Origin of the sequence: Actinophytocola xinjiangensis (assembly GCF_001921215.1) — a bacterium.
In the GTDB taxonomy this organism is placed as follows: domain Bacteria; phylum Actinomycetota; class Actinomycetes; order Mycobacteriales; family Pseudonocardiaceae; genus Actinophytocola; species Actinophytocola xinjiangensis.
In genome coordinates, this window is the sequence record NZ_MSIF01000009.1 from 171,657 (window position 1) to 226,879 (window position 55,223).

At 71.0% G+C, this 55,223-nt stretch carries 58 protein-coding genes and 1 tRNA gene (1 of these 59 only partly in view); 33 read left to right on the plus strand and 26 right to left on the minus strand.

Annotation, left to right across the window (positions count from 1 at the left end):
* Positions 1-115 precede the first annotated feature (115 nt).
* Together BLA60_RS19725 and BLA60_RS19730 are read left to right on the plus strand one after the other, a co-directional pair.
* Entirely contained in the window at positions 116-586 is a 471-nt protein-coding gene (locus BLA60_RS19725; RefSeq protein WP_075134394.1) for a winged helix-turn-helix transcriptional regulator, read from the plus strand.
* Positions 583-1,545, plus strand: a complete 963-nt coding sequence (locus tag BLA60_RS19730) for an N-acetylglucosamine kinase (RefSeq protein ID WP_075134395.1) — start codon at positions 583-585, stop codon at positions 1,543-1,545. Before BLA60_RS19725 ends, BLA60_RS19730 begins: the two co-directional genes overlap by 4 nt.
* 4 nt (positions 1,546-1,549) lie before the next feature.
* Here the strand turns inward: BLA60_RS19730 and BLA60_RS19735 are convergent, their stop codons facing one another.
* From BLA60_RS19735 to BLA60_RS19755, 5 genes are all read right to left on the minus strand, one after another.
* Positions 1,550-2,110 (minus strand): DinB family protein, encoded by a 561-nt coding sequence (locus BLA60_RS19735; protein ID WP_075134396.1) that lies wholly within the window; start codon positions 2,108-2,110, stop codon positions 1,550-1,552.
* On the minus strand, positions 2,107-2,781 hold the full coding sequence (locus BLA60_RS19740) for a DUF3159 domain-containing protein (RefSeq protein ID WP_075134397.1): 675 nt from the start codon (positions 2,779-2,781) through the stop codon (positions 2,107-2,109). Before BLA60_RS19740 ends, BLA60_RS19735 begins: the two co-directional genes overlap by 4 nt.
* A complete protein-coding gene (locus tag BLA60_RS19745; RefSeq protein ID WP_075134398.1) occupies positions 2,726-3,529 on the minus strand; it encodes an ESX secretion-associated protein EspG in 804 nt (267 codons plus the stop codon). Before BLA60_RS19745 ends, BLA60_RS19740 begins: the two co-directional genes overlap by 56 nt.
* Complete coding sequence (locus BLA60_RS19750) at positions 3,526-4,098, minus strand: PPE domain-containing protein (RefSeq protein WP_075134399.1); 573 nt, start codon at positions 4,096-4,098, stop codon at positions 3,526-3,528. The genes BLA60_RS19745 and BLA60_RS19750 overlap by 4 nt, the downstream gene beginning before the upstream one ends.
* Positions 4,099-4,254: 156 nt before the next feature.
* Positions 4,255-4,680 (minus strand): hypothetical protein, encoded by a 426-nt coding sequence (locus BLA60_RS19755; protein ID WP_075134400.1) that lies wholly within the window; start codon positions 4,678-4,680, stop codon positions 4,255-4,257.
* A gap of 146 nt (positions 4,681-4,826) precedes the next feature.
* On the opposite strand from BLA60_RS19755, the gene BLA60_RS19760 reads away from it, so the two are divergent.
* Positions 4,827-5,621 carry an SGNH/GDSL hydrolase family protein gene (locus BLA60_RS19760; RefSeq protein ID WP_075134546.1) on the plus strand — a complete coding sequence of 265 codons (795 nt, stop codon included), beginning with the start codon at positions 4,827-4,829 and terminating at the stop codon, positions 5,619-5,621.
* Between the two features lie 179 nt (positions 5,622-5,800).
* Here the strand turns inward: BLA60_RS19760 and BLA60_RS19765 are convergent, their stop codons facing one another.
* The 5 genes from BLA60_RS19765 to ectA all read right to left on the minus strand — a co-directional run bounded on the left by BLA60_RS19765 (position 5,801) and on the right by ectA (position 11,371).
* The gene (locus BLA60_RS19765; protein WP_075134401.1) at positions 5,801-7,978 is read right to left on the minus strand and encodes an AfsR/SARP family transcriptional regulator; all 2,178 of its coding nucleotides are present in this window, start codon (positions 7,976-7,978) and stop codon (positions 5,801-5,803) included.
* Positions 7,979-8,150: 172 nt separating this feature from the next.
* Complete coding sequence (locus BLA60_RS19770; RefSeq protein WP_075134402.1) at positions 8,151-9,053, minus strand: phytanoyl-CoA dioxygenase family protein; 903 nt, start codon at positions 9,051-9,053, stop codon at positions 8,151-8,153.
* Complete coding sequence (locus BLA60_RS19775; protein WP_075134403.1) at positions 9,050-9,469, minus strand: ectoine synthase; 420 nt, start codon at positions 9,467-9,469, stop codon at positions 9,050-9,052. Before BLA60_RS19775 ends, BLA60_RS19770 begins: the two co-directional genes overlap by 4 nt.
* A 22-nt stretch (positions 9,470-9,491) precedes the next feature.
* A complete protein-coding gene (ectB, locus tag BLA60_RS19780; protein WP_075134404.1) occupies positions 9,492-10,742 on the minus strand; it encodes a diaminobutyrate--2-oxoglutarate transaminase in 1,251 nt (416 codons plus the stop codon).
* 74 nt (positions 10,743-10,816) lie between these two features.
* Complete coding sequence (gene ectA, locus BLA60_RS19785) at positions 10,817-11,371, minus strand: diaminobutyrate acetyltransferase (protein WP_075134405.1); 555 nt, start codon at positions 11,369-11,371, stop codon at positions 10,817-10,819.
* A gap of 128 nt (positions 11,372-11,499) precedes the next feature.
* Between ectA and BLA60_RS19790 the strand changes: the two genes are divergently transcribed.
* A complete protein-coding gene (locus tag BLA60_RS19790; RefSeq protein WP_075134406.1) occupies positions 11,500-12,174 on the plus strand; it encodes a response regulator transcription factor in 675 nt (224 codons plus the stop codon).
* Between the two features lie 20 nt (positions 12,175-12,194).
* On the opposite strand, the gene BLA60_RS19795 is transcribed toward BLA60_RS19790, so the two are convergent.
* Positions 12,195-13,892 carry a sensor histidine kinase gene (locus BLA60_RS19795; protein ID WP_075134407.1) on the minus strand — a complete coding sequence of 566 codons (1,698 nt, stop codon included), beginning with the start codon at positions 13,890-13,892 and terminating at the stop codon, positions 12,195-12,197.
* Positions 13,893-14,072: 180 nt separating this feature from the next.
* Here BLA60_RS19795 and BLA60_RS19800 point away from each other — a divergent pair, with 180 nt between their 5' ends.
* Positions 14,073-14,876 carry a hypothetical protein gene (locus BLA60_RS19800; RefSeq protein ID WP_075134408.1) on the plus strand — a complete coding sequence of 268 codons (804 nt, stop codon included), beginning with the start codon at positions 14,073-14,075 and terminating at the stop codon, positions 14,874-14,876.
* Between the two features lie 122 nt (positions 14,877-14,998).
* Positions 14,999-15,403, plus strand: a complete 405-nt coding sequence (locus BLA60_RS19805) for a pyridoxamine 5'-phosphate oxidase family protein (RefSeq protein ID WP_075134409.1) — start codon at positions 14,999-15,001, stop codon at positions 15,401-15,403.
* Between the two features lie 15 nt (positions 15,404-15,418).
* Here BLA60_RS19805 and BLA60_RS19810 read toward each other — a convergent pair whose 3' ends face one another.
* The gene (locus tag BLA60_RS19810; RefSeq protein WP_075134410.1) at positions 15,419-16,549 is read right to left on the minus strand and encodes a serine hydrolase domain-containing protein; all 1,131 of its coding nucleotides are present in this window, start codon (positions 16,547-16,549) and stop codon (positions 15,419-15,421) included.
* 168 nt (positions 16,550-16,717) lie between these two features.
* On the opposite strand from BLA60_RS19810, the gene BLA60_RS43415 reads away from it, so the two are divergent.
* Positions 16,718-16,894, plus strand: coding sequence for a nuclear transport factor 2 family protein (locus BLA60_RS43415; protein WP_154814461.1), 177 nt, complete (start codon positions 16,718-16,720; stop codon positions 16,892-16,894).
* Here BLA60_RS43415 and BLA60_RS19820 read toward each other — a convergent pair.
* The gene (locus BLA60_RS19820; RefSeq protein ID WP_075134411.1) at positions 16,884-17,507 is read right to left on the minus strand and encodes a TetR/AcrR family transcriptional regulator; all 624 of its coding nucleotides are present in this window, start codon (positions 17,505-17,507) and stop codon (positions 16,884-16,886) included. The two genes, BLA60_RS43415 and BLA60_RS19820, sit on opposite strands and share 11 nt — an antisense overlap.
* A gap of 118 nt (positions 17,508-17,625) precedes the next feature.
* On the opposite strand from BLA60_RS19820, the gene BLA60_RS19825 reads away from it, so the two are divergent.
* From BLA60_RS19825 to BLA60_RS19835, 3 genes are read left to right on the plus strand one after another with little or no spacing between them, the layout of a single operon-like run.
* Positions 17,626-18,159 carry a TIGR03086 family metal-binding protein gene (locus BLA60_RS19825; protein ID WP_075134412.1) on the plus strand — a complete coding sequence of 178 codons (534 nt, stop codon included), beginning with the start codon at positions 17,626-17,628 and terminating at the stop codon, positions 18,157-18,159.
* 25 nt (positions 18,160-18,184) lie between these two features.
* Positions 18,185-18,772, plus strand: a complete 588-nt coding sequence (locus tag BLA60_RS19830; RefSeq protein ID WP_075134413.1) for a DJ-1/PfpI family protein — start codon at positions 18,185-18,187, stop codon at positions 18,770-18,772.
* 20 nt (positions 18,773-18,792) lie between these two features.
* Entirely contained in the window at positions 18,793-19,773 is a 981-nt protein-coding gene (locus BLA60_RS19835) for an aldo/keto reductase (RefSeq protein WP_075134414.1), read from the plus strand.
* Here the strand turns inward: BLA60_RS19835 and BLA60_RS19840 are convergent.
* Positions 19,757-20,203, minus strand: coding sequence for an RpiB/LacA/LacB family sugar-phosphate isomerase (locus BLA60_RS19840; protein ID WP_075134415.1), 447 nt, complete (start codon positions 20,201-20,203; stop codon positions 19,757-19,759). The two genes, BLA60_RS19835 and BLA60_RS19840, sit on opposite strands and share 17 nt — an antisense overlap.
* A gap of 89 nt (positions 20,204-20,292) precedes the next feature.
* Between BLA60_RS19840 and BLA60_RS19845 the strand changes: the two genes are divergently transcribed.
* Positions 20,293-20,706, plus strand: coding sequence for an SSI family serine proteinase inhibitor (locus tag BLA60_RS19845; protein ID WP_075134416.1), 414 nt, complete (start codon positions 20,293-20,295; stop codon positions 20,704-20,706).
* Between the two features lie 7 nt (positions 20,707-20,713).
* On the opposite strand, the gene BLA60_RS19850 is transcribed toward BLA60_RS19845, so the two are convergent.
* The 4 genes from BLA60_RS19850 to BLA60_RS19865 are packed head-to-tail and all read right to left on the minus strand — an operon-like array spanning position 20,714 to position 23,928.
* Entirely contained in the window at positions 20,714-21,790 is a 1,077-nt protein-coding gene (locus BLA60_RS19850) for an AMP-binding protein (RefSeq protein WP_084735110.1), read from the minus strand.
* Positions 21,791-21,798: 8 nt separating this feature from the next.
* Positions 21,799-22,860 (minus strand): PPE domain-containing protein, encoded by a 1,062-nt coding sequence (locus tag BLA60_RS19855; protein ID WP_075134418.1) that lies wholly within the window; start codon positions 22,858-22,860, stop codon positions 21,799-21,801.
* The gene (locus BLA60_RS19860; RefSeq protein ID WP_075134419.1) at positions 22,857-23,495 is read right to left on the minus strand and encodes a DUF3558 domain-containing protein; all 639 of its coding nucleotides are present in this window, start codon (positions 23,493-23,495) and stop codon (positions 22,857-22,859) included. The genes BLA60_RS19855 and BLA60_RS19860 overlap by 4 nt, the downstream gene beginning before the upstream one ends.
* A gap of 1 nt (position 23,496) precedes the next feature.
* Positions 23,497-23,928: a hypothetical protein gene (locus tag BLA60_RS19865; RefSeq protein ID WP_154814462.1), complete on the minus strand. Its 432-nt coding sequence runs from the start codon at positions 23,926-23,928 to the stop codon at positions 23,497-23,499.
* A gap of 98 nt (positions 23,929-24,026) precedes the next feature.
* On the opposite strand from BLA60_RS19865, the gene BLA60_RS19870 reads away from it, so the two are divergent.
* The 8 genes from BLA60_RS19870 (at position 24,027) to BLA60_RS19905 (ending at position 34,354) form a co-directional block, all read left to right on the plus strand.
* A complete protein-coding gene (locus tag BLA60_RS19870) occupies positions 24,027-26,690 on the plus strand; it encodes an MGH1-like glycoside hydrolase domain-containing protein (protein WP_245812065.1) in 2,664 nt (887 codons plus the stop codon).
* A gap of 96 nt (positions 26,691-26,786) precedes the next feature.
* Positions 26,787-27,578 (plus strand): basic amino acid ABC transporter substrate-binding protein, encoded by a 792-nt coding sequence (locus tag BLA60_RS19875; protein ID WP_075134421.1) that lies wholly within the window; start codon positions 26,787-26,789, stop codon positions 27,576-27,578.
* 83 nt (positions 27,579-27,661) lie between these two features.
* Entirely contained in the window at positions 27,662-28,480 is an 819-nt protein-coding gene (locus tag BLA60_RS19880) for an amino acid ABC transporter permease (RefSeq protein ID WP_075134422.1), read from the plus strand.
* Positions 28,477-29,268 carry an amino acid ABC transporter ATP-binding protein gene (locus BLA60_RS19885; RefSeq protein WP_075134423.1) on the plus strand — a complete coding sequence of 264 codons (792 nt, stop codon included), beginning with the start codon at positions 28,477-28,479 and terminating at the stop codon, positions 29,266-29,268. Before BLA60_RS19880 ends, BLA60_RS19885 begins: the two co-directional genes overlap by 4 nt.
* Positions 29,269-29,357: 89 nt before the next feature.
* On the plus strand, positions 29,358-31,574 hold the full coding sequence (locus BLA60_RS19890) for a translocation/assembly module TamB domain-containing protein (protein WP_084735138.1): 2,217 nt from the start codon (positions 29,358-29,360) through the stop codon (positions 31,572-31,574).
* Positions 31,575-31,628: 54 nt separating this feature from the next.
* Positions 31,629-32,120, plus strand: coding sequence for an SRPBCC family protein (locus BLA60_RS19895; RefSeq protein WP_075134425.1), 492 nt, complete (start codon positions 31,629-31,631; stop codon positions 32,118-32,120).
* A 68-nt stretch (positions 32,121-32,188) separates the two neighbouring features.
* A complete protein-coding gene (locus BLA60_RS19900) occupies positions 32,189-32,482 on the plus strand; it encodes a GroES family chaperonin (protein WP_075134548.1) in 294 nt (97 codons plus the stop codon).
* 60 nt (positions 32,483-32,542) lie between these two features.
* Entirely contained in the window at positions 32,543-34,354 is a 1,812-nt protein-coding gene (locus tag BLA60_RS19905; RefSeq protein ID WP_075134549.1) for a VanW family protein, read from the plus strand.
* Positions 34,355-34,410: 56 nt separating this feature from the next.
* Here the strand turns inward: BLA60_RS19905 and BLA60_RS19910 are convergent, their stop codons facing one another.
* The gene (locus BLA60_RS19910) at positions 34,411-36,243 is read right to left on the minus strand and encodes an acyl-CoA dehydrogenase (RefSeq protein WP_075134426.1); all 1,833 of its coding nucleotides are present in this window, start codon (positions 36,241-36,243) and stop codon (positions 34,411-34,413) included.
* Positions 36,244-36,362: 119 nt separating this feature from the next.
* The gene (locus BLA60_RS19915) at positions 36,363-37,076 is read right to left on the minus strand and encodes a LuxR C-terminal-related transcriptional regulator (RefSeq protein WP_075134427.1); all 714 of its coding nucleotides are present in this window, start codon (positions 37,074-37,076) and stop codon (positions 36,363-36,365) included.
* 153 nt (positions 37,077-37,229) lie between these two features.
* Here BLA60_RS19915 and BLA60_RS19920 point away from each other — a divergent pair, with 153 nt between their 5' ends.
* A complete protein-coding gene (locus BLA60_RS19920; RefSeq protein WP_075134428.1) occupies positions 37,230-37,685 on the plus strand; it encodes a DUF4304 domain-containing protein in 456 nt (151 codons plus the stop codon).
* 151 nt (positions 37,686-37,836) lie between these two features.
* On the opposite strand, the gene BLA60_RS19925 is transcribed toward BLA60_RS19920, so the two are convergent.
* Both BLA60_RS19925 and BLA60_RS19930 read right to left on the minus strand, forming a co-directional pair.
* Positions 37,837-38,844 (minus strand): SGNH/GDSL hydrolase family protein, encoded by a 1,008-nt coding sequence (locus BLA60_RS19925; protein WP_075134429.1) that lies wholly within the window; start codon positions 38,842-38,844, stop codon positions 37,837-37,839.
* Positions 38,845-39,089: 245 nt separating this feature from the next.
* Positions 39,090-39,163: transfer RNA gene (locus BLA60_RS19930), tRNA-Gly, on the minus strand.
* A 60-nt stretch (positions 39,164-39,223) separates the two neighbouring features.
* On the opposite strand from BLA60_RS19930, the gene dcd reads away from it, so the two are divergent.
* Entirely contained in the window at positions 39,224-39,805 is a 582-nt protein-coding gene (dcd, locus tag BLA60_RS19935; protein ID WP_075134430.1) for a dCTP deaminase, read from the plus strand.
* Here the strand turns inward: dcd and BLA60_RS19940 are convergent.
* Positions 39,761-40,957, minus strand: a complete 1,197-nt coding sequence (locus tag BLA60_RS19940) for an MFS transporter (protein ID WP_075134431.1) — start codon at positions 40,955-40,957, stop codon at positions 39,761-39,763. The genes dcd and BLA60_RS19940 overlap by 45 nt on opposite strands.
* A gap of 178 nt (positions 40,958-41,135) precedes the next feature.
* Between BLA60_RS19940 and BLA60_RS19945 the strand changes: the two genes are divergently transcribed.
* The 5 genes from BLA60_RS19945 to BLA60_RS19965 all read left to right on the plus strand — a co-directional run bounded on the left by BLA60_RS19945 (position 41,136) and on the right by BLA60_RS19965 (position 46,276).
* The gene (locus BLA60_RS19945) at positions 41,136-41,855 is read left to right on the plus strand and encodes a DUF4097 family beta strand repeat-containing protein (RefSeq protein WP_084735111.1); all 720 of its coding nucleotides are present in this window, start codon (positions 41,136-41,138) and stop codon (positions 41,853-41,855) included.
* 161 nt (positions 41,856-42,016) lie between these two features.
* Positions 42,017-43,870: a molecular chaperone DnaK gene (gene dnaK / locus BLA60_RS19950; RefSeq protein WP_075134432.1), complete on the plus strand. Its 1,854-nt coding sequence runs from the start codon at positions 42,017-42,019 to the stop codon at positions 43,868-43,870.
* Positions 43,867-44,628 carry a nucleotide exchange factor GrpE gene (grpE, locus tag BLA60_RS19955; RefSeq protein WP_084735112.1) on the plus strand — a complete coding sequence of 254 codons (762 nt, stop codon included), beginning with the start codon at positions 43,867-43,869 and terminating at the stop codon, positions 44,626-44,628. The genes dnaK and grpE overlap by 4 nt, the downstream gene beginning before the upstream one ends.
* A 29-nt stretch (positions 44,629-44,657) precedes the next feature.
* Positions 44,658-45,851 (plus strand): molecular chaperone DnaJ, encoded by a 1,194-nt coding sequence (gene dnaJ, locus BLA60_RS19960; RefSeq protein WP_075134433.1) that lies wholly within the window; start codon positions 44,658-44,660, stop codon positions 45,849-45,851.
* 41 nt (positions 45,852-45,892) lie between these two features.
* Positions 45,893-46,276, plus strand: coding sequence for a heat shock protein transcriptional repressor HspR (locus BLA60_RS19965; protein ID WP_075134552.1), 384 nt, complete (start codon positions 45,893-45,895; stop codon positions 46,274-46,276).
* Between the two features lie 4 nt (positions 46,277-46,280).
* Here BLA60_RS19965 and BLA60_RS19970 read toward each other — a convergent pair whose 3' ends face one another.
* Entirely contained in the window at positions 46,281-47,396 is a 1,116-nt protein-coding gene (locus BLA60_RS19970; protein ID WP_075134553.1) for a globin domain-containing protein, read from the minus strand.
* A gap of 506 nt (positions 47,397-47,902) precedes the next feature.
* On the opposite strand from BLA60_RS19970, the gene BLA60_RS19975 reads away from it, so the two are divergent.
* Together BLA60_RS19975 and clpB are read left to right on the plus strand one after the other, a co-directional pair.
* A complete protein-coding gene (locus BLA60_RS19975; RefSeq protein WP_245812066.1) occupies positions 47,903-48,682 on the plus strand; it encodes a pyridoxamine 5'-phosphate oxidase family protein in 780 nt (259 codons plus the stop codon).
* Between the two features lie 290 nt (positions 48,683-48,972).
* A complete protein-coding gene (gene clpB, locus BLA60_RS19980; RefSeq protein WP_075134434.1) occupies positions 48,973-51,564 on the plus strand; it encodes an ATP-dependent chaperone ClpB in 2,592 nt (863 codons plus the stop codon).
* 46 nt (positions 51,565-51,610) lie between these two features.
* Here clpB and BLA60_RS19985 read toward each other — a convergent pair whose 3' ends face one another.
* A complete protein-coding gene (locus BLA60_RS19985) occupies positions 51,611-52,096 on the minus strand; it encodes an SRPBCC family protein (protein WP_075134435.1) in 486 nt (161 codons plus the stop codon).
* Positions 52,093-52,446 (minus strand): ArsR/SmtB family transcription factor, encoded by a 354-nt coding sequence (locus BLA60_RS19990; protein WP_075134436.1) that lies wholly within the window; start codon positions 52,444-52,446, stop codon positions 52,093-52,095. The genes BLA60_RS19985 and BLA60_RS19990 overlap by 4 nt, the downstream gene beginning before the upstream one ends.
* Before the next feature lie 135 nt (positions 52,447-52,581).
* On the opposite strand from BLA60_RS19990, the gene BLA60_RS19995 reads away from it, so the two are divergent.
* The 5 genes in view from BLA60_RS19995 to BLA60_RS20015 are tightly spaced (at most 43 nt apart) and all read left to right on the plus strand, a layout consistent with a single transcriptional unit that may run on beyond the window.
* Positions 52,582-53,301, plus strand: a complete 720-nt coding sequence (locus BLA60_RS19995; RefSeq protein ID WP_211288790.1) for a type III secretion system chaperone family protein — start codon at positions 52,582-52,584, stop codon at positions 53,299-53,301.
* Positions 53,302-53,344: 43 nt separating this feature from the next.
* Positions 53,345-54,121: an SDR family NAD(P)-dependent oxidoreductase gene (locus BLA60_RS20000; RefSeq protein ID WP_075134438.1), complete on the plus strand. Its 777-nt coding sequence runs from the start codon at positions 53,345-53,347 to the stop codon at positions 54,119-54,121.
* A 38-nt stretch (positions 54,122-54,159) separates the two neighbouring features.
* Positions 54,160-54,723: an orotate phosphoribosyltransferase gene (gene pyrE / locus BLA60_RS20005; protein ID WP_075134439.1), complete on the plus strand. Its 564-nt coding sequence runs from the start codon at positions 54,160-54,162 to the stop codon at positions 54,721-54,723.
* Between the two features lie 20 nt (positions 54,724-54,743).
* Positions 54,744-55,109, plus strand: coding sequence for a DUF2784 domain-containing protein (locus BLA60_RS20010; protein WP_075134440.1), 366 nt, complete (start codon positions 54,744-54,746; stop codon positions 55,107-55,109).
* A protein-coding gene (locus tag BLA60_RS20015; RefSeq protein WP_075134555.1) for a TrmH family RNA methyltransferase crosses the window boundary here: on the plus strand, positions 55,106-55,223 show its 5' portion. It continues 533 nt past the right edge of the window; only the first 118 of its 651 coding nucleotides appear in the window; it begins with the start codon at positions 55,106-55,108; its stop codon lies off the right edge, out of view. Before BLA60_RS20010 ends, BLA60_RS20015 begins: the two co-directional genes overlap by 4 nt.

Here is a 55,223-nt window from a genome sequence, read left to right on the forward strand (position 1 = left end):
TCTTCCGGCACGCTGCGCAAACGCTTGCGCACCCAGCGGCCGGGGTCACCCGTACCAGGCGATGCACGCGTTCGGCGCATTACGGTCGGGGCTCGCGCGCCCTACACTTCCCGGAGTGCGAAGGACCTCGTTCGCCCGCTGGCCGTGTTCCATCGCCAGAACCATGGACCTGCTCGGCGACCAGTGGACGCTGCTGGTGATGCGTGAGGCCTTCCACGGCGTGCGCCGGTTCGACCAGTTCCAGGCCGCGCTCGGCATCGCGCGCAACACGCTGACCGAGCGCCTCGACCGGCTCACCGGCGCCGGGCTGCTGGAACGGGTGCGCTACCAGGACCGGCCGGTCCGCCACGAGTACGCGCTCACCGACATGGGCCGCGACTTCTTCCCCGCGCTGGCCGCGATCATCCGATGGGGTGACCGCTGGTTGGATGACGGCACCGGCCCGCCGGCCCTGCTGCACCACCTCGACTGCGACCGGCCGACGAGCGCCGACGTGAACTGCACGCAGTGCGGGGAGGCGCTCACCGCCGAACGCGTGCGGTTCGACCCCGGCCCCGGCCTGGTCCCCGCGGAGGCCCCCCGATGAGCGCGCCGACGAGCGGGACGGACGGGACGGTCGTCGGCGTCGACGTCGGCGGGACCTCGACCCGGGCGCTGGCCGTCGGGCCCGACGGGACGGTGCTGCGCCGGGGACGCTCCGGCGGCGGCAACCCGAACTCACACCCCACCGACCTCGCGGCCAAACGGGTGGCCGAGGCGGTGCGCGAGTCACTGGTGGGCGTCGCCGCGCCGCGGGCGTGCGTGCTGGGGATCGCCGGGGAGAGCAGGTTCACCGACCCGGTCGTCCTGGCGACGTTCGAGAACGCGCTGCGCCACGCCGGGGTCGGGTGCGCGATCACGATCGTGAGCGACGCGGAGGTGGCGTTCGCGTCGGCGACGGCCGAGCCGGACGGCACGGTGGTGATCGGCGGCACCGGCGCGGTCGCCGCCCGGATCGTCGACCACCGCAAGACGACCTGGGTCGACGGCTGGGGCTGGCTGCTGGGTGACGAGGGCTCGGCGTACTGGATCGGCCGTGAGGCCGTCCGGTTGACGCTGCGGGGGCTGCAGGCCGGCCAGACGCCGGGCCCGCTGGCGAGCGCCGTACTGGCCGCGACCGTGCCCCATCAGTCCACAGTGGACTTCAAGACGATCAGCCACCTGATCACCTCGGTGAACGCCGAGCCACCGATCAACCTGGCCCGCTTCGCCACGACCGTCAGCGACCTGGCCGACACCGACGAGCGGGCCGCCGACATCGTCACCCGGGCCGCCGAACACCTGGCCAGCCACGCCCAGACCGCCCGCGCCCCCGACGAACGCACCCCGGTCGTCCTGACCGGCAGCGTCATCGGCCCGGACAGCCCCGTGGGCGCCGCGCTGCGCGCGACACTCGCCGCCCGCACCGAGGCGCCGGTCCTGTTCGCCCCCGACGGGGCCCTGGGCGCCGCGTGGCTCGCGGCACTGACCGTGGCCGGCCCGCACGCCCCCCGCCCGCGCTACTGAGCCACTACTGGCCGACGCGACCGTCGACGCGTTCACGCAGCAGGTCGGCGTGCCCGCAGTGCCGGGCGTACTCGTCGACCATGTGCACCAGCACCTCCCGGACCACCACCCGCTTCTTGCCCACCCGCGCCCCGAGGTCGGCGAACCCGGCCAGCACGGCGTCGGTCGCGGCCTGCTCCCTGGCCAGATCGGCGCGGGCGGCGTCGACCACCGCCTGGTCGGCGACCGCGCCGTCGAAGTCGGCGTCGTGCGGGCCGTAGAGGCGGGGCAGCGGCTCGCCGTCGGTGAGCCAGTCCCGCCAGTCCCGCTCCACCTCGGCCAGGTGGCGCAGCAGGCCCAGCAACGACATCGTCGACGGCGGCACCGACCGGCGGGCCAGCTGCTCGGGATCAAGGCCCTCGCACTTGAGCACCAGCGTCAACCGGTAGTTGACGATGAAGTCGCGCAGCGTCGCCAGCTCACCCTCCGGTGCGCCCTCCTCAAGGTTGCGCGGATCGTCGTCCGGGTCGACCCACATGTCGGGGTACACGCTCGCCCTGGTCCAGCGCACTGGTTGTTCGGTCACCGGCCCATGGTCCCAGTGACCGGGTGACGCAGCCCGGGGTGATCGCGGGGCAGTGACCGGCGCAGGACCACGGCACTGACCCCGATCGTCGCGGCGATCAACGGCCAGCTCAGGGCCACCCGGACCACGGCGAGGGCCACCACCCAGCCCGACCACCACAACACCCCGAACACGACCAGCCGCAGCGTGTACTGGCCGAACACCCAGACCCAGCTGGCCCGCCCGTAGGCCCGGACCAGCGCGGGATCCCTGCGCCAGCGGGTCTTCTGCCCCAGGACCAGGCCGACCACCACGCCCAGCAGCGGCCAGCGCACGAGGATGCTCACCGCCCACGCCACCGCGCTGGCGGCGTTGCTCAGCACCTGGACGAAGAAGAAGTCCTGCGCCCGGCCGGTGTACAGGGCGATCAGCGCGGCGGCGGCCACGGCGCCGACACTGGCCAGGGCCGCGGTCACCCGCCCGCCTCTGGCCAGCCGGTAGCCGCCGACCGCGACACCGGCCGCCACCGCCGCCAGGGCGCCCCAACCGATCGACCGACCCGACAGCAGCCAGCCCAGCACGAACACGACCGGCGGGATGCTGGCGTCGACGGCGCCGCGCCGCCCGCCCAGCAGCTCACGCAGACCCAGTTGGTCCTCGGCGGTCGACGTCACGCTGCCAGCCTGCCTCATCGGCCCTCGCCAGGTCTAACGGCCGCAGGGACTCGGTCAACCGGTGGGCGAGCCGGTCGTTGTCGGCCGGCCACACGGTGACCCAGTCGGCGCCGTCCGGCCCTCGGGTCATCGTCGTGGCGTAGCGGCCGTCGTCGGTGTCGAACCAGCCCAGGCCGGGGCCCCTGTGGCGGCGGCCGGACTCGTCGACGCTGGTCACCCCCAGTTGGCCGGCGCGCACGACCCGGCCGGGCGGGCGCGGGCCGGGGGCGGTCGCGGTGCTCAGCACCCCGCCGACGTGCACCAGGCGTTCGGCGTTGGCGAAGGTCGACGCCGGGCGGGTGACCGACGTCGCGCTGCCGGCGCGGGCGTGCGGCAGCAGCCGCAGCAGCGCCGGGATCGCCAGGTCCTCCCGGGTGCCGCGCAGCGACACCGTCAGCTTCCGTTGCACGGCAACGAGTCCGTGCCGGCCACGGACGGCCGCGACGGCCCGCAGCGGTTGGCTGTCGGTCAGGTCGAGCAGGGCCACCAGGTCGACGGCGGCGGCCGGGTCGGCCAGCAGGCGCAGCTTCTCGACCAGGGCGTCGTCCGGGCGGGTGCCGTCGGCCAGGTCGCGGCGGGCCAGGTCGTCGTAGACGGCCGTGCGGATGCGCGCGCGGATGGCGGCGGTGTCGCCGTGGCTGGGGATCTCCAGGGGGAACGGCGGCCGGCCCAGGCTCAGGTCCTCCCACAGGATGTCGAGTGCGGCGACCGAGAGTTCGATCCTCATCCCCCGTCCAGCAGCGGCGGACGGTCGAACACCACGACCTCGCCGGCCGCCCCACCCATCGCGCGATCCCGTTGCGCGACAACCCGAACGGCGTCCTCGTGGGCGGCATCATGCAGCTGCTTCTGGTTGTAGAGGCGCTGCGGCAGGCCGGCCAGTGCCAGCGGGCCGTCCTCGCCGGCGTCGCGGATCAGCTGCGCCGGGTCGTACGGGACGGGGTCGGGCATCGCCCGTCTGGCGACCTCGGCCGCCTCGCCCTGCCGGGCGATCGACGCGCTGGCGGCGGTGATCTGACCGCCGGTGTTCGCGCTCCAGTCGGCGATCTCGGCCAGCCTGGCCCGCATCGCCGCAGCGGCCGGGCCGGCCCAGCCCGCCTCGGAGTCGCTCGCCGCCCGACGCAACGTCTCCGCCGCCTCGACCAGCGCCGCTCCCGTCGAGGTCCACGTGTCGGCGACCGCCTGCGCGGCGCCGGTGTCGGCCTCGTCGGTCCAGCGTTTGAGGGTCTCGTGGTCGTAGGCGGCGGGGTTGACCTCGCCCGCCGCCGGGATGTCGCGCTCACCGTGAACGGTCATCCGTACCCCTTGGTGATCGACCGATGACGTTGTGCAGCTTACTCAGCGGAATTTCCGTGGGCACCTCTTGCGCCCACATTCACCTGTACGCCCCAACCGGCGGGTCACACGTTCCGGTCGGACAACATCATCGCAACGATGCGCTCACATAATCGGTTACAGAGATTCGCCCGCGATGCCCACGTGGTGCTCGGCGTCCGAATCGCTGTCCTGGTAGGCGACCATGCTCAGCGCCACGGCCTCGCGCAATCGGCCCAACTGCTCGCTGAACCGGTCCATCACCTCGGTCGCCGAGCCGTCACCGGCGACCGTCCAGTCCCGGTTGAAGCGGTCGATCCGCTCGGCGTATCCGCCACCGAGACGTGTCTCGGACTCGCCGGATGCCAACCGGCGCAACGTGTCCACCTGCTCCTGGACGGCCGCCAGGGCCTGCATCGTCGCTGTTCCGGTGAGCTGGGCGACCCGGACCTGACCGGTGCCGGCCGCCTCGACGATGCCGTCGAGACCGGAGCCGGCCATGCCCGCGTCGGTCGTACCGGACGGGTCCGACCGGCCCTCCGTGGCGTTCTGATCGACGTACATGAGATCCCCTCCGTGATCGGACGGTAACCCCCAGCATGGTACCGACTCCGACCGTGCTTAAACGCTGGCGCGCGGCGGGAATGACACGGCATCCTGAAGGATTAGAGGAAGGGGTTGGAGTGGGTTTCGCGGGAGGGGAGGCGGCCATGTCGCGGTTGTCGAGCTGGGTGGCCATTGGGGACAGTTTCACCGAAGGGGTCGGCGACGAGGCACTCGACGGCGGGTACGTCGGCTGGGCGGACCGGTTGGCCGAGACCCTGGCCACCAGTGACCCGGACTTCACGTACGCCAACCTGGCCGTACGCGGCAAACTGCTCAGGGAGGTCGTCGAGGAGCAGGTTCCCGTGGTGGAGCAGGCCAAACCCGACCTGGTCACCCTGTGCGCCGGCGGCAACGACCTGATCGTGCCGGGCAGCGACGTCGACCACATCGCCAACGAGTTCGAGCAGGCCGTGGTGCGTCTGCGCGCCGCCGGCTGCGACGTGGTCGTGTTCACCGGCCCCGACCCGCGCAGCCAGCCCGTCGTGCGGCGGGTTCGCGGCAAGGTCGGGATCTACAACGCGCACCTGCGGGCGATCGCCGACCGGCACAACGCCCGGGTCGTCGACCTGTGGGCGATGCCGGTGCTGGCCGACCTGCGGGCCTGGAGCGACGACCGGCTGCACTTCTCCCCCGAGGGCCACCGCCGGATCGCGTTACGCACCGCCGAGGTCCTCGGCGTGTCGGTCACCGAGGACTGGCGTGACCCGCTGCCGCCGGAGCCGGCGATGCCGTGGCTCCGGTTGCGCCAGGCCGACCTCGCGTGGACCCGCACCTATCTGCTGCCCTGGGTCCGCCGCCAGCTGCGCGGCGAGTCGATGGGCGACGGCATCCGGCCCAAGCGCCCGGAGCTCGGGCCCATCGTCGACCAACACCGGCACAACGGGCGCGCGACCGCCTGAGCGAACCGGGAGGAAAGCGACGACCGGCCGGCACACGTCCCCCACGGTGCCGGCCGGTTCGCTCGGGCAGCACACCCCCACGTTGGCAGTGCCGCCCAGGCACTCGAGAATCAGGCTCCGGGACAACGAGTACCGCGGCGCAGCCTGCCAGCTGGCGACGCCGATCGGCTAACTGTTCGCTAAACGACCAGACGCACCGCGCGGCTCAGACCCACCGGACCGAGGGTCCTGGTGCCCTCGGCGAACTCGCTGGCCATCCGCGCGAGCTGCACGATCTCCTCGTCCTGGCCGCTGTCGAGCCCGGATTCCACCACTGCCAACAGGTTCGTCCACTCCTGCTCGATCCAGTCGACGGCCTCGCCCGGCGTGGTCATCGGAACACGGGGCGTGTCCGGGAACTTCTCGGCCAGCGGCGGTTCGTCGTGGCGGTCGGGGCGCAGCCGGCGGTGCGCGAGGTCCGCACCGACGAGGTAGTAGTGCAGCAACCGGCGACGCGCGTCCGCTTTGTCCACTTCGGACAGCTCACCGGCGGCGCGTTCGGCGGCGTGCAGCCGCACCAGGTCGTGCATCAGGAACACCTCCCGGCTCGCCTCGGTCACCACGAACGACGCCGCCAGCGCGCGTAATCGCCGGCGCGCCAGGTCGACGTCGGTGCCACCCAACGCCGCCGCCGGGTACGGGCCGATCCGCGTGCCGGGGAACAGACCCAGCAGACACACCAGCCCGGCCAGGTCCGGATGCAGACTGCGGTAGGTGACGTCCAGCGCGGCCCGCACACTGGTCGCCGGATCCGCCAGGTCCAGCACCGACAGCCGGCTGCGCTCGTCGGCCAGTTCGGTGACCAGGTCGGCCACCGACCAGCCGGGGCCGCCGGCCAGCCGCGCACCCGCGATCCGCAACGCCAGCGGCAGGTGCCCGCACAGCCGGGCCAGCCGACGGCGCAGCTCCCGGTCCCGACCCTGCGCCGGCGCGCCGGCGATCAGCTCCAGCACCTGCTCGGCCGCGCCGGCCGCCAGCGTGCCGAGAACCTGAAGGCGCGCACCGGTTCGCGCCACCAGCGCGTCCGGGCGGACCCGGGTGGTCACCAGCACCATCGACGCCGAGGCCGGCGGCAGCAGCGGCTCGATCTGCTCGGCGTCCCGGGCGTCGTCGAGCAGCACCAGCACCCGCCGGTCGGCCAGGATCGAACGGTAGAGCGCCACCCGCTCCTCGACCTCGGTCGGCACGTCCTGCGCGCCGACGCCCAGCGCCACCAGGAACCGGGTGAGCACGTCGGCCGAGGACACCGGCGCGTGCCGGCCGTCGAAACCGCGCAGGTGCGCGAAGAGCTGGCCGTCGGGGAACCGGTCGGCCACCCGGTGGCCCCAGAGCACCGCCAGCGCGGTCTTGCCGACCCCGGCCGCGCCGGCCAGCACGCCGATCGCCGGCGCCCCCGGCGGGCGGTGCCCGCCGGTGAGCAGCCGGTTGAGCCAGTCCAGCTCCTCCTCGCGGCCGGCGAACCCGGACGGGGTCCGTGGCAGCTGCGCCGGCACGAGCACGCCGAGCCGGGGCGAGACCACCGGCTCTGGTGAGGGTTCGAGCAGCGACGAGTCGTCACGCAGGATCCGCACGTGCAGCGCCCGCAGTCGCGGGCCGGGGTCCAGGCCCAGCTCGTCGGAGGCGCGGTGGGCGAAACGCTGGTAGGCCGCCAGGGCCGTGGCCCGCCGGCCGGCCCGGTACAGCGCGAGCATCAACTGGCCGACCAGCCGCTCCCGGAAGGGCTGCTCGTCGACCAGCTGGGTCAGCTCACCGATGATCTCGTGGTGGCGGCCCAGCACCAGCTCGGCGTCGAAGCGGGCCTCCAGCACGGCCAGCCGCAGCTCGGTCAGCTCCGGGGCGGTGACCCGGTTGCTGACGTCGGCCAGCTCCGGTCCCCGCCACAGCGCCCGCGCCGCGCGCAGCAGCTCCGCGCGCCGGGCCGGCGGCGTACCGGCGGCCTCGGCGAGCAGGTCACGGGCCAGCGTGACGTCGATCAGCGACTCGTCCACCACCAGCCGATAGCCCGGCGGCGTGGTGGTGATCCGGACCTCGCCGATGGCCGCGACGGCGGCCAGCCGCTGACGCAGCCCGGAGACGTAGCCCTGCACCATCGTCCGCGCGCTGGCCGGTGGCTCGTGCGCCCACAGCACGTCGACCATCCGGTCCAGCGGCACCACCTGGTTCGGTTCGAGCAGCAGCATCGCCAGCACCCCGCGCATGCCCGGCCCACCCATCGGCACCGGGCGCTCGTCGACGAGCACCTGGACCGGTCCGAGCAGGCAGAAGCGCGGGCCGGTGCCCGATGCGGCGGCTCGTGACGCGTTCGTTCGGTCGGCCACGGGTCACCACCCCCCAGTTACACCCGGGCATACCCTGTATCGCCCGGCCGACGCCCCACAAGGTACGGCCTCACGGGCCGGCGGCGCGATCTCCGGGACGAAGACGTCATCCGGATGGCCTAACGGGCGGTCGGTATGTGCTGGTGGTGCCTGGTTTCCCCGCTGGTTCGGTTCAGCGGCGCAGCGGGACGGCCTCCCGGCAGGCCATGTGCCTTGGCCTGGGCGCGGTGCCGCCGTACGGGCGCAGCAGCGGGTTCTCGACGCTGTTGAAGACCAGGAAGATCGTGGACCTGGGGAACGGGGTGATGTTGTTGCCCGAGCCGTGCATCAGGTTCGCGTCGAACATGACGGCGGTGCCGGCCGGCGCGGTGTACGGGTCGATGCCGTACGCCCTGGCCAGGCTGGTCACGTGCGACGGGCTCGGCACACCGATCTCGGTGCCGGTGTCGCCGCCGCCCAGCGGCGTGCGGCAGTGCTCGGGCGGGGTGGCGCCCGCGCACGGGACGAACGTGCGGTGCGAGCCCGGCATCATCATCAGGCCGCCGTTGAACGGGTGGTGGTCGGTGAGCGCGATCGACATGCTCACCGCGCGCGGCACCGGCATGCCGTCCTCGGCGTGCCAGGTCTCGAAGTCGGAGTGCCAGAAGTTGCCCCGGCCCTCGAAGGCCGGCAGGTAGGTCGCGCGGCTCTGGTGGACGTAGACGTCCGAGCCGAGGATCTGGCGGGCGCGGTCCAGCACGCGCGGGTCGGACGCCAGCTCGCCGATCAGCGGGCTGATCCGGTGCACCTCGAAGATGGTGCGGACCTCGCCGTCCTCGGTGATCATGCGCGGGTCGTCGTCCAGCGTGGACGGTAACCGGTCGAGTTCGTGTTGGAACGCGGCCACTTCCGGCGCGCTGAGCAGGTCCGGGTGGGTCGAGTAGCCACGGCTGTCGTGGGCGGCCAGGGTGGCCGGGTCGATCGGACCCGCCATTCCCGACTCCCACACGGTTGGTTCGTCACGGTCGAGCAGCTCGGGATCGCCGGACATCCTTGTGGGATAGGGATCGGCGGTCCCGGTCTCGGTGAGCGTCATGCGCTCGTCCCCTCCATCTCCTTCGGGTCCTGCTCGACGATCAGCGGGTAGACGCCGTTCTCGTCGTGGACCTCGCGCCCGGTCACGGGCGGGTTGAACACACACACGGTCCGCATCTGGGTACGCGGCCGCAGCTGGTGGTGGTCGTGCTTGTCCAACAGGTACAGGCTTCCCGGGCCGAGCTGGTAGGTCTGGCCGGTCTCCTTGTCGAGCAGCTCGCCCTCGCCCTCGACGACGAACACGGCCTCGATGTGGTTGGCGTACCAGAAGTCGTTCACCGTGCCGGGGTAGAGCGTGGTCTCGTGCACCGAGAACCCGACGCCCTCCTTGGCGAGCACGATGCGTTTGCTGCGCCAGTTCGGCGTCTTGATGTCCCGCTCGGTGTCGTCGAGGTCGTTGACCGATCGGACGATCATGTTGTCTCCCTTGGGATCCCGGTCAGGCACAAACCTGGTTGACGGCCGCGGTCAGACGGTCGAGCCCGTCGGCGAGCTCCTCGTCGGTGACGGTCAGCGGCGGCATGACCTTGGCGACCTCGCCGTCGGGGCCGGAGGTCTCCATCAGCAGGCCGCGGTCGAACGCCGCGCGGCAGACCTTCGTGGCCAGCTCGCCGGTCTCGAACGACAGGCCGCGCGCCAGGCCACGGCCCTTGGCGAACATCGGCGTGCCGGGGTGGACCTGCGCCAGCTCGGTCATCACCCGCTCGACCTGCTCACCCTTGGCCAGCGTGCTCTTCTCCAGCTTGTCGTCACGCCAGTAGGTGCGCAGCGCCTCGGTGGAGGCGACGAAGGCCGGGTTGATGCCGCGGAAGGTGCCGTTGTGCTCGCCGGGCTCCCAGATGTCGAGGTCCGGGCGGAACAGCGTGAGCGCCAGCGGCAGCCCGTAGCCGCCGATGGACTTGGACAGGCAGACGATGTCCGGGGTGATGCCGGCGGACTCGAAGCTGAAGAACGGGCCGGTACGGCCGCAGCCCATCTGCACGTCGTCGACGATCAGCAGGATGTCGTGGCGCTTGCACAGGTCGGCCAGGCCACGCAGCCACTCGTCGCGGGCGACGTTGATGCCGCCCTCGCCCTGGACGGTCTCCACGATGACCGCGGCCGGCTCGTTGAGCCCGGAGCCGCTGTCCTCGAGCAGGCGCTCGAACCAGAGGAAGTCCTCGACCTTGCCGTCGAGGTAGTTGTCGTAGGGCATCGGGGTGGCGTGCACCAGCGGGATGCCGGCGCCGCCGCGCTTCATCGAGTTGCCGGTCACCGACAGCGCACCGAGGGTCATCCCGTGGAACGCGTTGGTGAAGTTGATGATCGACTCGCGGCCGGTGACCTTGCGGGCCAGCTTCAGCGCGGCCTCGACGGCGTTCGCCCCGGCCGGACCAGGGAACATGATCTTGTAGTCCAGGTTCCGCTGACCGAGGACGACGTCGGTGAAGGTCTCCAGGAAGTCACGCTTGGCGACGGTCTGCATGTCCAGCGAGTGCGTGACGCCGTCGCGCATGATGTAGTCGACGAGCGCATGCTTGAGTACCGGGTTGTTGTGCCCGTAGTTGAGCGCTCCGGCACCGGCGAAGAAGTCGAGGTAGGCGTTGCCGTCCTCGTCGTACAGCCAGGACCCGGTGCCCCGATCGAACACCACCGGCCACCCCCGGCTGTAACTCCGCACTTCCGATTCGACCGACTCGAATACGTTCACGATGCTCCTCGAACGGATCTTTCCCCTGCTGATGACGCATAAATGCGTTGTCACGCAATGGGATCGGAAATGAGCTACGAGGCCGCGCGCACTCCGGGCGCGGCGGGAAACGGTCCGATGCGGAACCGGACCTCGGACTCGTGCTCATCTGGGAACTCGCCGGCGTCGAACGTTCCGGCGGTGTCCATGGTCGTCCCCCAGCGTCTTGCCAGGGCGGCGAACAACGCGTTGGACGCGGCGTTGTCGGGCGTGATGGTGGTCTCCAGGTGACGCACCCCCTGCTCGATCAGCCGCCCGACCAGGGCATCGAGCAGCTCACCCGCTGTGCCACGGCCGCGCTGGGAGGCGTCGACCGCGATCTGCCACACGACGACCGTGTCCGGTCTCGTGGGTCTGAGATACCCGATGACGAAGCCGACGACATCGTTGCCAACCCGGGCCACGGCGGAGGTGCCGGCGAAATCGTGGCACCACATGAGGTAAGCGTAAGAGGAGTTGAGATCAAGTTTCCCAGAATCGCGGGCGATCCTCCAGATCGCCGCACCGTCCGAAACAGACGGTTCGTCGATCACTCGATCCGCCACCCCTCGCTGGTCGCCCTTGGCACGGTTGGCGTGCTTTCCGGACATACCAATGGAACCTAACAGAGGCCTTTCCCGGAATCAGCCCGACGCGATCTTGGGCACACCATTACCTGCGGATACTCAGAATTAACCGTGACAACAACCACAAAATCGTTGCGATCAAGTGTGCGATTATGGTATATAGCCAGGTGCCTTATCGGATCTTCTTGGTTGACGACCACGAGATCGTCCGCCGTGGTATCGCCGACCTGTTCGAGGACGAGCCCGACATCGAGATCGTCGGCGAGGCGTCCTCCTACGACGAAGCGCTCGCCCGCATCCCCGCCAGCCAGGTCGACGTCGCCGTGCTCGACGTACGCCTCGGCGAACGCAACGAGGAACGCAACGGCGTCCAGCTGTGCCGCGAACTGCGCTCCCGGCAACCGGAACTGCGCTGCCTGATCCTGACGTCGTTCCCCGACGACGAGGCGTTGTTGAACGCCATCATGGCCGGCGCGTCCGGATTCGTACTCAAACAGGTTCTCGGCAACGACCTCAAGACCGCACTGCGCACGGTCGGCGCCGGAGGGTCACTGCTCGACGGGCGCACCACCGAGGCACTGATGAAACGCCTGCGTCACGGCAGCGACGGCAAGGGTCCGCTGGCCGGGCTGACCGACCAGGAACGCGCCGTGTTCGACCTCATCGGTGAGGGCCTGACCAACCGCCAGATCGCCGAACGGCTCTACCTGGCGGAGAAGACCGTCAAGAACTACGTCTCCCACCTGCTGGCCAAGCTCGGCATGCAGCGGCGCACCCAGGCCGCCGTCCTGGCCGCCGAACTGAAGTCCCGCCGCCCGCACGACTAGCCACCCGACCAGGCACTCGACTACGCACTCGCGAGCGGCACCCGCCAGGTGAGGCGCGTGCCGCCCTCCGGCCCGGGGGTCACGGTGAGTGAGCCACCACGGCGGGCGGCGCGACGTTCGATGCCGAGCAGCCCGCTGCGGGCGACCCCCGGCGGGAAGCCGACACCGTCGTCGACGACGTCGATGACCAGGTCGACGCCGGCCTCCACGGTCACCACGATCGTCCCGGCACGCGAGTGCCGCACGGCGTTGCTCAACGCCTCGCGCAGCACGGCCGTCGCGTGCGCGGCCAACTGGTCGGGCACCAGGGTGTCCACCGCGCCGGAGATCCGCACCGACGGCGTCACCTCGGCGTCGGCACTGACCTCGTCGACGATGTCGAGCATGCGGCGGCGCAGGCTCGCCGAGGAGTCGGTGCCGGTGGTGTGCAGGTCGAAGATCGACGTGCGGATCTCCCGCACGGTCTCGTCGAGTTGTTCCACCGCACGGCTCACGCGCTCGCTGACGTCCGGGTCGGTGATCCGGCGGACCGTCCCCTGCAGACTCATGCCGGTGGCGAACAGACGCTGGATCACGTGGTCGTGCAGATCCCCGGCGATCCGGTCGCGGTCGGCCAGCACGTCGAGCTGACGCTGGGCGCGGTGCTTCTCGGCCAGCTCCATCGCCACCGCCGCCTGATCGGCGAACAGTGCGAACAGCGGCAGCTGGTCGCGCCGGTACTGCTCGGATCCCTTGTCCCGCATGGCAAGCAGCACACCGCCGGCCACGTTGTCCTTGCCGAGCGGGACGGCGACGGCCGGACCGAACTCGCCGCCGGTCGCGCTCGGGCCGGCCGGCATCAGCTGGGCGAGGTCGGGGATCAGCTCCGAGGTACCACCCTGGAACAGGCCGGCCACCAGCCGTTCGTCGGCCGCAACCCGCAGTCCCAGCAGGCGTTCGCCGTGCTCGCCGGCCCCGGCGCGGACCACGACGTGTTCGGGCGGGTCGACCAGCAGGATCAGCGCACAGTCCGAACGGGACAGTTCGCGGGCACGCCGGGCGATCAGCGTCAGGGCGTCCTGACTGGACGCCCCGCCCAGCAGCGCGGCGTTGACCTCACCGGAGGCCACCAGCCAGCGCTCGCGCATCCGCGACTCCTCGAACAGGCGGGCGTTCTCCACCGCGACACCGGCCGCGGCGGCCAGCCCCTGGAGCACCACCTCGTCGTCGGCGGTGAACTCGGCGGCGCCGCGTTTCTCGGTCAGGTAGAGGTTTCCGAAGATCTCGCCACGGACACGGATCGGGGCGCCGAGAAAGCTGCGCATCGGCGGATGGTTGGGCGGGAAGCCGACCGAGGCGGGGTGTTCGGTCAGGTCCGGCACGCGGATCGGGTGCGGGTTCTCGATCAGCACGCCGAGCAGTCCCCGGCCCTCGGGCAGGTGGCCCATCGAGTCCTTGGTCTGTCCGTCGATGCCGACGGTGACGAACTCGGAGAGTCGTTCGTGGCGGTCCTGGCTGAGCACGCCGAGCGCCCCGTAGCGCGCGTCCACCAGTTCGACGGCGGTGTGCACGATCCGGTTGAGCGTGCCCTCCAGCTCCAGACCGGCCCCGACCGCGACCACGGCGTCCAGCAGGCCCTGCAACCGGTCCCGGGTCCGCACGATCTCGGTCAGCCGGCGCTGCAGGTCGCCGAGCAGGCCGTCGAGAATCAGGCCCTCCGGTTCAGGCGCGTCTGGCATGGCAACCGACCGTCCAGGGAAACGATGGGTGCGGAAGGTGACCCCTTCAGCATTTCGGCTATCGGTGATCGTCAACACAGTGTTACCACCGTTACCCGAAGTGATCAACGGTGGCGCTGTGGAGCCATGTCCCACCCGGTCGTGGGCAACCTGTCGGGGGTGTCGTCCGTCTGCTCATTTATGAGCACCTACCAGCGCCACGCACTGGTGTCGGCCGCGATCCTCGCGGTCGTGCTCGTCACCAGCTGCGACGCCCAGACCGCACCGGAGCGCGCCGAACCCGCGCCGACCTCGATCCCCTCGACCTCCACGACCTCCGCGGCGCCGTCGTCGCCGTCGTCGCCGTCCGAACCGGCGCCGCCGGCCGGGGCGCGGGCGGATCTCGCGCTGGACGGCCTGCCGCTGTGGCCGTTCAGCGGCTACGAACAGGTACGGCAGTGGCAGGCCGCGCCGGACGCCGCGCCGTGGCACCGCGACGCGCAGGCCACCGCCGTCGCGTTCACCACCGACTACCTCGGCTTCACCGGCCTGGACACCGTCGTCACCAGCGACATCGGTGAGAGCGAGGCGAAAGTCACGATCGGGTACCAGCTCGAGTCGTCCCGGCCGGCGACCTCGGCCGTGGTGCACCTGGTGCGCTGGGGCGAGGGCCCGGACGCGCCGTGGGAGGTCGTCGGCACGATCGACGACTCACTCACGCTCACCGAACCCGGCTACGGCTCGACGGTCACCTCACCGGTCACCGTCGGCGGCCGGATCACCGGTGTCGACGAGGGAATCCACGTCCGGGTCCTCGATCCGACCGCGCCGGCGCCCGTCGGCGACGTGTGTTGCCTGTCGGCCGGCGGGGAGAACACCCCGTGGTCGCAGCCCGTGTCGATCAAGGGTGCGAGCAACGCCACGCTGACGATCGTCGCGGCCACTGGCGGGCATGCCGTCGATGTGGAACGGTTCGCGGTGACCGGCGTCCGGCTGGCCGGCTGACCGAAAAGAGTCGAAGGTCCCGCCGGGGGCGCGGTCGTTGTGCCCTGGCGCGACAGGCGCGCCTCACGGAGGCTCCTCGCTCGGAGCGACCCGCTTCGGGGACGAGCAAGGGAGGTGACCGGTTGCGCGGCGAGCCACGCAGAGCGGCAGAGCTGACGCGTCCGGAGTCACTTCGGCTGCTCGACCTGGTGCCGATCGGGCGGATCGTGTACACGGTGCGCGCCCTGCCCGCCATCCTCCCGGTGAGCCACCTGATCGACGACGGCATGGTCGTCGTCCGCACCCACATCGGCGCCGAGTGCGCCGGGTCGGTGGTGGCCTACCAGGCCGACCAGATCGACGTGCACGCCAGAACCGGCTGGAGCGTCACGGTCACCGGCGTCGCCCGCCGGGTCCTCGACCTCGACGAGATCGCCGCCTACGAGTCGAGGCTGGCCCCCCTGATCGAGGCCCACGGCGTCGAGACGATCCGCATCTACCCCGAGATCGTCACCGGCTACCGCCTGGTCAACGGCGTCGAACACTAGGGCCAGCCCCGTCACTCAGTCGCAGAGCGCGGCGTCGAGCACCGCGTCGGCCAGCGCCGCCACCTCCGTGCCGGTCGCGAAGGAGTTCGTGACCAGCGAGGCGAACCGGCCGTCGTCGGTCACCCCGGTCACCGACGTGTGCCCGGTCTCCGCGGCGCCGTGCTTGAACCAGACGGTGCCGCCGCAGGACAGTGTCCGGTCGTTGAGCCCCAGGCCCATGCCGTAGCCGTTGAGGTAGGGCACGGTGTCGCGCATCTGGGCCAGCGCAGCCGGGGACACGACGTCACCGTCGGCCAGCGCGCGGAAGAACGTCGCCGAGTCGGCCAGCGTGGACTCCATCGCACCGGCCGAGGAGTAGACCGACAGCTCGACCCCGGTCGTGTTCTCGTGCCAGAACACCAGCGGCGGAATCCGCACGATGAGGTACCCGGGCAGGAACGGAGTGCGCAGCGCGCGCTGCCCCCTGGCCGGGAAGGACGTCGCGGTGAGCCCGAGCGGTTCGATGATCCGCGCGGTGATCGCGTCGCCGACGGACTGGCCGGTGAGCCGCTCGACCAGCAGGCCCAGCACCAGGTAGCCGACGTTGGAGTACTCGACCGCCGCGCCGGGCTCGGCCAGCGGCGGCTCGTCCATGGCGGAGCGGACCAGTTCGGCGAGCTCGTAGGTGCCGTCCGGCGCCGGGTTCGGGTCGCGGACGTCACGCACCATTCCGCTGGTGTGTTGGAGGAGCTGGCGGGTGGTGATGACGCCGCCGTCGTAGTTCCCGGTCAGCACGCCGGGCAGGTACGCCTCGACCGGCGTGTCCAGCTCGACCAGCCCTTCGTCGACCAGTTGGAGCACCACGGCCGCGGTGAACGTCTTGGTCTGGCTGCCGTCCCGGAAGTGGTCGGTGGCCGTGATCGGCCGCTGCTGCCCGATCTTCGCGGTGCCGGCGGTCAGCGTCCACGCGGTGGTGGCGTCGCCGGCGTACACGGCGGCGCCTGGCCCGCCGACGGCCTTGTACCGGTCCAGCGCCGCCTGGGTGGCCGCGTGGTCGTCCCGCGCCACGTCGTCCCGCGCCACGGCGGCGGCCGGGGACACGGTCAGCCCCAGCACCAGGACCACCCCGCCCGCGATCGCGCCCGGCCATCGTCGTTTCGTCGCCACGCCTCGTCCCTCCTGTCGTCGGACGATCCACGTTAGGGACGCCGGGGGCACGGGAGGAGGCATCTCGCCGGCCATCGCTGGCCGGTCGGTCCGACCTGCGGGTCAGGGCCGTAGGCCGGCGAACACGACGGCCAGGGTGCGGTCGCGGAGGTCGGCGTCCCAGTTGCCGTGCAGGGCGCCGGCGACACCCTGGTCATCGAGTACGAGCTGGCCGGCACGGTGCTCACCACCGGCCGGCGCGCCGCCGCCCGGTTCATCGCCGTGGCGCGGGTGCGCGACGGGCAGGTCACCCACTGGCGCGAGTACCAGGACACCCACGCCATGGCCCAAGCCCTCACCGCCTGAGCGCCGCCGGGTCGGTGGCCAGGCCGCGCAGCCGGTCGAGGACGCCGGTGGTCGCCAGGTCGTAGGCGGTGTCGTCGTTGTGCAGCACCGACGCGGCATTGGCCGCGGTGACCAGCGCGGACAGCTCGAACGCCAGCTGCCGCGCGTCGGCGGCGGGGACCAGCTGGCCCAGCTGGAGCGCGTCGCCGGCGGCCTGGCGCAGCAGCGCCGACCACTCGGCGAGCGCGGCGGCGACGGCGTCACGCACCCGGCCGGGCCGGGCGTCGTACTCGGCGGAGACCGAGGCGAAGAAGCAGCCGCCGGGGAAGATCCGGTCGCGGGAGTAGGTGATCCACCCCGAACACAGCCGCCACAGGCGTTCCAGGCCGGGCGGGCCGGCGAGCGCGGGGCGCACCACCGCGTCGACGAACACCTCCCTGGCCGCCGCGATCGTGGCGAGCTGGAGCTCCTCCTTGGAGCCGAACCTGGCGAACACGCCGCTCTTGCTCACCGCCAGCTCGGTGGCCAGCCGGCCGATCGACAGGCCGTCGAGGCCCTCGACCGACGCGATGCCCATCGCGTGCAGGAGCACGCTGGCCCTGGTCTGCTCGCCACGCGCGACTCGCCCATCCATCACCTCAACAAACTAGACGATCGTGCTCATTTTCTCCACACCTGTGGACACCGCTTGTGGATGAGCGCTAGCGTACGGTCAAACATTTAGCACGACCGTTCACAAAGGGGTATTCACAATGGATGTGATCGCGCTCCACCGCCGGGCGACGGCCGCGACGACCGCCGTGCTCGACCGGGTCGCCGCCGACAAGCTCGGCGTCCCGACCCCCTGCACCAGCTGGACGATCAGCGAGATCGTCGACCACATGGTCAGCAACGGCCACACCATGCTCGGCCGCCTCGGCCAGGAGTCCACATCGGACAACCTGGCCACGCTCAGCGACACCTTCCTGGCCGCCTACGACGACCAGGAGGTACTCGACCGCACGTTCGAACTCGCCGGCTTCGAGGTCGACGGCCGCACCGTCGTCGCCGTCAACTTCGCCGACGTCCTGGTGCACGGCTGGGACATCGCCCGCGCCGCCGGCTTCGACGTCACCTTCGACGACGACCTCGCCGAGGCCGCCCTGCGCGTCACCTCGATCGTCCCGGACAGCATGCGCGGCCCGGACAAGGCCTTCGACCACGCGCGCGACGTCGCCCAGGACGCCTCCCCGCACGACCGGCTGATCGCCTTCGTCGGCCGCGACCTCGCGTGGTCCGCCAGCTGATCACGAGGTCGGGCAGGATGACCCCATGCGACACATCGGCATCCTGCTGTTCGACAACGTCGAGGAACTCGACGCGGTAGGCCCCTGGGAGGTCCTGGCCTACTGGTGCAAGCGCTTTCCCGAGGACGGCTGGGCGGTGCACACCCTCTCCCGCAACGGCGGTGTCGTCCACTGTTCCAAGGGGATGGACGTGCTCGCCCAGCACTCCTTCGCCGACGCGCCAGCCAGCGAGATCCTCATCCACCCCGGCGGCGCCGGCACCCGCCCGCTGCTCACCGACCCCGACCACCTCGACTGGGTCCGCGCCCAACGGGCGACCGTGCCGCTCATGGCCAGCGTGTGCACCGGCTCCATGGTCTACGCCGCCGCCGGGCTGCTGCGCGGCCGGCCGGCCACCAGCCACTGGTCGGTCATCGGCGAGTTCGCCGGCCTCGACCCCACCGTCGAGATCCGACCCGACGACCGGTTCGTCGACGACGGCGACGTGCTGACCTCCGCCGGGGTGTCGGCCGGGATCGACATGGCGCTGCACATCGTCGCCCGCTTCGGCGGGGCCGATCACGCGCGGACCGTTCGGCGCGGGATCCAGTACGACCCGCTGCCCCCGGTCTGAACGACGGGTAGAACGGACTCGTGCGATACGTGCGACTGGGTTCGTCGGGGCTGAAGGTGTCGTCGGTCTGCCTCGGCATGATGAGTTACGGCGACCCGGCGCGACGCGCCTGGTACCTGGACGAGGCCGCCGCCGAGCCGATCGTGGCCCGCGCGGTCGAGCGCGGCGTGACCTTCTTCGACACCGCCGACATGTACTCCGAAGGGCTCACCGAACAGATCACCGGCTCGCTGCTGCGCCGGCTGTTCACCCGGCGCGAGGACTACGTGCTGGCCACCAAGGTCTACTACCCGACCGGCCCCGGGCCCAACGACCGCGGCCTGTCCCGCAAGCACATCCTCGACGCCATCGACGGGTCACTGCGGCGGCTGGGCACCGACCACGTCGACCTCTACCAGATCCACCGCTTCGACGACGAGACACCGGTCGAGGAGACCCTGGAGGCACTGCACGACGTCGTGCGCGCCGGCAAGGCCCGCTACCTCGGCGCGTCGACCATGCCCGCCTGGAAGTTCGCCAAGGCCCAGTACCTGGCGCGGGCCAACGGCTGGACCCGGTTCGTGTCCATGCAGCCGTACTACAACCTGCTCTACCGCGAGGAAGAACGCGAGATGCTGCCGCTGTGCGCCGACGAGGGCGTCGGGGTGATCCCGTGGAGCCCGCTGGCGCGCGGCATGCTGGCCGGCACCCGCGAGCGCGGCGGCGTGCGCAACACCACCCGCGCCGGCATCGACGCCTTCGCCGACCAGCTCTACACCGACGACGACTTCGACGTCGTGGACGTGACCCGCGCGGTCGCCGCCGAACGCGGTGTGCCGCCGGCCCAGGTCGCGCTGGCCTGGCTGCGCTCGCGGCCGGCGGTCGCCGCCCCGATCGTCGGCGCGACCAGGCTCGGGCATATCGACGACGCGGTCGACTCGGTCGAGCTGACGCTCACGGCGCGGGAGTGCGCCCGCCTGGAGGCGCCCTACCGGCCGCACGAGGTCATGCCGAAGGGCTGATCTCGTCCACGTGCCGGATGTTGGCCAGGTCGGACTCGTCGTCGCTGCGCGCGGCGGCGAACCAGCCGTCGAGGATCTCGGTCAGCGCCGGGGCGCTGGTCAGCCGCAGCGACAGGGCCAGCACGTTCGCGTCGTTCCACCGGCGGGCGCCGCGCGCGGTCTCGGCGTCCCCGCACAGCGCCGCCCGCACCCCGGCGACCTTGTTGGCCGCGATCGACGCGCCGGTCCCGGTCCAGCAGGCCACCACCGCCTGGTCGGCCCGGCCCTGCGCGACGTCACGCGCGGCGGCCTCGGCGGCCCACGCCCAGTCGTCGCGCTCGCCGTCGGCCAGCGCGCCGTGCGGCAGCGGCTCGTGGCCCCGCCGGCGCAGTTCCTCCACGATGGCCTCGGCGACCCCGACCCGCTCGTCGGCGGCGACTGCGATCCTCATGGGTCGAGGTTCCCACACCGGCCACACGATCGGGCGTTACCGACCAGTTGGCTGCCACGTCGAGCGCGCGCCGGGCCAGTGTGGGCGCTATGAAATCCTTCCGGCTCGGCGGCGTGCTGGCCGCCACAGCGGCCGCCGTGTGCGTCGCGGCCGCCCCGGCCACCGCTTCCATCGATCCCGTCATCGATTCCGTCCCGGCCGACGAGTCGGCTCTCACCCTGCTGGTCTGGGGCCCCGACGACGAGTCGCGCGGCGTCGACCTGCGCTGCGACCCGCCCAGCGGCGACCACTCCGACCCGAAGGCGGCCTGCGACGCGCTGGCCGCCGCCGCCGGCGACTTCAGCAAGCTGACCGCCGCCGGGTCGTTCGCCTGCACGATGGAACTGCGCCAGGTCACGGCCGTCGCGATCGGCACGTGGCGCGGCCAGACCGTGCACTGGAGCGAGCAGTTCAGCAACCCGTGCGTGCTGCGCGCCCACACCGGCCCGCTGTTCGAGTTCTAGGCGGTTCCTAGGCGGCCAGACCGGTGACGTGCAGGCCGCCGTCGTGGACGAAGCCCAGGTCACCGGTGCGCAGGTAGTTGTCGGTCGAGCCGCGTAGCCGGGCGCAGAACGTCCGCTCGCTGTCCTGCGGCCGCCCGAGGTAGCCGACGGCGACGGTGGGCCCGGACACCCAGATCTCGCCCGCCGTCCCGTCCGGACACCGGGTCGCGGTGAGCGGGTCGACGATCACCACGTCCAGTTCGTCGGGGGCGCGCCCCCGGTCCAGCACCGGCTGGCCGGGGGTGCGTGGCCTGGCGAGCCGGCCCGGCGCCAGGCTGTCCTCGTCGAACGAGGTCACCGCCGGTGCCCGCCGGCCGGCGACCACCGACGTCGCCTCCGTCAGCCAGTAGCAGGTGAACAGCGCGCCGCGACGGAAACCGTTGCCCGCCAACCGTTGGGCGAACCGGTCCATCGTGGCCGGTGCGGCGTCGGTGAACGCGACGTCCCAGGCGGACAGGTCGAGGCCGGCGAGGTCGGCGTCGGTCAGGTCGGCGCAGCGCTCCAACGCGGCGTCCGGACCGCCGCTGATCCTGGCCCGCCGGTCGGCGACCAGCCGCAGCCACCGCGCCGGGCGCAGCCGCGCCTCGTCCGGGTCGAGCAGTGTGGCGCGGCTGCCGACGAAGATCGGGTGCAGCACCCCGGTCAGCAGCCCCAGGTCCTGGTGCGGCGGCAGCCAGCTGACCACCCCGGCGTCGGCGTCCGCGCCGAACAGGCCGGCGACCTGCCGGGCACCGGCCAGCAGGTTCGCGTGCGAGACCATCACCCCGCGCGGCTGGCCCGCCGCCGGTGGGTAGCGCAGCAGCGCCAGCGAGTCCGGCCCGATCCTCGGGCGGCGCCACGCGCCGGCCGGTGCGGCCAGCAGGTCCACCACCGTCAGCGCGGGCACCCCGCCCAGCGCACCGGTCGGGGTGCCCGGCGGGACGACCGGAAAAAAAAAAAAAAAAAAGAAAACAAAAAAACAAAAAAAAAAAAAAAAAAAAAAAAAAAAAAATAAACATAAATAATAAAAGACACAAATATAAAAAAATACGAAAAATAAAAGCACACTACTCTTTACATCTCGCCCAGTTCGGATTCTCGGCTGGTGTTTTTTTTTTTTTTTGCCCCCGCGCCGCTCCCGGCGGTGGCCCGGGTGCCGCCGGGTCTGCCGGCCGAGGGGCCGCCCCCTGGTCCCCCGCCCGGTCCGCCACCGGACCGGGGGATCCCCGACCCGCCACCGCCCGACCGGGCGGTCGGGCCACCGCCGGAACCCGGTCCGAACGGCACCGCGCCGGCGGCGACGGCGCCGTCGAGGCCCGTCCCGGTGGAACGTCCGGCCGGGCCCACCAGGTCGGGCACGCCCACCGGCGGCAGCTGGCCGGCCGGCATGGTCACCTGCACCGATGGCCGATCGGTGGACACCGGTGGCACGACGCCGTCCTGGGCGGCCGTCGGCGTCGCACCGCCTCCCGTACCGCCTCCGGTACCGGTGCCCGTGCCGCCGCTCCCGACCGCCGCCCGCGTACCCGCGGTGTCGTCCGCGCGGGTGCCGTCGGTGCGGGTGCCGTCGGGCGTTGCCGACCGGTACTCCGACGGCGTCACCGTGATGAGGTCGCCGGGGTGGTCGACCAGCGAGTACCGGTCCGGCATGTTGGTCTCGTTGTACAGACTGTCGCTGTCGTAGCCGGCGAACACGTCGATGTTGTGCCGGGCGTCGGCCTGGTACTGCTTGATCTCCCGGTCGAGGTCGGTCTCGAACGGCTTCATGTCGTTCAGGATGTTGCTCTCCGGCGGCTTCTCCGCCACCGGACGGACGCTGTTGGCCGCCCGGTGGAACGACTCGGCCTGTCGCGCCATCAGGTCCTGCGCGATGTCGAGCCGCTCACTGCCCGCGATCGCGTTGGTGGCCAACGGCCTGGCCGCGCCGTACGCCGCGTCGCCGGCGCTGCCCTGCCACCCGCCACGGATCCTGTCCGCCAGCCGCCGGATTCTCTCGGCGCGCTCAGCCTCCCGCTGTGCCGCTCGGCTGATGCTCTGCTGAGCCAGGCTCAGCGGACCTGACCCCGGTCCACCCAGCAACTGCACATAGATCTCGTAGGGCGTCAACGCGCGGAAGTTCCACGGATTGGTGTTCACTGGTCCCCCTTCATGTTCCGCACAGCCATCCCGGCCACCTGTACCGCCATCTCACAGGGGTCCACCGAGCCGACGTTGGCTGCGGAGAGCCGCACCGCGAACTCGAAGGTGAGCTGGTCGGTCATCCCGACGAGCACGGCGCACACGCCGGCGTCCCGCTGGTCGTTCCTCCCGTACGCCACCGCCGGGTGCCCCTCGACCTCCGGAAGTTCCTCGAACAGCTTCAGAACGCCGGTCTTCTGGGCCCGGTACGCCCCGGTCAGCCCGTAGGGATTCCGGTCGAGCGACGAGATGTCGACCCCCGCCGGCTCGCCGCGCAGACTGCGCCACTCGCAGATGAGGCCCACGTCCCCCTCCTCGACCGTGCCTTGGTCCTCAAGAGCAAGCTCCCTGGTCTGCTCGCTGTTCAGGGCCTGGCAGGGATCGCGCTGGTAGGCCGTGGTGTCCAGCGGGTTCGCGACCCTGGGTGCCCCGTCGGCGGGGAGCCCGTCCGCCGGCGGCTCGGTGGCTGACGGTTCGGTGGTCCGCGAGGAGGGGGGATGGTCAGCCGCCGACGGCTCGCCGACACTCGTACTCGTGCAGCCGGCGGCGGTCAGGCAGATCACCACGGCCGTGAGCAGCTCTCGGATGCGCATGTCAGATCCCGGGCAGGGGGCCGGACCGCTCCGGGTCGCCGGCGTCCTGGAGATCGCGGACGTTGCGGCGTTCGATGCCGAGGTAGTCGTGCAGGGCGTCCTGGAAGTTCTGCGCCTGCCGCAGGCAGTAGTCGTGGTTGTGCGCCAGGTAGCGCAGGAAGGCCTCGGTGTGGCGGTGGACCGCCTTGGTCTGTGCCTCGCTCGCGAAATCGAGTCCTGGTGGCTGGATCAGGATCAGCTGGTCCGTTCGGACCACGGATTCGCGGTACTCGTCGGCCAGGGTGAGCCAGTCCGTGACGAGGTCACGCAGGGTGTCCTCGTCGAAGGAGAAGCCACCGCCGCTGGCGTTGGCGGTGTCCTCGTAGCTGGCGCGGGTGCGGGTGGGTTGGGCGATGTGGCCGAGCAGGCGCCCGGCGTCCACTGGTTCCCCCATGATCATCACTCCGTGACTGAACGGACACGGTACGTGGTGAGCATACGACCCAGCGTCTCTCGACGGTGACGGATTCGGTGACCGGCATCATGGAAGTCATGAGTGGGGCCGAGCGGGACAGGTTGGCCGACTCGGGTGAGATGACCTCCCCGTGGCGGCTGTGGGGGCCCTATCTCGCCGCCCGGCAGTGGGGGACGGTGCGGGAGGACTACTCGGCCGACGGGAACGCCTGGGGCTACTTCTCCTTCGACCACGCGCGGGACCGGGCCTACCGGTGGGGCGAGGACGGCATCGCCGGGGTCTGTGACCGGCACGGGTTCCTCAACCTGGCGGTGGCGCTGTGGAACGGGCGGGACCCGATCCTCAAGGAACGCTACTTCGGGCTGAGCAACGGCGAGGGCAACCACGGCGAGGACGTCAAGGAGCACTGGTGGGTGCTCGACGGCACCCCCACCCACTCCTACATGAAGGTCCTCTACCGCTACCCGCAGGCCGAGTTCCCCTACGCCGACCTGCGCCGGCTGGCCGCCGAGGCCGGCCGGGACGGGCGGGAGCCGGAGCTGTCGGACACCGGTGTGCTGGCCGACAACCGTTTCTTCGACGTCACCGTCACCTACGCCAAGGCCGCGCCGGACGACCTGTGTGTCGAGGTGACCGCCACCAACCAGGGGCCGGCCGACGCCCGGCTGGACCTGTTGCCCCAGCTCTGGTTCCGCAACACCTGGTCGTGGGGTCGGGACGCGCGCCGCCCGGCGTTGATCGCGGCCACCGACAAGGGGTGGACCCGGGTGGTGGCCGAGCACTCGCTGATCGGGCGGTACACGCTGCACGCCAGCGGACACCCGACGATGCTGGTCACCGACAACGAGACCGACGAGATCGGGCTGTTCGGCCGGGGCCGCAACCCCAGCCGCTACACCAAGGCCGGTATCGACGACCACGTCGTGCGCGGGGCCGCGGACTCCTGTCAGGTCGTCGAGCCGGGCGCCGCCTCGCAGCCGGGGACCAAGGCCGCCGCCTGGTACCACTTCGACGCGGTCGCGCCCGGCGAGTCGGTGACCGTCCGGTTACGCCTGATCAGGGGCGACGGGCACGGCCGCGCGTTCGGCAGCACCTTCGGGTCCACGATGGACCTGCGGCGCGCCGAGGCCGACGAGTTCCACGGCGGGCCACCGGTGACCCAGCGCGACCTGGTCCGCCGCCGGGCGCTGGCCGGTCTGATGTGGACCAAACAGGTCTACCGGTTCCGGTTACGCCACTGGCTGGAGGGCGATCCGGCCAACCCGCCGGCCCCGGCGCAGCGCCTCGGGCCCGGCGCGCGCAACGTCCACTGGCGACATCTCGACGTCGCCGACGTGCTGTCCATGCCGGACGAGTGGGAGTATCCCTGGTTCGCCGCCTGGGACCTGGCCTTCCACATGGTGCCCTTCGCCAGCATCGATCCCGCGTTCGCCAAGGACCAGCTGCTGCTGATGTGTCGCGAGTGGATGATGCACCCCGACGGCCAGCTGCCGGCCTACGAGTGGGAGTTCGGCGACGTCAACCCGCCGGTGCACGCGTGGGCGGCGTTACAGGTCTACCACGCCGAGGACACCCCGGACCGCACCTTCCTGGCGCGGGTGTTCCACAAGCTGCTGCTGAACTTCTCCTGGTGGGTCAACCGCAAGGACCCCGAGGGCAACTACCTGTTCGAGGGCGGGTTCCTCGGCATGGACAACATCGGCCCGGTCAACCGGTCCGAGCCGCTGCCGGCCGGCTGGCGTTTCGAGCAGTCCGACGCCACCTCCTGGATGGCCACCTACGCGCTGCACCTGATGCGGATGGCCCTGGAACTGGCCCGCCACGACGAGGCCTACGAGGACGTGGCCACCAAGTTCGTCGAGCACTTCCTGTCCATCGCCGGGGTGTCGGCGCGGTTCGGGTCGGCCTCGCGCGGGATCTGGGACGAGCGGGACGGCTTCTGCTACGACCTGGTGTCCCGCCCGCACGGCGACGGCACCGTCGAGTCGCTGCCGGTGCGGGTCCGGTCGATGGTCGGGCTGATCCCGCTGCTGGCCACGGCCGTGCTGGAGCCGTGGGTGTTCGACGAGCTGCCGCGCTTCGCCGCCCGGCTGAACTACCTGCTGCACCACCAGCCGGAGTTCGGCCAGTTCATCGGCTGGCGCACCGAGCCGGACGGCCGCCGCCGCGCGCTGCTCTCGCTGCTCGACGACGACAAGCTGCACCGCGTGCTGACCAGGATGTTCGACGAGCGGGAGTTCCTGTCCCCGCACGGCATCCGTTCGATGTCCGCGGCCCACCGCGACGGGCTGACGGTGGAGATCGCCGGCCGCACCCACTGGGTGGGCTACGAGCCGGGCGAGTCCCGCACCCCGATGTTCGGCGGCAACTCGAACTGGCGCGGCCCGGTGTGGTTCCCGACCAACGCGCTGCTGGTGCAGGCGCTGCATACGGTGGACACCTTCCACGGTGACGCGTTCACCGTGGAGCTGCCGACCGGCTCCGGCCGCCGGGTCACTCTCGGTGAGGCCGCGGGTGAGCTGTCGGGCCGGCTCGCGTCGCTGTTCCTGCCCGGCCCGGACGGCCGCCGCCCGGCCGACGGGAAGCGGGTCGAGTCCGGCGACTCTCCGCTGTGGAGCGAGCACGTCACGTTCAGCGAGTACTTCGACGGCGACACCGGCGAGGGCCTCGGCGCGACCCACCAGACGGGGTGGACGGCCCTGGTGGCGGTGCTGCTGGCGGGATGGCCGGTCAACGGTTAAGAGGTGTTAACAATGGCCGCCGGTATTGGGCCGTTTCGACCCGGGGTGGCAGTATGCCCCTCACTCAAGCCGATCTGAGTAACGAGGAGTGACACCGTGACGCGTCGACCAACGCTGAAGGTTTGGGCCGCGGTGCCCGCGCTGGCCATCGTGCTCGCGGGCTGCGGCAGCGACGGTGGTGAGGCCGCCGGTGGCGTGGAACTGGTGTCCGACGGGAAGCTCACCAACTGCACCGGTCTGCCCTACAAGCCCTTCGAGTACGAGGAGGGCGGCAAGGTCATCGGCTTCGACATCGACCTGGTCGACCTCGTGGCCAAGGAGCTCGGGGTCGAGCAGGAGGTGGTCGACACCCCGTTCGACGGCATCCAGTCCGGCGCCGACTTCAACGCCGGCAAGTGCGACATCTCGTCGGCCGGGATGACCATCACCGACGCGCGCAAGAAGAACATCGACTTCTCCGACCCGTACTTCGACGCCACCCAGGCGCTGGTCACCAAGAAGGGCTCGGGCGTGTCCGACCTGCCCGACCTGGCCGGCAAGCGGCTGGGCGTGCAGAACTCGACCACCGGCTTCGACTACGGCAACGAGCACGCCACGGGCGCCGAGATCGTCAACTACGAGGACCTCGGCCTGATGCTCAACGCGGTCGAGACCGGGCAGGTCGACGCCGCCATCAACGACAACGGCGTGCTCTACGACTGGGTGAAGGACAAGACCGACTTCGAGGTCGTGAAGGAGTTCGACACCGGCGAGCAGTACGGCATGGGCGTGCGCAAGGGCAACAAGGAGCTGGCCGACACGATCAACAAGGTGCTGGCCGAGGTGAAGTCCAGCGGCGAGTACGACCGGATCTACGAGAAGTGGTTCGGCACGGCGCCGTCCGAGTAGCCACCGGGCGGAGGGCCCGCGCGATGCGCGGGCCCTTTTCCGTGTGGTAGATCCCCCACCCTCGTCCGAGGAGTTGTCTTCCCGTGGCCATGTCCAAGCGCAAGCGCGCACAAGTCATCCGCTGGGTCCAGTACGGGATCCTGGTCCTGGCCGTGCTGGCCCTCGTGGTGTTCGCCGACTGGGGCAAGCTGCGGCACAACTTCTTCAACCTCGAGGTCGCCGGGAGCATGTTCCCGGACGTGATCACGGTGGCGCTGGTCAACACCGTGATCTACACCGCGATGGGCTTCGGGTTCGGGCTGGTGCTGGCGGTGGTGCTGGCGCTGATGCGCCTGTCGCAGGTGCGGGCCTACCGGTGGATCTCCGGGTTCTACATCGAGTTCTTCCGTGGTCTGCCGGCGCTGCTGGTGATCCTGGCGGTGGGCACCGGTGTGCCGATCGCGTTCGGGGTGCTGATCGACAAGTACACGGCGATCATGATCGCGCTGGGTCTGGTCGGCGGCGCCTACATGGCCGAGACGCTGCGCGCGGGCATCCAGGCGGTGCCGCGCGGTCAGGTCGAGGCGGCCCGCTCGCTGGGCATGTCGCCGGGCCGCACGACGGTCACGATCGTCATCCCGCAGGCGTTCAAGATCATCCTGCCGCCGTTGACCAACGAGCTGATCCTGCTCACCAAGGACTCCTCGCTGGCGCTGTTCCTCGGCGCGTCGATCGCCGAGTACGAGCTGACCCAGTTCGGCCGGGTCGCCCTGAACTCCTCGCAGAGCCTCACCCCGGTGCTGATCGCCGGCTTCTGCTACCTGATCATCACCATTCCGCTGTCGTACCTGTCGCGGTACCTGGAGCGGCGCACCGGCGGCGCCAAGATCAGCACCCCCGAGTCGACCGAGGTGAAGGCATGAGCGGCGAGGACCTGAACACCGACACCGCCGCCGACCTCGCGGTCGAGGTCACCGGCCTGCACAAGTCGTTCGGCCCGGTGGAGGTGCTGCGCGGCATCGACCTGGAGGTCAACCGGGGCGAGGTGGTGTGTGTCATCGGCCCGTCCGGGTCCGGCAAGTCCACGCTGCTGCGCTGCGTGAACGTGCTGGAGGAGCCGACCAGCGGCACGGTCGTGGTCGACGGGGTCGAGCTGACCGACCCGGACGTCGACATCGACGCCGCCCGCACCAAGATCGGCATGGTCTTCCAGTCGTTCAACCTGTTCGCCCACCTCAACGTGCTCAACAACCTGACCATCGCGCAGCGCAAGGTGCTCAAACGGACCCAGGCGCAGGCCGAGGCGACCGGCCTGGCGAACCTGGAGCGGGTCGGCCTCGCCGGCCGGGAGCGCGCCATGCCCAGCGAGCTGTCCGGCGGGCAGCAGCAGCGGGTGGCGATCGCGCGGGCGCTGTCGATGGACCCCGACGTGATGCTGTTCGACGAGCCGACCTCCGCGCTGGACCCGGAGCTGGTCGGCGACGTGCTCACCGTCATGCGCCGGCTGGCCGACGAGGGCATGACGATGCTGGTGGTTACCCACGAGATGCAGTTCGCCCGCGAGGTCGCCGACAAGGTGCTGTTCATGGACGCCGGCGTGGTCGTCGAGCAGGGCCCGCCGGAGCAGGTCATCGGCGACCCGCGCGAGGAGCGCACCCGCACGTTCCTGCGCCGTGTGCTCAACCCCACCCACGTCGACCAGACCGACTGACACCTGGGATCGTCGTTCTGGAACCTTCCACGGTCCCGGCCCGCCCGTCCGGCGGATCATGACCGTGGGATGCGGGCATGGGGGTGTCGATGACCGAGGACGTGACCAGCGGGCGCCGCCTCGACGCGTTCGACCCGCAGCCGCCGGACTGGGCGCGGGTGCGGGCGGTGGACATCGTCCGGCAGGTCGTGGAGTTCGAGCCGGGGGCCGGCGGGCGGATCCGCCGGCGGGGGACCACGCCGCCGGTGCTGCGCTTCGCCGACCGGTGGATCGTCGGCGTGCTCGACCTGCGCGCGGTGGAGTTCCCGCACCTGCTGGAGTTCGTCCGCTGCCGCTTCGACAACCCGCCGGACCTGCGCCAGGCCAAGCTCGCCGGCTGTGAGTTCAACGAGTGCCAGCTGCCAGGCCTGGACGGGCGCAATCTCTACAGCCACAACGACGTCCGGTTCATCGGCGGCACCAGGGTGCGCGGCCGGGTCGACCTGACCGACGGCGAGATCAGCGGCTCGCTGGAGCTGACCGGCACCCGGATGGACAACCCGGGCGGCTTCGCCCTGCACGCCGACCGGTTGACCCTCGCCGGGGCGCTGCTGGCGTCGAACCTGCACGTCAACGGCCAGCTGCGGATCCCGGGCCTGCGCACCGGCGGCAACGTCAACCTGGCCGGCGCGTGGCTGCACAACCCGACGGGCTTCTCGCTGGACGGCAACGGCCTGCACGTCGGCGGGAACCTGTCGTGCGTGCCGAGCAAGGAGCGCCGGTTCCGGTCCACCGGCATGATGTTCCTGCCCAGCGCCACCGTCGACAGCGACTTCTCGCTGCGCGGCGCCTCGCTGGTGCCGGCCAGCGGCGACCAGGACCGCCACCACCGCCAGGAACGCTACTTCGATCCGCGCGCCGCGCTGATCGCCGACCGGATGCGGGTGTCCGGCAACGTCAACCTGGACCAGGGCTTCGAGTCGACCGGCACGGTGCGCGTGGTGAACGCGCGGATCGGCGGCTCGCTGCGGCTGACCGGCGCCCGGATCGACCTGTCCGACGGCCGCGAGCCGTTCGCCGAGATCCCTGGCACCAAGGCCCCCGGCCCCTACGACTACCGGGCGCTGCACTTCGACGGCTGCCAGATCGACGCCGGCCTGGACGCGCGCAACGCCCGGATCGCCGGCCAGCTGCGGCTGGTCGACGTGACCGCCCGGGGCAGTGTGACGTTCGACGGCGCGGTGCTGAGCAACCGCAACGGCGACGTCATCGAGGGCCGCCGGTTCACCACCGGCGGCAACTTCGACGCGCGCGGGGTCACCGTGTTCGGCTCGGTGCTGCTGCCCGACGCCGACATCGGCGCCAACCTGGACCTGCGCGCCGGCCGGTTCGTCAACCCTGGCCGCTACCGCCGCGACCGCTCGCGCAAACCGTCGGTGGACCTGCGGGTCGCCAGGATCGGCCGCGACCTGGTGTGCGCGCGCGGCGAGCGGGACAGCCAGTCGTTCTCCGCGCACGGCGAGATCCGGGTGCGGCGCACCGAGGTCGGCCGGCAGACCACGTTCCAGGGCGCGGAGATCGGCTCCAGCCTCAGCGGCACGGCGATCAACGCCGTCGGCCTGATCACCCAGGACCTGCGTCTGGACGTGGCGGTGGCGCCCAAGGGCCGGGTGAACCTGCGCCACGCCCGGTGCGCCTCGCTCAACGACAACGACAAGTTCTGGGACGCCACCGGGCACATCGAGCTGGACGACTTCCGCTACGACGCGCTGGCCGTGCCGATCGAGCTGGACGACGACGGCCAGATCAAGCGCCGGCTGCGGTTGCTGCGCAAGGCCATGGGCGGCAGCTACCGGCCGGGACCCTACGACCAGTTCGCCGCGATGCTGCGGGCCAGCGGCAACGAGGAGCACGCGGCCGAGGTGCTGATCGCCAAGCAGAAGTGGCGTTACGTCGCGCTGGCCGAGGGCTACTCGGTGCTCGGCCCCGGCGTGCGGTTCTGGAGCCTGATGCAGCGCGGGGTCGTCGGCTACGGCTACAAGCCGATGCGCGCGCTGCTGTGCCTGGGTGTGCTGCTGGCCGTGGGCACGCTGGTGTTCGCGCTGATGCCCCAGCCGGTGGAGGCCAACGCCGACGACAAGCTGGTGTGGAACCCGTTCCTGTACACGCTCGACCACCTGGTGCCGATCGTCGACTTCGGGCACAAGAACAAGTGGGTGTTCAACAGCACACTGCAGTGGTTCTCCGCGTCGCTGATCGCCTGCGGCTGGATCCTGGCGACGACCGTGGCCGCCGGCCTGACCAGGATGTTGCGCCGGTCGAGTTGACGCGCCGGTCATGTTGATCAGGGTTCGGTCCCGGCTCTGGTTGGATAGTCGGCCATGAAGGCACCGAGCGCGTCCGCCCGCACCGCGATCGCCGCACCGGCGACGGACGTCTACGCGCTGGTCAGCGACCTGACAGCACTGTCGGGGTTCGCCGAGGAGTTCCACCGGGGCAGCTGGCTGGATGGGGCGGAGCGCGCGCGGGTCGGCGCCCGGTTCCGCGGCCACAACCGCCGGGGCTGGCGCCGCTGGTCGACCACGGTCACGGTCACCGACGCCGACCCCGGCAAGTGCTTCGCGTTCGACGTGGACCTGCGCGGCGTGCCGATCTCCCGCTGGCGCTACGACATCGTCACCACCGGCGCCGCCGGCTGTCTGGTGGAGGAGAGCACCTGGGACCGGCGGCCCGCCTGGATCGTCCCGTTCGCGAACCTTGTGACGGGTGTCCGGTCCCGCACCGAGCGCAACCGCCGCAACATCGAAGCCAGCCTGCGCCAGCTGAAACACACCGCGGAGCGGACCGGTGACCGGGGCACCCCGACTGCCTGACACCTCACAGCGCACGCCGGGCCGGTAGTTATCATGCGCCAGTGTCCGAACTCAAACTCGAGATCCAGATGCTGCACGACCGGGTGCTGGTGCGGCTGACTCCCGAGGAGGGGGAACGACGCAGCACGGGTGGCATCGTCATCCCGGCGACGGCCCAGATGGCGCGGCGCCTGGCCTGGGGAGACGTGCTCGGTGCCGGTACCAACGTACGCAACGTGAAGGTCGGTGACCGGGTGTTGTTCAATCCCGAGGACCAGCTCGAGGTCGAGGTCCAGGGGCAGACCTACCTGGTGATGCGGGAGCGGGACATCCACGCGATCGCCAGCGAACGCACCGAGCACGGCACAGGTTTATATCTCTAAGGGGAGACAGTCGTGGAGCCACAGTGGCCGAAATCGCACGCGGACCAGACCGACGTGCTGATGCCCGTGAGCAGACCCACCGCCGGTGAGGACCCCACTGTCCGTATCCAGCCGGCCACCGCACCGCCCCCCGACGGCCAGCCCCCCGCCGCCGCGGGCGAGCCCTTCTGGAAACGGTTCGCCACCCGCCGGACCGGCATCATCGCCGCCTCGGTGTTCGGCGCACTCGTCCTGCTCTACGGCCTCGACCTGGCGCTGAGCGCCGGCGAGGTGCCCCGCGGCGTGACCGTCGTCGGTGTCGACGTCGGCGGCGAGTCCCACGAGGACGCCGAGGCCATGCTGCGTGAGCAGCTCGAACCCCGGCTGACCAGCCCGATCGAGGTCAAGGCCGGTGACGTGTCGACGAAGCTGGACCCGGCCAAGGCCGGCCTGACGATCGACTGGCAGGCCACCCTGGACAAGGCCGGGGACCAGCCGCTCAACCCGTTCACCCGGTTGGCCTCGTTCTTCAGCTCCGAAGAGGTCGGCATCACCTCCACCACCGACGACAAGGCGCTCAGCGCCTCGGTCGAGGCCCTGCGCGCCGAGACCGACCGGGACCCGGTCGAGGGCTCCATCAAGTGGAACGGCCTCACCCCCGGTGCCGTCGAGCCCAAGCAGGGCCAGAAGCTGGACGCCGACGCGGCGAAGAAGGCGCTGGTCGCGGACTGGGCCAACGGCGGGGCCATCGACCTGCCGGTCGCCACGACCCCGGTGAAGACCACCCTGGAGGGCGTCGAGCGGGCGATCAAGGAGATCGCCGAGCCGGCCGTGTCCGGCCCGGTGACGATCCGCGGCGAAGGCAAGGACGCGACGCTCAACCCGCCGGACATCGCCCCCGCACTGATCTTCACGCCGGCCGAGTCGGGCGGCGGCCTGACAGCGAAGCTGGACGAGAAGAAGATCGTCGCCGCGTGCAAGCCGCAGTTGGCCTCCACGGAGGTCGAGGGCAAGGACGCGCAGATCGTGTTCAGCGGCGGTGCCCCGTCGGTCACCCCGAGCGTCGAGGGCAAGGGCATCGACTGGAAGAAGAGCCTCACCCCCCTGCTGGAGGTCCTGAAGAAGGACGAGGGCCGTGAGCTGACCGCCACCTACGCGGCGAAGCCGGCCAAGGTGACCACCGAAGCGGCGAACAAGCTGGGCATCAAGGAGGTCATCGGCGAGTTCACCACCGGTGGCTTCGCCACCGACTCCGGGGTCAACATCCGCAAGGTGGCCGCCGAGGTCAACGGCGCGATCGTCAAGCCGGGCGACACGTTCAGCCTCAACGACTTCACCGGCCCCCGCACCAAGGCCCAGGGCTACGTCGAAGCGGGCGTGATCAAGGAGGGTTCGGCCGACCGCGCGGTCGGCGGCGGCATCTCCCAGTTCGCCACCACCCTCTACAACGCCTCCTACTTCGCCGCGATGACCGACGCCGGCCACCAGGAGCACAGCTACTACATCAGCCGCTACCCGGCCGCCCGCGAGGCGACGGTCTTCCAGAACCCCGACGGCAGCAGCGTCATCGACCTGCGCTTCACGAACGACTCGGACACCGGCGTCGCCATCCAGACGGTCTGGACACCGAGCTCGATCACCGTGCGGATCTGGGGCACCAAGCACTTCGAGGTCGAGTCCATCCCCGGCGCGCGCACCAACCCGACCCAGCCCCAGGAGAAGGAAGGCCCCAAGGAGGGCTGCCACGCCAGCGCCGGCGCCCCCGGCTTCACCGCCACCGACACCCGGGTCATCCGCAACGCCTCGTCGGGCGCCGAGGTGAGCCGCAAGACCCGGACGGTCAAGTACAACCCGCAGCCCAAGATCGTCTGCAAGCCCCCGGCCGGCGGCTGAAACGGAGGAAGGGGCCCTCGCCCAGCCGAGAGCCCCTTCCCCGTGTGACGAACCGATCAGAAGACCGACTCGTCCAGCTCCATCAACGCGTTGTCGGCGGACTCCACGATCCGCCGCCCGGCCGACAGCTCCGGCAGCACGTTGTGTGCGAAGAACGACGCGACAGCGATCTTGCCCTCGTAGAACGCCCGGTCCTTGCCGGCCGCGCCATCGTCGAGCGCCGCGATGGCCACCTCGGCCTGCCGCTGCAGCAGCCACCCGACCAGCAGGTCACCGGTGGCCATCAGCAGCCGCACACTGTGCTGGCCGACCTTGTAGACGCTCTTCGGGTCCTCGGGCGAGGCGGTCAGGTACCCGACCATGGCGCCGAGCATGCCCTGCACGTCCTCGAGGGCCTGCTTGAGCAGAGCCCGCTCCTCCTTGAGCCGCCCGTTGCCACTCTCGGCCTCGATGAACGAGGTGATCTGGCCGGCCAGGTGGGTCAGCGCCGCGCCCTTGTCCCGGACGATCTTGCGGAAGAAGAAGTCGAGCGACTGGATGGCGGTCGTGCCCTCGTAGAGCGAGTCGATCTTCGAGTCGCGGATGTACTGCTCGATCGGGTAGTCCTGCAGGAAGCCGGAGCCGCCGAGGGTCTGCAGTGACTGGGCGAGCTGCTCGTAGGCCCGCTCGGAACCCACGCCCTTGACGATCGGCAGCAGCAGGTCGTTGACCCGCCCGGCGAGGTCGCGGGACTCCTCGGTGCCCTCCCCGGTCCAGGCGACGTCCTGGAGGGTGGCGGCGAGCAGGTAGACCGCGCGCAGCCCCTCGGCGTAGGCCTTCTGCAGCATGAGGCTGCGGCGCACGTCCGGGTGGTGGGTGATGGTGACCCGCGGCGCGGTCTTGTCGAGCATCTGGGTCAGGTCGGCGCCCTGGACGCGTTCCTTGGCGTAGTTGAGCGCGTTGAGGTAGCCGGTGGACAGGGTGGCGATGGCCTTGGTGCCGACCATCATCCGCGCGTACTCGATGACCTGGAACATCTGGGCGATGCCGTTGTGCACGTCGCCGACGAGCCAGCCCTTGGCCGGCACGCCGTGCTGGCCGAAGGTGAGCTCGCAGGTGGTGGAGACCTTGATGCCCATCTTGTGCTCGACCCCGGTGACGAAGGCGCCGTTGCGCTCGCCGAGTTCACCGGTCTGCCCGTCGAAGTGGAACTTGGGCACGAAGAACAGCGACAGGCCCTTGGTGCCGGGGCCGGCGCCTTCGGGGCGGGCCAGGACCAGGTGGGCGATGTTCTCGGACAGGTCGTGCTCACCGGAGGTGATGAACCGCTTGACGCCCTCGATGTGCCAGGAGCCGTCGTCCTGCTGGACGGCCTTGGTGCGGCCGGCGCCGACGTCGGAGCCGGCGTCGGGCTCGGTGAGGACCATGGTGGCGCCCCAGCCGCGTTCGATCATCAGCTCGGCCCAGCGCTTCTGCTCGTCGGTGCCGTTGCGGTAGACGACCTGGGCCATGTTGGGCCCGGACAGGTACATGAACAGGGCGGGGTTGGCGCCGAGCATGAGTTCGGCCAGCGCCCACTGGACCGAGGGCGGCAGGCCGAGGCCGCCGAGCTCGTTGGCCAGGCCGATGCGCCACCACTCGCCGTCCCAGAGCTGGCGGTAGGCGTCGTGGAACTGTTCGGGGAGGGTGACCGAGTGGGTCTTGGGGTCGAAGACCGGCGGGTTGCGGTCGCCGACCGTGAAGGCGTCGGCGAGCGGCCCGGTGGCGAGGTTGTTCAGCTCACCGAGGACGCCGCGCACGGTCTCCTCGTCGGACTCGGCCAGTACACCGGTCCCCAGTCGCTCCTGGATCCGGAAAACCTCGAACAAGTTGAACTCGAGGTCCCGGACGTTGCTCTGGTAGTGGCCCATGTCGGCCCTCCCCGTTCTCGTGGTCCCCTACTCGGCGGTAACTTCAGGATATTACTTGCCGGTAAGGTCGGCAAGGAGGTACGTCACTCATTGGTAGCGCATGGGTGCGCGCCCCGAGGTCAGTCCCTAGCCGCACTCGACCCGGACGCCGGTGGGTCGTCGACCATGAGCACCCCGGAGCGGAAGGCGATCGCCACCGCGTGCGTGCGGTCCCGCGAGGAGAGCTTGCGCAGGATGCTCTTGACGTGCGTGCGCACGGTCTCGACGGAGACGAACAGCAGGTCGGCGATGGCCTGGTTCTCCAGCCCGTCGGCGATCAGCGCGAGCACCTGGTGCTCCCGCCGCGACAGCGGCTGCTGGTGGCGGGTCCTGGGCCGCACCGCCGCCCCGGCGGTCATCGCCGGCGCGAGCGCCGGGTCGAGGTAACGGCCGTCGAGGTGGACGGCCTGGATGGCCCGCAGCAGCTCCGCCGGCTGCGCCGAGCGCCGTAACGCCCCCCGCACCCCGGCCGCGAACGCCCCGGAGAGATAACGCGTCGTCCGGTGGGCCTCGTCGACCAGCAGAATGACCCCGATCTCCCGGTTCCCGGCCGTCAGCACCTGCGCCAGGTGCCCGCGCGGGTCGACCGCGGCGTCGAGCAGCACGACGTTGGGCCGCAGCCGCTCACACAGCCGGCGACCCAGCGCCGGTGACTCGGCGGCACCGACCCAGCGCATGCCGGGCGTGCGGTTGATCAGCGAGCAGAGCCCCTCGCGCACCAGCGGCGTGCTGTCGATGAGCGCGACCCCGACGGTGCTGGTCACCTTCGGGGTCACCTGGGTGCTCACGAGCATCGCCGTCCTCCCTCGCCACCACGTTCCACGACTGGAGTGACGCGGCCGACCGGACGGCGTGACGCGCTGGAGGAGAACGAGTTTTCACCCCTGGACGGGCGATAACGAACCCTTAGCACTGGGTGGGTTCGCCCCGCTACTCTTGGTGTCATTGTGGAGTCTGACATCGAGCGCAACGCCCAGGACTGGTTCAGGTTCATGGTCGACACGAACCTGGCCCCCGGCCTGCGCGCGCTCGGATTCTTCGGCGTCGGCCGCCGCTTCCGCATCGAGGGCGCCAGCCACTGGGGCGAGGTCCTGGTCGAACAGGCCCGCTCGTTCACCGCCCGGGCCGTCCGCTTCACCGTCCACGTGGGCGTGATCTCCCGCGACGAGTGGGCCGAGCAGCTGCGGGTGCGCCCCTACTACCCGGCCAACGAGGTCACCCGAACCCACGCCGGCTGGCAGGCCCCGATCGGCGAACTGGTCACGGTCGCCGGCCACTCCATCGGCGAACTGTGGTGGGAGCTGGAGGTCGGCCGCCCGTTCGACTCCCTGTCCAACGAGGTCCTCACGGCGGTCCGCGAGTTCGCCCTCCCCGCCATCCGCACCCACATGGACCGCACCTGAACCGAGATCACCAAGCCCGGACCTGGGTCGACTCGCGCCACGGGGGCCGAGTGCTGCTGTACGTCGTCGAACCGGCAGTCGGCCTGACCGCGGCCGACCTGGCCGTGATCGCCGACTGGCTCTGACTGGCCGGTGGGGACCGGGGCCGTGATCAGGCGCTCAGCGCGTTCTGGATGGCGGTGGCGACGTGGCTGGACTGGAGGTCGCGCCCCTGGGCGTTGGGGTGCAGGTACCAGGGCAGCGCCTGCTCGCCGAAGGTGACCTGGGAGTCCTCGAACAGGCCGCCGATGGCACGGTCGGCGCCGTCGCAGGCGGTGTTGTCCCCGGTGACCGCGTAGAGGTCGACGAACGTCGCACCGAACTCGGTGGCCTTGGTGCGCATCAGGTCGTTGAGGCGCTCCTGGACCTGGTCGAACACGGGCAGCGCGTCGGCCGGGACGTCGGCCAGGGGTGTGGTGGTCTGGCCCGGGGCCGGGGTCCGGCACTTCCCGGCGTCGGCGGGCACGATCCTCGGGTAGCCGACCAGCACGGCCGTGGCGTCCGGCGAGAAGTAGGCGATCCGGTCGAGCAGCTCCTCCAGCTCGTAGTCGGCCTGCTCGAACCGGTAGTCGAGCCACTGCTTGCCGTCGCCCTCGGTGAAGAAGGCGGCGCACTGCTCGGCCGACTGGTCACTGTCGACCGGCGCGCCGGGCAGCAGCCCACCCTCGTCGCGGAGCTTCTGAGAGCACTGCTTGAGGATGTTGACGAACCCGACGGTGTTGCCGCCGAGGCTGCCGACGACCAGCCGGGTGTCCGCCTTCAGGGCGTCCTGCTGCGGCTTCGCGGTCTCCTGGGTCGGGTAGAGCGTCTGGTCGTTCCAGAAGTTGTTGATCACCGCGCCGCCGCAGGAACGGTCGGCGGTGATGTCGAGCGTGCGGCCCTTCTCGGCGAGTTCGCGGGTCGTCACCGCCGGGAAGTTCTGCTCCGCGCGGAAGCAGAGCATTTCCGTGAAGTCGCTCATGTCCTGCTTGAGGGCGATGCCGTAGTTGGCGGTGTAGGAGTCGCCGAAGAACACCGTCGGCACCGCCTCCGCCCGCTGCTCCGCCCCGGCCGGCACCGCCGCCCCCGCGCACACCAGTACGGCCAACGCCGTCGCGAACAGGCCGCGACCCCGCCTCATCGTTGTCACCACTACGGTCCCTTCACCCAACAGTCCTACGCCGCCGTCCCAGAACGGACAGCGGCGACCTGTGAAGGAACCTAGGTCCGTCCGCACCTCGTCGCCGCCGGCAGAACCGAACTCCACCCGACCGTGCACCGGGTCCACGACGCACACAGCACGCGGGAAGCACGAGAGGGTTGTTGATCAAGAGGCAAGGAATCCATGGTCCACAGTGGACATACTGTGACCAGGGGGTTCGTGCGTGGAGCGGATGACGGGAATCGAACCCGCGTTCTCAGCTTGGGAAGCTGATGTTCTACCATTGAACTACATCCGCGCGGCCCCGTGGAGCAGGGCTTCGCTGAGGATACACGGGCCTGGCGGCTAGGGTGAGCGGGTGTTGCTGAGTGATCGGGACCTCCGCAAGGAGTTGGCCTCCGGGCGGCTCGGGATCGAGCCGTTCGACGAGCGGATGGTGCAACCGTCCAGTGTCGACGTGCGGTTGGACCGGTTCTTCCGGGTTTTCAACAACACCCGGTACACCCACATCGACCCCAGCAGTCAGCAGGATGACCTGACCTCGCTGGTCGAGGTGGACGGGGACGGGCCGTTCGTCCTGCACCCGGGGGAGTTCGTGTTGGGGTCGACGTTCGAGACCGTTCTGCTGCCCGACGACCTCGCCGGACGTCTTGAGGGTAAGTCGAGTCTGGGGCGGTTGGGGCTGCTGACGCACTCGACCGCCGGGTTCATCGACCCGGGCTTCGAGGGGCACATCACGCTCGAACTGTCGAACGTCGCCAACCTGCCCATCACGTTGTGGCCGGGGATGAAGATCGGGCAGCTGTGTCTGTTCCGGCTCTCCAGCGCGGCCGAACACCCCTACGGCACGGCCGCGGCCGGGTCGCGGTACCAGGGGCAGCGGGGGCCGACGCCGTCACGGGCGTACCTCAACTTCAGCCGGGTCGACACCGTTCGATAACCGGCGTTCGCCCGCGACGGGCGTCAGGAACGCGCCGGCCAGGGGGAACACCGCCGTCGCGGCCAGTGCCCAGGGGTAGCCGAACGCGGTGATCAGGCCGCCGAACAGGGGCGCGGCGGCCATCGCGACCGCGTTCTGGCCGGTGTTCTGCACGCCCAGTGCCCGGCCCGCCCAGAACGGGCCGGCCAGTTCGGCGGTCGCGGTGAAGCCGAGGCCGTTGTCGGTGACCGTCACCACCAGGGCCGCGACCAGGGCGGCCACCGCCAGCGACGAGTCGAGCAGGTCGCCGGCGGCCCACGCCAGCATGGTCGCCGTGGCGAGCAGCGCGATGATCCGCATGGGGCCCAGGCGGTTGCCGACGCGGTCGGACCACACGCCGGCGAGGATCCGGCCCACGGCGCCGGCCACCGACACGACCGCCACCAGGCGACCGGCGTCCACCGCGCTCCAACTCCGTTGGGACACCAGGAACGTCACGGCGAACGTGCCGGCCATGAACTGGGGCGCCACCAGCAGCGCGCTCGCCACGTGCAGCCGGGTCAGGGTCCGGCCGGTGGCCGCGCGGTAGGGGGACGCGGACACCGCCGGCCGGGGCGGGCGCGGCGGGTCCTTCACCACCGCCACGACCAGTGCCGCCGCCAGCAGGCACAGGGTGGCGGGCAGCGCCAGCGCCGCCACGTACCCGAACCGTTCGGCCAGGCCGGGCAGGGTCGCCGCCGCCAGGCCGACGCCCAGCGGCTGGGACGTCTGGCGCAGGCCCATCGCCAGGCCCCGCTCGCCCGGGCCGAACCAGCCCAGGACCACCCGGCCGCTCGCCGCGTTCACCGACGCCCCGGCGGCGCCGGCCACCAGCAGGCCGCCGCCCAGGGCCACCGGGCCGGGCAGGGTCAGGCTCACCAGCAGCAGCACCCCGGTCGCGGCCAGGCCGACGGTCAGCACCACCCGCTCGCCGAAGCGGTCGGCCGCCGCGCCCCACGCGATCAGCGCCGTCAGCAGCCCCAACAGCGGCGCGGACACCAGCACGCCCGCCTCGGCCAGTGACGCCCCGGTGCTGCTTTGCAGCTCGGGGATCAGGAACGGCATCCCGTACAGGAAGCTCGACGTGGTGGCCTGCGCCACGATCCCGACGGCGAGGATCAGCCAGCGTCGCATGCCCCCACGGTAACGCCCGCGTTCCGTCAGTTGGGAAAGATTTCTCGCATCTTGGGAAGGGTCGGGGTAACCCCCGGACCGGTTCGGGGGGCTCCCTGATGTTCCCGCCCACGTCGCCGCCCTAGCGTCGAAACCAGCGTCGGACCGGCGCAACAACACTGAGTCAAAGGGGTCGGACATGGGGATCGGACGAGCGGTGGCGGCCGGCGCGATCGTGGTCGCCGGGCTGGGCGTGTTCACCGCCTGCGGGTGGGACATCACCAAGGAGCGGGCCACCGACAACGCCGGGATCACCGAGGAGTTCTCCCGCGTCCGCTTCCTCAACGACTCCGGCAACCTCACCATCAACACCGGCGGCGACCCCGAGGTGACCCGCACCATCTTCTACGAGGACGACAAGCCCGGCCCCACCCACCGGGTCGAGAACGGCACGCTGGTCCTCGAACCCTGCCCGCAGCGCGACTGCCACATCGACTACGAGGTCGTCGTCCCCGAGGGCACCGTCGTCGAGGGAGAGGTCAACTCCGGCAACGTCGACATCACCGGGGTCGCCGAGGTCGACCTCAAGGCCGACTCCGGCGACATCGACGTCCGCCGGGTCGACGGGACGGTCAACGTCGACGCCAGCTCCGGCAACGTCGACCTGATCGACATCGGCGGCGCCACGCAGGTCGAGGCCGACTCCGGCAACGTCACCATCAGCCTCGCCGTCATCGACGACGTGCGGGCGCGGGTCAACAGTGGCAACGTCGAGGTGACCGTTCCGGACGGCCGCTACCAGGTCAGCACCGACATCGACAGCGGTGACCTGGACAGCGCCCTGGACAACGACGAGGGCGGCGAACACCACCTCGACCTCGCGGTCGACAGCGGCAACATCACCGTCAAGAAGTCCTGACGGCGCCGGGAACGATTCGCGCACCTCCCACGTTGAGAGGGTCAGGAAGGTTGAGCGACAGGGGCTCAAGTCTGATTCGGCGGAGGCGTAGGATCTCCCCGAAAGCTTGAGCGGATCAGACTCAACCACGTAGCACGAGCAACACAGCAGGAGGGAATCCAATGGCGCGAGCGGTCGGAATCGACCTGGGGACGACCAATTCCGTCGTCGCCGTCCTCGAGGGCGGTGAGCCGACGGTGATCGCCAACTCCGAGGGTTCGCGGACGACCCCGTCCGTGGTGGCCTTCGCCAAGAACGGTGAGGTACTCGTCGGGCAGCCGGCGAAGAACCAGGCCGTGACCAACGTGGACCGCACGGTCCGCTCGGTCAAGCGGTACATGGGCACCGACTGGAAGACCGAGGTCGACGGCAAGAGCTACTCCGCCCAGGAGATCAGCGCGCGCGTGCTGATGAAGCTCAAGCGCGACGCGGAGGCCTACCTCGGCGAGCCCATCAGCGACGCCGTCATCACCGTCCCGGCCTACTTCGAGGACGCCCAGCGGCAGGCCACCAAGGAAGCCGGCCAGATCGCCGGCCTCAACGTGCTGCGCATCGTCAACGAGCCGACCGCGGCCGCGCTGGCCTACGGCCTGGACAAGGGCGAGAAGGAGCAGACGATCCTCGTCTTCGACCTCGGCGGCGGCACGTTCGACGTGTCCCTGCTGGAGATCGGCGAGGGCGTCGTCGAGGTCCGCGCGACCTCCGGTGACAACCACCTCGGTGGCGACGACTGGGACCAGCGCATCGTCGACTGGCTGGTGGACAAGTTCAAGCAGTCCGCCGGCATCGACCTCACCAAGGACAAGATGGCGCTGCAGCGCATCCGTGAGGCCGCCGAGAAGGCCAAGATCGAGCTGTCCAGCTCCAACAGCGCCAACATCAACCTGCCCTACATCACCGTCGACGCGGAGAAGAACCCGCTGTTCCTCGACGAGACGCTCTCCCGCGCCGAGTTCCAGCGGATCACCAGCGACCTGCTCGACCGCACCCGCGCGCCGTTCAACAACGTGATCAAGGACGCGGGCGTCAAGCTCGGCGACATCGACCACGTCGTCCTGGTCGGCGGCTCGACCCGCATGCCGGCGGTCACCGATCTGGTCAAGGAGCTGACCGGCGGCCAGGAGCCGAACAAGGGCGTCAACCCGGACGAGGTCGTGGCCATCGGCGCGGCGCTGCAGGCCGGTGTGCTGCGCGGCGACGTCAAGGACGTGCTGCTGCTCGACGTCACCCCGCTGTCGCTGGGCATCGAGACCAAGGGCGGCGTGTTCACCAAGCTCATCGAGCGCAACACGACCATCCCGACCAAGCGCTCGGAGATCTTCTCCACCGCCGACGACGGGCAGACCACGGTCGGCATCCAGGTCTTCCAGGGTGAGCGCGAGATCGCGGTGCACAACAAGAAGCTGGGCACCTTCGACCTGACCGGCATCGCGCCGGCGCCCCGGGGCGTCCCGCAGATCGAGGTCACCTTCGACATCGACGCGAACGGCATCGTGCACGTCAACGCGAAGGACCTCGGCACCGGCAAGGAACAGTCGATGACCATCACCGGCGGCTCCGCGCTGCCCAAGGAGGACATCGACCGGATGGTCAAGGACGCCGAGGCGCACGCCGAGGAGGACAAGCGCCGCCGCGACGAGGCCGAGGTCCGCAACCAGGCCGAGACCCTGGTCTACCAGACCGAGAAGTTCGTCAAGGACAACGACGAGAAGATCCCCGGCGAGGTCAAGGAGAAGGTCAACGCCGCGGTCAAGGAGGCCCAGGAGGCCCTCGGCGGCACCGACACCTCCGCCATCAAGGGCGCCATGGAGAAGCTCGCCGCCGAGTCCCAGGCCATGGGCTCGGCGATGTACTCCCAGCCCGGCGCGCAGCCGAACGAGGGCGCCGGCGACGGTGCTCCCGGTGGCGAGCAGGCGACCCCGGGCCAGGAGGACGTGGTGGACGCCGAGATCGTCGACGAGGACGGCAAGAAGTGACCTCGGACCACCAGCCCGACGAGATCTCCGGAGAGGAGCCGCGAGTCGTCGTGCGCGACCGCCGTCGAATCGATCCCGAGACCGGGCAGGTTCGCCCGCCCGACCTGGACCAGGACCCGACCCAGGAAGAGGCCGGGGCCGAGGTCGCGGCGGACGCCGCGGCCGGCCCCGGCCCCGACCAGCCGGTCGTCGACCAGCCCGGCCAGGAGGCCGAGCTGAAGGCGGAGCTCGACGAGCGCACCGCCGACCTCCAGCGGCTGCAGGCCGAGTACGCCAACTACCGCAAGCGGATCGACCGCGACCGCGAGGCCGTGATCACCCAGGCGAAGGCGTCGGTGGCCGGTGAGCTGCTCGGGGTGCTCGACGACATCGAGCGCGCCGCCCAGCACGGCGACCTCACCGGGGCGTTCAAGGCCGTGGCCGACAAGCTCGTGGCCACCCTGGAGCGCGTCGGCCTGGAGGCGTTCGGCCACGACGGTGAGCCGTTCGACCCGTCGGTGCACGAGGCCGTCCAGCACGACACCTCCCCCGAGGTGAGCGAGCCGACGGTGACCGCGGTCCTGCGCCGTGGCTACCGCATCGGCGACCGGATCGTGCGGGCCGCGCTGGTCGGGGTCACCGACCACGAGCCGGGCGCCGCGCCACCGGCCGCCGAGGCGGCACCGGGCGAGGCCGGTGACGGCAACGACTGGTTCGAGCCCGTCGACGTGGACGCCGCCCCGCCCGAGCGCGGTGGCAACCACAGAGCCGAGGACTGAGGAAGCGTCAAGGAGGGAGGGGACGTCCGATGAGTGCTAGGGACTGGATCGACAAGGACTTCTACCACGAGTTGGGCGTCCCTTCCGACGCCAGCGACGGGGAGATCAAGAAGGCGTACCGCAAGCTGGCGCGGGAGCTTCACCCGGACGCCAACCCCGGCAACGCGCAGGCCGAGGCCCGGTTCAAGGCCGTGTCCGAGGCCTACGGCGTGGTCGGCGACGCGGAGAAACGCAAGCAGTACGACGAGGCCCGCCGGCTGTTCGGCTCCGGCGGGTTCCGTCCGGGCGGCGGCGGGTTCGGCGGGTTCGGCAACGGCGGGTCCACCTTCGACTTCAGCGACATCTTCGCCGGCCAGCAGGGCAACGCGGGGGCCGCCGCCGGCGGGGGCATCAGCGACCTGCTCGGCAACCTGTTCGGCCGCCGGGGCGGTGGCACCGCCTCGGCCAGCCGGCCGCGCCGGGGCGCCGACGTGGAGACCGAGGTACGGATCGACTTCGTCGAGGCGGTCAAGGGCGCGACCGTGCCGCTGCGCCTGTCCAGCCCGGCGACCTGTGCCACCTGCCACGGCAACGGCGCGCGGCCGGGCACCACCCCGCGGACCTGTCCGACCTGTTCGGGCGCCGGTCTGGTCAGCCGCAGCCAGGGCGCGTTCGCGTTCAGCGAGCCGTGCCGCGACTGCCGGGGCACCGGCCGGATCGTCGACGACCCCTGCCCCGAGTGCGGCGGCGACGGCGTGAGCACCCGCTCCCGCACACTGACCGTGCGCATCCCGGCCGGTGTCAACGACGACCAGCGGATCCGGCTGGCCGAACAGGGCGAGCCGGGCGGCAACGGCGGGCACGCCGGCGACCTGTACGTCCGGGTGCACGTCACCCCGCACCCGGTCTTCGGCCGCACCGGCAACGACCTGACGATCAAGGTCCCGGTGACCTTCCCGGAGGTCGCGCTGGGCACCACGCTCACCGTGCCGACCCTGGAGGACAAGGTCTCGCTGCGGGTCGCGCCGGGCACGGCCAGCGGCCGGGTGCTGCGGGTACGCGGCAAGGGCATCGCCCGCCGCGACGGCCAGGTCGGCGATCTGCTGGTGACCCTGCAGGTCACGGTTCCGGCGGAACTGGACGAGCAGGCGAGGACCGCGCTGGAGGATTACCTGCGGGCGACCTCGGGTCAGGATCCCCGGCCCGAGCTGACCGCGATGCTGGAGAAACGGAGTGAGTCGTGACCGGATTCCCGTTCCCACCCGGCGCCGACGAGGACACGCCGATGTTCGTGATCTCGGTGGCGGCGGATCTCGCCGGCCTGCACGCCCAGACCCTGCGCGGCTACGACCGGATGGGCCTGGTCTCGCCGGGCCGCACCTCCGGCGGCGGTCGCCGCTACTCGATGCGCGACATCGCCGTGCTGCGCGAGGTGCAGCGGCTGTCCCAGGAGCAGGGCGTGAACCTGGCCGGCATCAAGCGGATCATCGACCTGGAGAACGAGGTCGGCGCGCTGCGTTCGCGGGTCGCCGAGCTGACCGAGGAGCTGGCCGCGGTGCACGCGGCGGCCGAGCAGGCGGCGGCGGCCATCCACCGCTCCTACCGCAACGAGCTGGTGCCGGTCGTGCGGCAGACGGCACTCGTGGTGTGGAAGCCCAAGGGCCGCTGAAAACTCAGTCGACGGTGAACGGGTCGTAGGTGATCCGCTCCAGCGGTGTGCCGGCGACCAGCATCCTGGACACGGTCGAGCGGACCATCGCCGGTGAGCCGGAGACCAGCACGTCGTGGTTGTCCCAGGCGCCGTAGCGGGTGATCACCTCGGCCAGCGTGCCGCGTTCGGCATTGGCCACCGAGCCGGCGCCCGTCGTGTCCGACTCCAGTACCGGCACGACCGTGAGCCACGGGTTGGACGCGGCGAGGGCCGCCAGGTTCTCCAGGTCGTAGAGGTCGGCGCGGACCCGGCCGCCGAAGAACAGCTGCACCCGGGGGTTCTCGCCCCACTTCGCCAGGTGGTCGATGATCGCGCGCATGGGGGCGATGCCCGTGCCGCCGGCCACCATCAGCACGTCCCGGCCGGCGCTCCGGTCGACCCGGATGCGGCCCATCGGCGGGCCGATCCGCCACTTGTCGCCCGGTTCGGCGTGCGCCACGATCGACCGGCTCACCCAGCCGCGCTCGACTGAGCGGACGTGGAACTCCAGCAGGCCGTCCTCGCGCGGCGCGGTCGCCGGGGTCAGGTAGCGCCAGAGCCTGGGCCGGCGCGGCGTCTCGACGCTCACGTACTGGCCGGGGTGGTAGGGCAGGTTGTAGTCCGGCAGCACCCGCACGATCGCCAGGTCGTGGGTCAGTCGCTGGCGTTCGACGACGGTGGCCGGCCACCAGGCCGGGTTCTCGTCGGCCGACGCGGCCTCGAGCATCGCCCGGGCCATGATGGTGTAGGCCTCGGCCCAGGCGCGTTCGACCTCGTCGGTCCACGCGGCGCCGGCGTACTGCTTGACCCCGGCCAGCAGCGCCATGCCGACGGCCTCGTAGTGGCTGGCCACGACACCGAACTTGCGGTGGTCGCGGCCGAGTTGGCGCAGGAACGGGATGAGGTCGTCGGGCCGGTCCACCATCTGCACGACGTGCACCAGGGCACGCAGCAGCCGGGAGCGCTGGACCTCCATGTTGACCGGGAACATCTCGCGGGTCGCCGGCGCGATGGCGAACAGCGTGGCGTAGAAATGTGCGGCGACCCGGTCGGTGTGCGGCTCGACCACGGCGAAGCTCTCGCGCACCAACCGCACCATAGTCACGACCGGGTCCGACGAGTCGGCGCGCTCGGCGTGGGGATGGTGCGGCAGCGGGCTCACTAATGCGTTGGCTGTCATGGTCGGGGCACAGACTCCACCTTTCGGCGTCGGGTGTGACGCCGTCGGCCAGTACGTCAGGACACTAGACGCAACTCCGGGTTTTGTCCGCTCCTCCGGCCCATTCGGGACAGTGCCAACTACTCATCGTAGTCACGTTGGGACAATCGGGGGACAAGTGGGTAGGGGGGTTCGCACAACGGGAGCGTTATGAAAGCGTGTCCGCCGTGCGTCCAGAGCTGATACCTCCCACTGGTGTCGCCAGCCCAGCCCTGTTGGACCTGGAAATCGCTGATCACACCCCCGAGGCGAGTCCGGTAACCGTTCCGGCACCCTCGGTGGAGCGAGTTCCGGTGCGCGGCGCGGACGCACCGGGAGTAGGTGACTCCCCGGACGGACCAACCTGGAAATTTCACCCGATCGGTCGACAAGTACCCGCCAGACCGGTGCGGCCCGCACCGCCGGTGGCCCCCCGCCGTGCCGGCCAGCCCATGGCGGCCCCGCCGCCGCCCGGCGGCTACCCGAAGCGCTACGTGCCTGGTCAGCGGCCGGCCCCGGCCGAGGTCCCGACGGTCCCGACCGTTCCGACGACGAAACTGCCGGTTCCGGACCCGGCCGCCGGCCTGCCCGGCTCGCGTGGCGAGCACCTGTTGCAGTGCGCCTACGGCACCCAGGACCGGGCCAGCCGGTTCTACCAGGACCAGGTCCTCGACCGGCTCAACGACGCGATGATCGCCTTCGTCGGCCGGATGGAGATGGCCTTCGTGGCCACCGCCGACGCCGCCGGCGAGTGCGACTCGACCTTCCGTGCCGGCCCGCCCGGCTTCCTGCACGTCATCGACGAGCGTCGGATCGCCTACCCGGAGTACCGGGGCAACGGGGTGCTCGCGAGCCTGGGCAACATCAGCGAGAACCCGCACGTCGGCCTGCTGATGGTCGACTTCGTCACCGACCTGATCGGGCTGCACGTCAACGGCCGCGCCGCGATCGTCGACGACGCCGTGCTGCGCCCGGAGTGCCCCGGGCTGCCGGCCGAGATCGACCGGGGCCGCTCGCCGGAGCGTTGGGTGGTGGTGCGGGTCGAGGAGGCCTACGTGCACTGCCGCAAGCACATTCCCCGGCTGCGGCCGGTCCCGCGCACCCGCGACTGGGGCACCGACGACGTGCGCCGCAAGGGCGGCGACTACTTCGGCGTGCGCGCCTCGCAGAGCAGCACCACCCGCTGAGATCACCCTGACGGCGGTGTCCGCCGGGGCCGTTGCAGCCCTGTTCACCGCGTTGTCCCCGGTCCGCGACCGTCCACATCCACACCTGTGGACAGACACCTGGGGATTGTGGACAACCACCTCCTCGCTGTGGACAACCCGATTGGTACATGTGGGTGAGGGGGGTGACCATGGTCGTGACGCACCGAATCAGGCTGAATCGGCAGCACCGAACCGGGGTTGAGCGGAACTGACTCAACTTTTCTGACGTTGTCATGGTGAGGCACAACGCTGCGTATGAGGTGAGGGGATTGGACGCTTTCAACCCGACGACGAAGACCCAGCAGGCGATCTCGTCGGCCGCCCAGGCCGCGACCGTGGCCGGCAACCCGGACATCACACCGGTGCACCTGCTCGGCGCCCTGCTCGCCCAGGGCGACGGGCTGACCGCGCCGCTGCTCACCGCGGTCGGCGCCGACCCGGCCGTGGTCGGAAAGGAGCTCGACCAACTGGCCAACTCGCTGCCCTCGGCCACCGGCGCCACCGTCTCGGCGCCCCAACTGGACTCCCAGGCGCTGCGCGCGGTGACCCACGCGCAGAAGCTGGCCACCGAGATGGGCGACGAGTTCGTGTCCACCGAGCACCTGCTGGTCGGCCTGGCCGCGCAGGGCGGCGCGGTGGCCGACCTGCTCAACCGCAACGGCGCCACCCCCGACGCGCTGCGCGAGGCGTTCGTCAAGGTGCGCGGCTCGGCCAGGGTCACCAGCCCCGACCCGGAGGGCACCTACCAGGCGCTGGAGAAGTACGGCCTGGACCTCACCGAACGCGCCCGCAAGGGCGAACTCGACCCGGTCATCGGCCGCGACGCCGAGATCCGCCGGGTCGTGCAGGTGCTGTCGCGGCGGACCAAGAACAACCCCGTGCTCATCGGCGAGCCCGGTGTCGGCAAGACCGCCATCGTCGAGGGCCTGGCCCAGCGGGTGATCGCCGGCGACGTGCCGGAGTCGCTGCGCGGCAAGCGGGTCGTCGCGCTGGACCTGGGGTCGATGGTCGCCGGGGCGAAGTTCCGGGGCGAGTTCGAGGAGCGGCTCAAGGCCGTGCTCAAGGAGATCACCGACTCCGCCGGCCAGGTCATCACGTTCATCGACGAGCTGCACACCATCGTCGGCGCGGGCGCCACCGGCGAGAGCGCCATGGACGCCGGCAACATGATCAAGCCGATGCTGGCGCGCGGCGAGCTGCGGATGGTGGGCGCCACCACGCTCGACGAGTACCGCGAGCACATCGAGAAGGACGCCGCCCTGGAGCGGCGCTTCCAGCAGGTGCTGGTCGGCGAGCCGACGGTCGAGGACACCGTCGGCATCCTGCGCGGGCTCAAGGAACGCTACGAGGTGCACCACGGCGTGCGGATCACCGACAGCGCCCTGGTCGCCGCCGCCACCCTCTCCGACCGCTACATCACCGCCCGGTTCCTGCCGGACAAGGCCATCGACCTGGTCGACGAGGCCGCCTCCCGGCTGCGGATGGAGATCGACTCGCGGCCGGTGGAGATCGACGAGGTCGAGCGGGCGGTGCGCCGCCTGGAGATCGAGGAGATGGCGCTGGCCAAGGAGGAGGACGAGGCCTCCCGTCAGCGGCTGGCCGCGTTGCGCGCCGAACTGGCCGAGCGCCGCGAGACGCTCTCCGCGCTGACCGCCCGCTGGCAGAACGAGAAGGGCTCGATCGAGAGGGTCCGCGAGCTCAAGGAGCAGCTCGAACAGCTGCGCGGCGAGTCCGAGCGGGCCGAACGCGACGGTGACCTCGGCCGCGCCGCCGAACTGCGCTACGGCCGGATCCCCGCGCTGGAGAAGGACCTGGAGACCGCCACCCGCACCGCCGAGCACGCCGACGCCCAGGTCATGCTCAAGGAGGAGGTCGGCCCGGACGACGTGGCCGACGTGGTGTCCGCGTGGACCGGCATCCCGGCCGGGCGGCTGCTGGAGGGCGAGACCGCCAAGCTGCTGCGGATGGAGGAGGCGCTGGCCCGCCGCGTCGTCGGCCAGGCCGAGGCCGTGCGGGTGGTGTCCGACGCGGTGCGCCGGGCCCGCGCGGGCGTGGCCGACCCCGACCGGCCGACCGGCTCGTTCCTGTTCCTCGGTCCGACCGGTGTCGGCAAGACCGAGCTGGCCAAGGCGCTGGCCGAGTTCCTGTTCGACGACGAGCGCGCCATGGTGCGCATCGACATGAGCGAGTACTCCGAGAAGCACTCGGTGGCCCGGCTGGTCGGCGCCCCGCCCGGCTACGTCGGCTACGACCAGGGCGGTCAGCTGACCGAGTCGGTGCGCCGCCGGCCGTACACGGTGGTGCTGCTCGACGAGGTGGAGAAGGCCCACCCGGACGTGTTCGACGTGCTGTTGCAGGTCCTCGACGACGGTCGGCTGACCGACGGCCAGGGCCGCACGGTCGACTTCCGCAACACGATCCTGGTGCTGACCTCCAACCTCGGTTCGCAGGCCATCGCCGACGTCAACCTCGACGAGCGGCAGCGGCGCGACGCCGTGCTGGCGGTGGTCGGGCGGCACTTCAAGCCGGAGTTCCTCAACCGGCTCGACGACGTGGTCGTGTTCCACTCGCTGGCTACGGAGGAGCTGACGTCGATCGTGGACATCCAGATCGGCCAGCTCGGCAGGCGGCTGGCGGCGCGGCGGCTCACCCTGGACGTGAGCCCGTCGGCGCGTGACTGGTTGGCGCTCAACGGGTTCGACCCGGTCTACGGGGCCCGGCCGCTGCGCCGGCTGGTGTCCTCGGCGATCGGTGACCAGCTGGCGAAGGGGCTGCTGTCCGGCGAGATCCGCGACGGCGACACCGTGCGGGTGGACGTCACCGACGACAACTCCGGGCTGGTGGTGGGCAAGGCCCTGTAGAAGTGTGTGGCGGGGTGTCCGGCCCGACACCCCGCCACACCCAGTGTCAGTCGCGCAGCAGGTCGTCGAGGGCGCGGTAGCCGGCGATGACGCCCTGGTCCATGCCGCTGGCGATGATCGCGTCGCGGCCTTCCAGCGTGTCGGTCAGCGTCTGGTCGGTGAGCCGGGTGCGGCCGTCGCCGAGGTCGGTGAAGGTCAGGGTGTTGAGCACGGCGCCGTCGCCGACGCCGTGCATCGACTGGGTCTGGACGAGACGGTCGGGTGACCGGACCTGGTGGAAGGAACCCCAGAACGTCACCAGGTCCTGGCCGTCGGCCACCATCGTGTACCGGTAGGCGCCGCCGTCGCGGGCGTCCCAGTGGTCGAGCCGGACCGAGGTGGCGGTGGGGCCGAGCCAGCGGGTGAGCAGTTCGGGGTCGGTGAAGGCGGCGAACACCCGTTCCGGCGGCGCGTCGAACTCGCGCACGATCCGGATCACCGGCAGCGCCGGGTCGGCCTCGATGGTGGTCTGGTTCTCGTTCCGCACGGTCATGATGCTGCTCCTGGTTCGGGTCGTTCGCTGTTCTGGTCCTGCGCGAGCAGGGCGTCGAGGCGGCGGAACCGTTCGTCGGCCGCCCGGCGGTACCGCTCGATCCACGCGGTCATCAGGTCGAGCACCTCCGCCTCGAGGTGGCAGGGCCGGCGTTGGGCGTCGCGGCCGCGGCTGACCAGGCCGGCGTCCTGGAGCACCTTCACGTGCTTGGACACCGCCTGGGTCGAGACGTCGTAGGGCTGGGCCAGCTCCGCGACCGAGGCGTCACCGAGCGTGAGTCTGGCGACGATGTCCCGTCGGGTCGGGTCGGCCAGGGCCGCGAACACCTGGGAGAGCCGGTCGGCTGCCACCCCGCACCACCTGCCGTTTCTTTCACAACCAATTGGTTGCATACGACGTTAGCAGCGTTGTCAACCAGATGGTTGCGGACGATTCGACGGGGCGGTGATCTTGGCGCAGAGCGACCGACCACTACGCTCTCCCGCGTGGGCATACCGGCATGGGTGTGGTTCGTCGTGACGGTGGCTGCCGGGATCGCCGGCGCCGCGATGCTGCTCCGCGACCGCGCCCGGCTCACCTCCCGCAACCGGGAACGCCGCCGCTGGGCCGCGCTGCGCGGCTGGCAGTTCGCCGACACCGACCTCGCCCTGCCCACCCAGTGGTCCGGCGGCGCCATCGCCTTCCACGGCGCCGGCGCCCGCGACCTGCTGGCCGCCGACGTCGTCGCCGGCTCCACCTTCACCGCCGACGGCCGCCGCCGCGTCTACGTGTTCGACCTGGACATCGGCGGGCGGACCGCCGCGGTCATCGCCGCCGTCCAGTGCCGCCGGGCCCTGCCCACCCTGGTCGAACTGTGGCTGTCCAGCGCCCCGTTCCAGCGCGAACACATGCCAGAACTGCTCGGCCCCGTCGGCCAGCGCTACGCCTTCGTCGCCGACCTGACCGCCGCCCACGGCCTGGTCACCACCGAACTCACCGAGGCCACCGAGGAGATCGGCGCCGACATCGCCGTCACCTGGATCGAGAACGGCTGGGTACTGGCCGCCGCCGCCCCACACGCCACCCCCTCACGGCTGGAACGCCTGCTGCGCGGCATCGGCGAGATCGCCGACGTCCTGGACCCCTTCGACGCCGAGACCGACCCGGTCGGCGACCACGAGCCGTCCGGGCGCCACGGCGAACGCCAGAGCGAACCCCACGACTGACACGGATGATCGACACCCCGGTGCCGGCGACTACCGTGGCGGTATGCCAACAGCGCTCGTCACCGGGGGGACGGCCGGGATCGGGCTGGCCTTCGCCCGGCACCTCGCCGAGCAGGGATTCGACCTCGTGCTCGTCGCCCGGACCAAGGAGCGGCTGAAGGAGGTCGCGGCGCAGCTGTCGCAGCGCCACGGCGTCGAGGTCACCCCGATGACCGCCGACCTGTCCACCAACCGGGCCCGCAAACGGATCGAGGACCGCCTCGCCGACCCCGACAAGCCGGTCGACCTGCTGGTCAACAACGCCGGCTTCGGCACCCGCGGCGCCTTCGCCGAGGCCGACATCGACGCCCTCCAGGCGCAGCTGGACGTGAACGTCACCTCGGTCATGCGCCTGACCAGGGCCGCGCTGCCCGGCATGATCGAACGCCGGCACGGCGGAGTGATCAACGTGGCCAGCGTCGCCGGGTTCTTCCCGGCCACCGGACCGGCCTACGCCGCCTCCAAGGCGTGGGTCGTGGCCTTCTCCGAAGGCATCGCCGCGAACCTCGCCGGCACCGGGGTGCGGGTCCTCGCGCTGGTGCCCGGCTTCACCCGCACCGAGTTCCACGACCGCGCCGGCGACGACATGGACCTGCCCGACCCGCTGTGGCTCGACGTCGACCAGGTCGTCACCGCCGCCCTGCGCGACCTGCGCAACGGGCGCACCCGGTCGGTGCCCGGCGCCGTGTACAAGGCGCTGCTGACCGTGCCCCGGCTGCTGCCGCGCGGACTGCTGCGCTGGCTGGAGATGCGCTCCTCGTCCGGGCGTGACCGGACCTGAACAGGCGCGACGCGACGGTTGTGAGAGGGTTCGGACCTGTGCGAACCGCTCCAGGTGTTGACCCGACAGCCAAAGGCGAGCTTGCCCGACTGGTGAGCGAACTCGCCGTCGTGCACGGCAAGGTCGTCCTCTCCTCCGGCCGCGAGGCCGACTACTACATCGACCTGCGGCGGGCCACGCTGCACCACGCCGCCGCGCCCCTCATCGGCCGGCTGCTGCGCCAACTCACCACCGACTGGGACTACGTCGCCGCCGGCGGGCTCACCCTCGGCGCCGACCCCGTCGCCGGCGCCATGATGCACGCCGCCGCCGCCGTCGGGGACGTGCTCGACGTGTTCGTGGTGCGCAAGTCCGCCAAGGAGCACGGGATGCGCCGGCGGATCGAGGGCATCGAGGTCGCCGGACAGCCCGTGCTGGTCGTCGAGGACACCACCACCACCGGCAACAGCCCGCTGACCGCCGTCGACGCGCTCACCGAGGCCGGGGCGAAGGTCATCGGCGTGGCGACCGTCGTCGACCGGGACACCGGGGCGCGGGAGATCATCGAGGAGCGCGGGCTGCCCTACCGTGCCCTGCTCGGGCTCGCCGACCTGGGACTCTGAGGCCGGGTAACGTTGGGCCCATGGCCGGGTTCCTCGCGGACGTCACCGTCGTGGTGCACTTCGCGGCGTTGCTCTACATCGGCCTCGGCGGGTTCCTGGCGTGGCGCTGGCCGAAGTCGATCTTCGTGCACGTGTTCTTCGCGTTGTGGGGGGTCGCGGTCAACGTGCTGCCCATCCCGTGCCCGTTGACGACGCTGGAGGACCACTTCCGGGCCGAGCAGGGCCTGGGGCCGCTGCCGGGCGGGTTCAACGAGTACTACATCTACGACGACCTGATTCCCCGGTCGCTGCTGCCGGTCGTCGCGGTCGGGGCCGTCGTGCTGCTCGTCGTGTCCTATGTCGGCGTCTACCGGCGGTGGTCGGCGGAGCGGGTCGGCACGGCGTGAGCGAGACCGCCGGGCCCACCGAGTGGGAGTTCGCCGAACCCGTCGGGGTCGGGCCGTGGGAGGGCGAATGGCCCACCGACGAACGGTACGACCCGGAACTGTTGGCCGGCGGTG

Coding starts and splice junctions, on each gene's coding strand:
- BLA60_RS19800 (WP_075134408.1), top strand. CDS start 14,073: ATGAGCACCTACCAGCGCCACGCACTGGTGTCGGCCGCGATCCTCGCG.
- BLA60_RS19895 (WP_075134425.1), top strand. CDS start 31,629: ATGAAGGCACCGAGCGCGTCCGCCCGCACCGCGATCGCCGCACCGGCG.
- BLA60_RS19775 (WP_075134403.1), bottom strand. CDS start 9,469: ATGATCGTCCGATCGGTCAACGACCTCGACGACACCGAGCGGGACATC.
- BLA60_RS19840 (WP_075134415.1), bottom strand. CDS start 20,203: ATGAGGATCGCAGTCGCCGCCGACGAGCGGGTCGGGGTCGCCGAGGCC.
- BLA60_RS19750 (WP_075134399.1), bottom strand. CDS start 4,098: ATGACCGTTCACGGTGAGCGCGACATCCCGGCGGCGGGCGAGGTCAAC.
- BLA60_RS20010 (WP_075134440.1), top strand. CDS start 54,744: ATGGCCGGGTTCCTCGCGGACGTCACCGTCGTGGTGCACTTCGCGGCG.
- BLA60_RS19910 (WP_075134426.1), bottom strand. CDS start 36,243: ATGGGCCACTACCAGAGCAACGTCCGGGACCTCGAGTTCAACTTGTTC.
- BLA60_RS19830 (WP_075134413.1), top strand. CDS start 18,185: ATGCGACACATCGGCATCCTGCTGTTCGACAACGTCGAGGAACTCGAC.
- dnaK (WP_075134432.1), top strand. CDS start 42,017: ATGGCGCGAGCGGTCGGAATCGACCTGGGGACGACCAATTCCGTCGTC.
- BLA60_RS19965 (WP_075134552.1), top strand. CDS start 45,893: ATGTTCGTGATCTCGGTGGCGGCGGATCTCGCCGGCCTGCACGCCCAG.
- BLA60_RS19925 (WP_075134429.1), bottom strand. CDS start 38,844: ATGAGGCGGGGTCGCGGCCTGTTCGCGACGGCGTTGGCCGTACTGGTG.
- BLA60_RS19945 (WP_084735111.1), top strand. CDS start 41,136: ATGGGGATCGGACGAGCGGTGGCGGCCGGCGCGATCGTGGTCGCCGGG.
- BLA60_RS19915 (WP_075134427.1), bottom strand. CDS start 37,076: ATGCTCGTGAGCACCCAGGTGACCCCGAAGGTGACCAGCACCGTCGGG.
- BLA60_RS19940 (WP_075134431.1), bottom strand. CDS start 40,957: ATGCGACGCTGGCTGATCCTCGCCGTCGGGATCGTGGCGCAGGCCACC.
- BLA60_RS19900 (WP_075134548.1), top strand. CDS start 32,189: ATGCTGCACGACCGGGTGCTGGTGCGGCTGACTCCCGAGGAGGGGGAA.
- BLA60_RS19820 (WP_075134411.1), bottom strand. CDS start 17,507: ATGGATGGGCGAGTCGCGCGTGGCGAGCAGACCAGGGCCAGCGTGCTC.
- BLA60_RS20000 (WP_075134438.1), top strand. CDS start 53,345: ATGCCAACAGCGCTCGTCACCGGGGGGACGGCCGGGATCGGGCTGGCC.
- BLA60_RS19845 (WP_075134416.1), top strand. CDS start 20,293: ATGAAATCCTTCCGGCTCGGCGGCGTGCTGGCCGCCACAGCGGCCGCC.
- BLA60_RS19745 (WP_075134398.1), bottom strand. CDS start 3,529: ATGAGGATCGAACTCTCGGTCGCCGCACTCGACATCCTGTGGGAGGAC.
- ectA (WP_075134405.1), bottom strand. CDS start 11,371: ATGTCCGGAAAGCACGCCAACCGTGCCAAGGGCGACCAGCGAGGGGTG.
- BLA60_RS19870 (WP_245812065.1), top strand. CDS start 24,027: ATGAGTGGGGCCGAGCGGGACAGGTTGGCCGACTCGGGTGAGATGACC.
- BLA60_RS19740 (WP_075134397.1), bottom strand. CDS start 2,781: ATGAGGCAGGCTGGCAGCGTGACGTCGACCGCCGAGGACCAACTGGGT.
- BLA60_RS19790 (WP_075134406.1), top strand. CDS start 11,500: ATGGTATATAGCCAGGTGCCTTATCGGATCTTCTTGGTTGACGACCAC.
- BLA60_RS19770 (WP_075134402.1), bottom strand. CDS start 9,053: ATGACGCTCACCGAGACCGGGACCGCCGATCCCTATCCCACAAGGATG.
- BLA60_RS19860 (WP_075134419.1), bottom strand. CDS start 23,495: ATGCGCATCCGAGAGCTGCTCACGGCCGTGGTGATCTGCCTGACCGCC.
- BLA60_RS19885 (WP_075134423.1), top strand. CDS start 28,477: ATGAGCGGCGAGGACCTGAACACCGACACCGCCGCCGACCTCGCGGTC.
- BLA60_RS19825 (WP_075134412.1), top strand. CDS start 17,626: ATGGATGTGATCGCGCTCCACCGCCGGGCGACGGCCGCGACGACCGCC.
- BLA60_RS19865 (WP_154814462.1), bottom strand. CDS start 23,928: ATGGGGGAACCAGTGGACGCCGGGCGCCTGCTCGGCCACATCGCCCAA.
- BLA60_RS19795 (WP_075134407.1), bottom strand. CDS start 13,892: ATGCCAGACGCGCCTGAACCGGAGGGCCTGATTCTCGACGGCCTGCTC.
- BLA60_RS19730 (WP_075134395.1), top strand. CDS start 583: ATGAGCGCGCCGACGAGCGGGACGGACGGGACGGTCGTCGGCGTCGAC.
- BLA60_RS19760 (WP_075134546.1), top strand. CDS start 4,827: ATGTCGCGGTTGTCGAGCTGGGTGGCCATTGGGGACAGTTTCACCGAA.
- BLA60_RS19985 (WP_075134435.1), bottom strand. CDS start 52,096: ATGACCGTGCGGAACGAGAACCAGACCACCATCGAGGCCGACCCGGCG.
- BLA60_RS19755 (WP_075134400.1), bottom strand. CDS start 4,680: ATGTACGTCGATCAGAACGCCACGGAGGGCCGGTCGGACCCGTCCGGT.
- BLA60_RS19905 (WP_075134549.1), top strand. CDS start 32,543: ATGCCCGTGAGCAGACCCACCGCCGGTGAGGACCCCACTGTCCGTATC.
- dnaJ (WP_075134433.1), top strand. CDS start 44,658: ATGAGTGCTAGGGACTGGATCGACAAGGACTTCTACCACGAGTTGGGC.
- BLA60_RS19890 (WP_084735138.1), top strand. CDS start 29,358: ATGACCGAGGACGTGACCAGCGGGCGCCGCCTCGACGCGTTCGACCCG.
- BLA60_RS19970 (WP_075134553.1), bottom strand. CDS start 47,396: ATGGTGCGGTTGGTGCGCGAGAGCTTCGCCGTGGTCGAGCCGCACACC.